This is a genomic window from Muricoccus vinaceus (assembly GCF_042433125.1).
In the GTDB taxonomy this organism is placed as follows: domain Bacteria; phylum Pseudomonadota; class Alphaproteobacteria; order Acetobacterales; family Acetobacteraceae; genus Roseomonas; species Roseomonas vinacea.
This window is the reverse complement of sequence record NZ_JBHLVZ010000120.1, coordinates 1-44872: the sequence shown is the minus strand read 5'-3', so window position 1 is coordinate 44872 and position 44872 is coordinate 1. Positions and strand designations below refer to the sequence as shown.

Annotated in this window: 38 protein-coding genes; 18 read left to right on the top strand and 20 right to left on the bottom strand. The window is 70.7% G+C overall.

The annotated features are described in order from the left end of the window. Positions 1 to 157: 157 nt before the first annotated feature. The 4 genes from ACFFIC_RS29855 to ACFFIC_RS29840 all read left to right on the top strand — a co-directional run bounded on the left by ACFFIC_RS29855 (position 158) and on the right by ACFFIC_RS29840 (position 3455). Complete coding sequence (locus ACFFIC_RS29855; protein WP_377057260.1) at positions 158 to 688, top strand: hypothetical protein; 531 nt, start codon at positions 158 to 160, stop codon at positions 686 to 688. Continuing rightward, positions 685 to 1119 carry a hypothetical protein gene (locus ACFFIC_RS29850; protein ID WP_377057259.1) on the top strand — a complete coding sequence of 145 codons (435 nt, stop codon included), beginning with the start codon at positions 685 to 687 and terminating at the stop codon, positions 1117 to 1119. Before ACFFIC_RS29855 ends, ACFFIC_RS29850 begins: the two co-directional genes overlap by 4 nt. Continuing rightward, positions 1116 to 1901 carry an ImmA/IrrE family metallo-endopeptidase gene (locus tag ACFFIC_RS29845; RefSeq protein ID WP_377057258.1) on the top strand — a complete coding sequence of 262 codons (786 nt, stop codon included), beginning with the start codon at positions 1116 to 1118 and terminating at the stop codon, positions 1899 to 1901. Before ACFFIC_RS29850 ends, ACFFIC_RS29845 begins: the two co-directional genes overlap by 4 nt. Positions 1902 to 2282: 381 nt before the next feature. After that, positions 2283 to 3455 (top strand): HNH endonuclease, encoded by a 1173-nt coding sequence (locus ACFFIC_RS29840; protein WP_377057257.1) that lies wholly within the window; start codon positions 2283 to 2285, stop codon positions 3453 to 3455. A gap of 27 nt (positions 3456 to 3482) precedes the next feature. Here ACFFIC_RS29840 and ACFFIC_RS29835 read toward each other — a convergent pair whose 3' ends face one another. From ACFFIC_RS29835 to ACFFIC_RS29825, 3 genes are read right to left on the bottom strand one after another with little or no spacing between them, the layout of a single operon-like run. Next, positions 3483 to 4157, bottom strand: coding sequence for a DUF7002 family protein (locus tag ACFFIC_RS29835; protein WP_377057256.1), 675 nt, complete (start codon positions 4155 to 4157; stop codon positions 3483 to 3485). Then, positions 4154 to 5767, bottom strand: a complete 1614-nt coding sequence (locus ACFFIC_RS29830) for an adenylosuccinate synthetase (RefSeq protein WP_377057255.1) — start codon at positions 5765 to 5767, stop codon at positions 4154 to 4156. Before ACFFIC_RS29830 ends, ACFFIC_RS29835 begins: the two co-directional genes overlap by 4 nt. A 2-nt stretch (positions 5768 to 5769) precedes the next feature. Then, positions 5770 to 7095, bottom strand: a complete 1326-nt coding sequence (locus ACFFIC_RS29825; RefSeq protein WP_377057254.1) for an ImmA/IrrE family metallo-endopeptidase — start codon at positions 7093 to 7095, stop codon at positions 5770 to 5772. Positions 7096 to 7505: 410 nt separating this feature from the next. Here ACFFIC_RS29825 and ACFFIC_RS29820 point away from each other — a divergent pair, with 410 nt between their 5' ends. Then, positions 7506 to 8000, top strand: a complete 495-nt coding sequence (locus ACFFIC_RS29820) for a hypothetical protein (protein WP_377057253.1) — start codon at positions 7506 to 7508, stop codon at positions 7998 to 8000. Between the two features lie 218 nt (positions 8001 to 8218). On the opposite strand, the gene gyrB is transcribed toward ACFFIC_RS29820, so the two are convergent. Together gyrB and recF are read right to left on the bottom strand one after the other, a co-directional pair. Further along, positions 8219 to 10675: a DNA topoisomerase (ATP-hydrolyzing) subunit B gene (gene gyrB / locus ACFFIC_RS29815; RefSeq protein ID WP_377057252.1), complete on the bottom strand. Its 2457-nt coding sequence runs from the start codon at positions 10673 to 10675 to the stop codon at positions 8219 to 8221. A 152-nt stretch (positions 10676 to 10827) separates the two neighbouring features. Beyond that, positions 10828 to 12036 (bottom strand): DNA replication/repair protein RecF, encoded by a 1209-nt coding sequence (recF, locus tag ACFFIC_RS29810; RefSeq protein ID WP_456306983.1) that lies wholly within the window; start codon positions 12034 to 12036, stop codon positions 10828 to 10830. Between the two features lie 221 nt (positions 12037 to 12257). Here recF and ACFFIC_RS29805 point away from each other — a divergent pair, with 221 nt between their 5' ends. Then, entirely contained in the window at positions 12258 to 13010 is a 753-nt protein-coding gene (locus ACFFIC_RS29805) for a hypothetical protein (RefSeq protein WP_377057250.1), read from the top strand. A 12-nt stretch (positions 13011 to 13022) separates the two neighbouring features. Here ACFFIC_RS29805 and dnaN read toward each other — a convergent pair whose 3' ends face one another. The 4 genes from dnaN to ACFFIC_RS29785 all read right to left on the bottom strand — a co-directional run bounded on the left by dnaN (position 13023) and on the right by ACFFIC_RS29785 (position 17138). Continuing rightward, entirely contained in the window at positions 13023 to 14150 is a 1128-nt protein-coding gene (gene dnaN, locus ACFFIC_RS29800; protein WP_377057249.1) for a DNA polymerase III subunit beta, read from the bottom strand. Between the two features lie 110 nt (positions 14151 to 14260). Further along, complete coding sequence (dnaA, locus tag ACFFIC_RS29795) at positions 14261 to 15733, bottom strand: chromosomal replication initiator protein DnaA (protein ID WP_377057248.1); 1473 nt, start codon at positions 15731 to 15733, stop codon at positions 14261 to 14263. A 233-nt stretch (positions 15734 to 15966) separates the two neighbouring features. After that, positions 15967 to 16239, bottom strand: coding sequence for a 30S ribosomal protein S20 (rpsT, locus tag ACFFIC_RS29790; RefSeq protein WP_377057247.1), 273 nt, complete (start codon positions 16237 to 16239; stop codon positions 15967 to 15969). Positions 16240 to 16358: 119 nt separating this feature from the next. Then, positions 16359 to 17138: an enoyl-CoA hydratase gene (locus ACFFIC_RS29785; RefSeq protein ID WP_377057246.1), complete on the bottom strand. Its 780-nt coding sequence runs from the start codon at positions 17136 to 17138 to the stop codon at positions 16359 to 16361. Between the two features lie 466 nt (positions 17139 to 17604). Here ACFFIC_RS29785 and ACFFIC_RS29780 point away from each other — a divergent pair, with 466 nt between their 5' ends. Next, a complete protein-coding gene (locus tag ACFFIC_RS29780; protein WP_377057245.1) occupies positions 17605 to 18738 on the top strand; it encodes an acyltransferase family protein in 1134 nt (377 codons plus the stop codon). A gap of 104 nt (positions 18739 to 18842) precedes the next feature. Continuing rightward, positions 18843 to 21044, top strand: a complete 2202-nt coding sequence (locus ACFFIC_RS29775; RefSeq protein WP_377057244.1) for a hypothetical protein — start codon at positions 18843 to 18845, stop codon at positions 21042 to 21044. Between the two features lie 36 nt (positions 21045 to 21080). Here the strand turns inward: ACFFIC_RS29775 and ACFFIC_RS29770 are convergent, their stop codons facing one another. The 5 genes from ACFFIC_RS29770 to ACFFIC_RS29750 all read right to left on the bottom strand — a co-directional run bounded on the left by ACFFIC_RS29770 (position 21081) and on the right by ACFFIC_RS29750 (position 26676). Beyond that, positions 21081 to 21941 carry a DMT family transporter gene (locus ACFFIC_RS29770; protein ID WP_377057243.1) on the bottom strand — a complete coding sequence of 287 codons (861 nt, stop codon included), beginning with the start codon at positions 21939 to 21941 and terminating at the stop codon, positions 21081 to 21083. 195 nt (positions 21942 to 22136) lie between these two features. Further along, positions 22137 to 23090 (bottom strand): Bug family tripartite tricarboxylate transporter substrate binding protein, encoded by a 954-nt coding sequence (locus ACFFIC_RS29765; protein ID WP_377057242.1) that lies wholly within the window; start codon positions 23088 to 23090, stop codon positions 22137 to 22139. A 142-nt stretch (positions 23091 to 23232) separates the two neighbouring features. Further along, positions 23233 to 23772, bottom strand: coding sequence for a class I SAM-dependent methyltransferase (locus tag ACFFIC_RS29760; protein ID WP_377057241.1), 540 nt, complete (start codon positions 23770 to 23772; stop codon positions 23233 to 23235). A 362-nt stretch (positions 23773 to 24134) separates the two neighbouring features. Further along, the gene (locus ACFFIC_RS29755; protein ID WP_377057240.1) at positions 24135 to 24836 is read right to left on the bottom strand and encodes an SIMPL domain-containing protein; all 702 of its coding nucleotides are present in this window, start codon (positions 24834 to 24836) and stop codon (positions 24135 to 24137) included. Positions 24837 to 24885: 49 nt separating this feature from the next. Further along, a complete protein-coding gene (locus ACFFIC_RS29750; protein WP_377057261.1) occupies positions 24886 to 26676 on the bottom strand; it encodes a thiamine pyrophosphate-requiring protein in 1791 nt (596 codons plus the stop codon). A 216-nt stretch (positions 26677 to 26892) separates the two neighbouring features. Here ACFFIC_RS29750 and ACFFIC_RS29745 point away from each other — a divergent pair, with 216 nt between their 5' ends. From ACFFIC_RS29745 to ACFFIC_RS29735, 3 genes are all read left to right on the top strand, one after another. Next, on the top strand, positions 26893 to 27795 hold the full coding sequence (locus ACFFIC_RS29745; protein ID WP_377057239.1) for an EamA family transporter: 903 nt from the start codon (positions 26893 to 26895) through the stop codon (positions 27793 to 27795). Positions 27796 to 27884: 89 nt separating this feature from the next. Continuing rightward, positions 27885 to 29612, top strand: a complete 1728-nt coding sequence (locus ACFFIC_RS29740; RefSeq protein ID WP_377057238.1) for a cation:proton antiporter domain-containing protein — start codon at positions 27885 to 27887, stop codon at positions 29610 to 29612. Next, positions 29609 to 30334: an alpha/beta hydrolase gene (locus ACFFIC_RS29735; RefSeq protein WP_377057237.1), complete on the top strand. Its 726-nt coding sequence runs from the start codon at positions 29609 to 29611 to the stop codon at positions 30332 to 30334. The genes ACFFIC_RS29740 and ACFFIC_RS29735 overlap by 4 nt, the downstream gene beginning before the upstream one ends. A 28-nt stretch (positions 30335 to 30362) precedes the next feature. On the opposite strand, the gene ACFFIC_RS29730 is transcribed toward ACFFIC_RS29735, so the two are convergent. Both ACFFIC_RS29730 and ACFFIC_RS29725 read right to left on the bottom strand, forming a co-directional pair. After that, positions 30363 to 32675, bottom strand: coding sequence for a heavy metal translocating P-type ATPase (locus ACFFIC_RS29730; protein WP_377057236.1), 2313 nt, complete (start codon positions 32673 to 32675; stop codon positions 30363 to 30365). A 114-nt stretch (positions 32676 to 32789) separates the two neighbouring features. After that, a complete protein-coding gene (locus ACFFIC_RS29725) occupies positions 32790 to 33776 on the bottom strand; it encodes a Bug family tripartite tricarboxylate transporter substrate binding protein (protein WP_377057235.1) in 987 nt (328 codons plus the stop codon). A gap of 81 nt (positions 33777 to 33857) precedes the next feature. Here ACFFIC_RS29725 and ACFFIC_RS29720 point away from each other — a divergent pair, with 81 nt between their 5' ends. Next, positions 33858 to 35417, top strand: coding sequence for a sulfatase-like hydrolase/transferase (locus ACFFIC_RS29720; protein ID WP_377057234.1), 1560 nt, complete (start codon positions 33858 to 33860; stop codon positions 35415 to 35417). A 15-nt stretch (positions 35418 to 35432) separates the two neighbouring features. On the opposite strand, the gene ACFFIC_RS29715 is transcribed toward ACFFIC_RS29720, so the two are convergent. Continuing rightward, entirely contained in the window at positions 35433 to 35681 is a 249-nt protein-coding gene (locus tag ACFFIC_RS29715; protein ID WP_377057233.1) for a hypothetical protein, read from the bottom strand. A 144-nt stretch (positions 35682 to 35825) separates the two neighbouring features. Here ACFFIC_RS29715 and moaB point away from each other — a divergent pair, with 144 nt between their 5' ends. Continuing rightward, positions 35826 to 36365: a molybdenum cofactor biosynthesis protein B gene (gene moaB / locus ACFFIC_RS29710; RefSeq protein WP_377057232.1), complete on the top strand. Its 540-nt coding sequence runs from the start codon at positions 35826 to 35828 to the stop codon at positions 36363 to 36365. Positions 36366 to 36433: 68 nt separating this feature from the next. Beyond that, on the top strand, positions 36434 to 36979 hold the full coding sequence (locus tag ACFFIC_RS29705; RefSeq protein ID WP_377057231.1) for a cupin domain-containing protein: 546 nt from the start codon (positions 36434 to 36436) through the stop codon (positions 36977 to 36979). A gap of 33 nt (positions 36980 to 37012) precedes the next feature. Here the strand turns inward: ACFFIC_RS29705 and ACFFIC_RS29700 are convergent, their stop codons facing one another. Further along, positions 37013 to 37987: a threonine ammonia-lyase gene (locus ACFFIC_RS29700; RefSeq protein ID WP_377057230.1), complete on the bottom strand. Its 975-nt coding sequence runs from the start codon at positions 37985 to 37987 to the stop codon at positions 37013 to 37015. Next, positions 37984 to 39150: an NAD(P)/FAD-dependent oxidoreductase gene (locus tag ACFFIC_RS29695; protein ID WP_377057229.1), complete on the bottom strand. Its 1167-nt coding sequence runs from the start codon at positions 39148 to 39150 to the stop codon at positions 37984 to 37986. The genes ACFFIC_RS29700 and ACFFIC_RS29695 overlap by 4 nt, the downstream gene beginning before the upstream one ends. A 148-nt stretch (positions 39151 to 39298) precedes the next feature. Here ACFFIC_RS29695 and ACFFIC_RS29690 point away from each other — a divergent pair, with 148 nt between their 5' ends. From ACFFIC_RS29690 to ACFFIC_RS29680, 3 genes are read left to right on the top strand one after another with little or no spacing between them, the layout of a single operon-like run. Further along, positions 39299 to 40366: a methionine ABC transporter ATP-binding protein gene (locus ACFFIC_RS29690; RefSeq protein ID WP_377057228.1), complete on the top strand. Its 1068-nt coding sequence runs from the start codon at positions 39299 to 39301 to the stop codon at positions 40364 to 40366. Further along, positions 40363 to 41028: a methionine ABC transporter permease gene (locus tag ACFFIC_RS29685; RefSeq protein ID WP_377057227.1), complete on the top strand. Its 666-nt coding sequence runs from the start codon at positions 40363 to 40365 to the stop codon at positions 41026 to 41028. The genes ACFFIC_RS29690 and ACFFIC_RS29685 overlap by 4 nt, the downstream gene beginning before the upstream one ends. A gap of 20 nt (positions 41029 to 41048) precedes the next feature. After that, positions 41049 to 41870, top strand: a complete 822-nt coding sequence (locus ACFFIC_RS29680) for a MetQ/NlpA family ABC transporter substrate-binding protein (protein ID WP_377057226.1) — start codon at positions 41049 to 41051, stop codon at positions 41868 to 41870. A 69-nt stretch (positions 41871 to 41939) separates the two neighbouring features. Here the strand turns inward: ACFFIC_RS29680 and ACFFIC_RS29675 are convergent, their stop codons facing one another. Further along, positions 41940 to 43475 carry a transglycosylase SLT domain-containing protein gene (locus ACFFIC_RS29675; protein WP_377057225.1) on the bottom strand — a complete coding sequence of 512 codons (1536 nt, stop codon included), beginning with the start codon at positions 43473 to 43475 and terminating at the stop codon, positions 41940 to 41942. Between the two features lie 367 nt (positions 43476 to 43842). Here ACFFIC_RS29675 and ACFFIC_RS29670 point away from each other — a divergent pair, with 367 nt between their 5' ends. Then, positions 43843 to 44547: a glycine zipper 2TM domain-containing protein gene (locus ACFFIC_RS29670; RefSeq protein ID WP_377057224.1), complete on the top strand. Its 705-nt coding sequence runs from the start codon at positions 43843 to 43845 to the stop codon at positions 44545 to 44547. Positions 44548 to 44872 lie beyond the last annotated feature (325 nt).

The window sequence follows — 44872 nt, the reverse complement described above, 5'->3', positions numbered from 1 at the left end:
CCACCCAAGCCCTACACACCGGACCGTGCCGGATTTTCCACCACCTCCGCGGACGCTACCCATCAGAAGGCAGGGGGATGGCAGCCAGAATATGTCTGTGGCGGCAGGTTCAGCAGTCCATCAGCCCAGGGAAGACGTTAGGGCAGCGCTAAAGGGGATGAGCCAGACGGAGTGGATCCGGCTGCGCCGCATTGCCGCCGTCCTGACGCGCAGCAAGGCAACGACAGTGAACGACCTTATCCAGGAGACCTGCGCCCGCGTGCTCGGGGACACCCGGCCCTGGCCCGTCAATATCCCGTTCTTTGCCTTCTTCGCCGGAGTGATGAAGAGCGTGGCTGGCGAGGAAGTGCAAAAGCTGAGGCGGGCCCGCGAGGCAGGAAGCGGGGTGCGGGCCCCGCTTTCACTCCATGACAAGGTGGGCGGCTTGGCATTTGACCCTCCCGACCTAAGGCCCAATGCCGAGCAGGTGCTCCTCGAGCAGGAAGCCGCCACCGAGACCAAGGCGGCAATCCTCGCGCTCTTTCATGACGACCCAGCCGCCGCGCTGATGGTAGAGGGCAAGATCGACGGCATAGAAGGCGAGGAGTTGCGGGAACTCGTTGGTCTTGAGATCACCGATTTTCAGAGCAAGAATAGGTTGATCCGTCGACGAATGCTAAAGCTCAATCCCGGAAGGCCAGTGTCGTGAGCGATCGGCCATCGAAAGAAGAGGAAGAACTCCGTCGGCTAGAGGAGGCCCTCATCGAGGATATCCTGGCGGCATCCGACGAAGACATCCTTGCCGAGGCAGAGGAGGACGGCATCGATCCGGCGGCCAACCAGGCCGAGATGCTCCAACTTGTGGAAGCCGCGGAACTAGTGGTTGGCAAGGCGCGGATGGCAGCCGCACGCGCCGCAGCCGCTGCGGCGCGCGAGGCGGCGCCGCCACCAAAAGCCTTCAGAGCGGGGGTGCCTGGCGCGGGCCCATTGCACGCCGCCAACGACATCGACGCAAACCGGGAACTCACGCTCGCAGCGCGGAACGGTGGCGACCAGTCAGCTCGGGACCAGGACGGGATCGACGAGGACATCGCGGAGCTCGAAGCTCTTCAAGGGAAGTCCAGGGATCCCGAAGTGTGATCCGCCAGAGCCCGGCGGAAGGGATCCTGCGATCGCTCGGGGTAACCGCTCCGAGTGACATCGACCTTGAGGCAATCGCCTTCGACATGGGTGTATTCCGGATCAAGTATCGAGAGCTCGATGGGTGCGAGGCTAGGATCGTCGGCATGGGCAAGAACGCGATCATCACGGTCGATCCTCGGAGCCCTCCTCGACGTCAACGCTTCTCGATCGCGCACGAACTCGGGCATTGGCACCACCACCATGGGAAGGTGCTCTTCTGCCAATCAAAGGACCTCAGGCAATGCCCAGGCGCCCTGGGCTCGGAGCAGACGGCAAATCGGTTTGCGTCTAACCTCCTCCTGCCAGGATACTTGTTGAATCCGTTGGCGCGCACCTTTCCCAAATTGACGATCCGGGCGGTGAAGTCCGTGGCTGAAACGTTTGATGCGAGCATGACGGCAACCGCCATTCGGCTCGTCGAAACTGGTCACGTCCCGTCCATGCTGGTCTGCCATGGCCCGCTAGGCCGGAGGTGGTTTGTGCGTTCTCCCGGCGTTCCTGAACGGTGGTTTCCCTGTGATACCCTGGACCCTGAAGGCTACGCCATTGAGGTCAAGAACGGCAAGGATCAGAACATGCCGCGCAAGATCGGGGCCGACGCTTGGTTCGACCTTCGTGGTGCAGACGATTTCGAGGTCGAGGAGGAGTCCTTCAGGACGGCTAATGGTGAGATACTTACCATCCTGAACCTCATTGCTGACGACATGCTTGAGGAGCGGGAACACTCATACCGGCGCTAGGCACGACTCCCGTCGCCGTTGTGCGAGCTCGTGCGCCTAAGAGATAGCCGTATCATCACACCCACCAAGTCGAGCGCCATCAACGACCAATCCAACGGAGCCGACGATCCTTGTGAGGGCAACCGCGGCGGCGATGCTGGTGCCTCGCAACTTGGCACACCAGGTCAGCCAGGGCTGGGAGGGCGAGTGTGCAAAATGTCGTTCCCTCGTTTAGGAAAGCCGCCACGGATCCGACGACTGAGGCCGTCGTCGCGGAGATCACTACCGGTTGCTGATCATCAATCAGACATCGCGCCCGTCCGGCCATAGTTAGGAATGCTAGCAGGTACAGAGGCATGGAGCTGGATGGCAGGCATCCTAACTTTCTGATATCCACAGTGCATGAAGCACTGCATCTACTGCAACCAGGAGAAGACAGCAGAGTCGTTTTCTGATGAACATATCTGGCCAAACGCACTGGGTGGTGACTTCCTACCCCGCGACATCTGGCGCACCGATGCCGTTTGCCAGACCTGCAACAGCCTTTCGGGTGTCTTCGTAGATGCGGACTTTATTCGGAGCTGGATGGTCAAGGCCGAGGCCTCCTGGTGTGCGCTGGAGTACCTCGCTGGAAAGGGCAAGCCTTCGCCCATCCCCTTGAACTTCATTGGTCAGGTAGCGAAGCTTCCTGTCCCTGTTGGACACGTTGCCGAGTACTGGGCTGGGCCGTGCGGCGCGAACATACTTCATATTCGGCCCGATAGTGGCGAGGCGCAGTGGGCTACCTATGCAGGCGGCGATCCCCGCGCGAAGAAGTCCAGGGCGGGCCGTGCATACATGAGCCTAACGTCTGAAAACGAGTTCTGGATTCTCGTGAGCCTAGCCTCGTTCCAGAGACACTTCGACCGTGCCGAGCGCTTCGTGGTCAACATGGAAATCCCTGCGCAGTGGCCTTTTAAAAACCCTGATAGGAACAACGCGGTTCAAGCCGACGATATGAGGACGGTCGACGCTTTTGACGAAGCTGCCAAGAGCGGCAGGGGAGTGAACGCCCGTTATGTCGGAAGACTGGATCTCGGCACCAGAATGCTGGCGAAGCTGGGCTTGGCTGTAGGCTATAACCTTTTCGGCGATCGGTTCCTAGAAATCGACTACGCCAAAGTTCTCCGGCGTGGGTTCCGTGAAGCCAATGCCGAGAGGCGCCGCGACCTGGAGGTGCATGGCTCCGCGTATCTACATGGGAAGGGCCTCGGCGGTGTGGAAGACATGCTAACATGGCCAGGCGGCTGGGTGCTCATGCTCAAAGATGTCGGAGAGAAGCTGGCGCTGACCGTGATCTCCCCTTCCGGCAAAGTGATGGTCATCCAGGTGTGTGACGAACCCGCGCTCCTCTCATGCCTAAATAGTTCTTATGACGACGGCGTCGTATGGATCACGGTCCCAGCTGCCCAGGAGGCGGTCGGCCCGCTTTCCCTGCCTGACTACGTGGCGCACCGGACCGGCAATCTTCTGAACCAGAAGTTGTCAGACCTGTTCAGCAAGCTTGGAGACCCGACGACATTGCCCGCCTGCTAGCTAACTCCGTGTCGGGAGACGCAACGGCTACCGGGAATACAGGACGGTCACGATCTCTTCCCCGCGCATCCTGATCACCCGCCGGACGAACGGTCCGACATCCGGTATGCCACCGGTGACGGCGAGTTCGACAGCACGCTCGCCTGCCTTCCTCTTCCCGCGCCAGTGGGCGTAGGGATAGTCCGCGATACTCAGGAAGGTGTCCTTGCCCCGATCCCGCGGGAACGGCTTTGTCGCTCCGCTGTTGATCGGGCTCAGAGTTATCTGCGCCCAATGGGCGGCGACGAGAGGGGCTGCGTCGAGTTCCAGAACATCGTGCTCGAGGGTGCGGTAAGGGCGTGCCGTCAGCAGCCGGTGCAGGCGGTCACGCGTCAGCCACATGAAGACTCTATCATTCAGAAGCTTGTACCAGTCCTCGGGCGTGAGGCCGTCTTGAAGGCACCGCAGGAGCCCGGCATCGTCCATGGGCTTCTGGTCACGGATAACAGCCCTTCCCAACTTGGGGTGCTCGACGGCAACGTTCTCGGGCCGACGCCTCGCCTCGATGGCGGTCCGCCTGCTCCCCGACACTGCGAACAAATCCAGCAGCGCCGACGTGCTGAGTAGACCGTGACGCTGGATTGAAGGCCAGCTCCCAAGTTCTGCCATGTGGTAGAGCACCGGACAGTCGCGGAGGAGTTCCTCGAGTTCTTCTTTCTTCACCAGGTCCGCCGATCGATCACGTTGCGCCAGCCGAAGTTCGTCGAGACCATCGAGACAGGTACGCCGCTGACGCGCTCTACCTCCTCGATGAACCTCAGGGTTGTCTGGTTCAGCTGGTCGACCCTGTAAGCCCCGCGGTTCCCGACTCCCAGGTAGTCGGTAAAGGTGAGTGCGATGTCTGTTGGCCCGTTCAAGAGGGCAGAGCGTCGGAGCTGTACCCAATCGAATTCCGCGATACGCCTCTGCCGCTTGGTCGTTGTCGTTGTCTCCGTCGTGCGGAGCTCGTCGATCGGGATGCCCGACCGCGCCGCGAGCTCCTCGTAGGAGAGCTCGCCCTCCATTGGGCCGGAGGGGCCGCCCACCCTGATAGGGTAGGTGCGGCAGACCATAATGACACGCCGGACACGCATGGGCGAAATCCCGGCGTCCGCGAGGCACCCCGAGGCTGTCGTGTCGCGCGACGTCACGAACGGGTAAGGCCCGTGATGCATGCTCAGCGTCGTGCCCTGTGTCCCCTCCAGCATGATGCGATAGCCTCGGAGATAGGCGACCTCCAGAACCTCCTGCGCCTCCCTGAGGTAGGGCCTCAACTCCGGAACGTCGCGGGCGAGCCGGATGTTCATGCCTGCCCTGCCCATGATCTTGTTGGCGCTTGCCGAGCCGACGCCCTGCTGCGTCGAGGAGATGCCCTTCGCGAGTTGCTCCTCTCTGGCGATGTCGTCGTCCTCGATGATCATGGCCTGGGGATCGATCGAGAGGCGGCTGGCCTCGATCCCGTGCTCGCCCAGCTCCTTCAGCAGCTTCGGAACCCGGAGGACGGCGCCAGCACCGAGGAGGAGCCTGGCGTGCGGCGCCCGGCGGGAGCCGGAGGGCAGGTGGTAGTAAACCTGGACAGGGTCGCCGAAGACTTTGTGGCCCGCATTGGGGCCGCCGACCCGCACGAGGAGGTCGTACTCGGGCGCGATGTGACCAACGACGTTTCCCTTGCCCTCGCTGCCGTACTGTCCGCCGACGAGCACGTCCACCAGCGGGGTGACGGATCTCGGGTAAAGCCCGAGGAGGGCCGTCGCGCGGGTCAGGACCGCGTCCTCGTTTGATCGATCCGTCTCGATGACAACATCCGCGAGAGCGGCCAGCTTCTCCACGCCCTTTTCGGTGCGTTGACGGCGAGCTGCCTCGAAGGCCACCCCTTCGTCACCGGCCGCCTTGCGCAAGGCATAGCGATCCGCCAGGGCGGCCTCGCCCGCCGTGAGATGGATGTGGTGGACCAGTGTTCCGAAGGCGCTCCGGACGGCGGCAACCTGACCTTCGATCCTCACGGCGTCGACCACAACAAGTATCGGCGGGTCCGCTTCCCCGCTCATTTGGTCGAGGAGCCGGGCAAGAGCTGTCTTCACCCACTCGCCGCCATCTGTCCGGTCGAGGGCAGCACCTGCCCTCTGCAAAGCCATCCTCTCCTCCGGCACTCCAGGCCTTGCTGCCCGAATCAGGTCACGGGTGCGAAGCATCCTTGCGCCATGGCGTCCCACCAAGCCAGCTGCGAGCCGGGACTTCCCAGAGCCAATCGGCCCAGAGAGCAGGATGATGCGGGGATTTCCGGACCGGGGCATCGTCAGGCGAAGAGATCGCCCTCCGGTACGAGCCGCCTCGGCGGAAGGTCATACACCGTCGTCGCGATGCCTCGAGCGACGAGGAGGTCGGTCACGAGTCCCTCGACCACGTCCCAACTGCCGCCCGCACCGCCTGCGGCCAGCCGGGGCATGTGCACGGAGGCATCCTGCCGCATCGCCTCCTCCGCGACATGGGTGAGCGCACGGGAAAGGGCAGAGTAGCGGACGCGGGGCGTATCTGACGCTCCAAAGCCTTCCTGTGCTACGAGGCTGACCAGGGTGATCCCGTCGCCCACGTCGCTAAAACAGGTCTGCCCAAGCCGCTCCCTCTTGGGCGTTCCCGTGATCCAGGCTGAGAATTCGTCCTGCGCCCGAGGGAACCGCCTCGCGGCACCACGGGCCAGGCCACCACCCCACCGACGGGCGGCGTCGTTAACCATCATCAGAACCATGCGCCGCCCTGCGCCACGGGGGCGGAGGACGTCACCCTGAAGGTAGACGATACCCTCCCGCGGTACCGTCATCCCATCAATCCGTCGCACGAGGCAGGCGACCCGAGGGAGGAGTCGGCCAGGATAACCTGGCAGGCCGACGCACTCGACGCTCACCCGGCCCAGACCAGGCCAGGTCTCCTCCCCACGGACGGTGAAACCGACCGCCGTGCAGTCCCGGAGGATGGTGTCGTCCGGCGGCGAGATCGTGTTCACCCGCGCGGACCAGCCGCGCGACGGGACAGCATAGTCGACGCGATAGCGCGGGGAGGCGTCGCCAGCCGATGCAAACACCACGAGGAGGGGTTCGACCGCGACCTTCCCGACACGGAGCAGGTACGCCTCGGCCGACACGTCGAACCGGCGACGGTCCGTCATGAGTTCCTCGATTGGTCGGACGCTGTCGATCGTGCCGAGGCTACCGACCGGCATGACGAACTCTGCCGCGGCGATGTTGCACAGCATCTCTAGCTGCCAGTCGTCGGGCGAGTGGTCTCCACCCCGGTGGCGGACGGCCTCCCCTACGTCCTCAAAGAGGGTGTGGGCGACCTCATGAGCAATCGAGAAGCGCACCCGCTCGCGCGGCTGGGTGGGATTAAATTGAATCCGGATGTGGCCACCGGCCGCGACAGTCCGAGCATCCCGGACATCGGCGTTGGCCTCCACCGGGATACCGCGGATGTCTGCGAGCGCGATGGGATTGAAGGGAGGGCCCTTCCAGCCCGCGTCCAGCGCGGCAAGCACCCCCTCGCGAGCCGCCTCTTCGATGGCCTCGACAGGATCCCGATCGCCCGCAAAGCGCAGGACCGACGCATTCGTCCAGTCGATACTCGCCATGCGCATCCCCCGCCCCAATTCGCCGCCCAGGAGCCCACTACCTAAGGGCGAATCCTGTTCGGAGCGGGAGTCTAGCATGGCGGATGGCCGGATAGGCGAGGTGGCAAGAGGAGCACACCATCCGGACCTAAATGTACTGCTGATCTCCTGCCCCTTGCGAGCAGGACCGTCTCCGTCTGGCGGCTCTACCCGTCAGGGGACGACGCTACGGTGCCAGGGATGCCACAAGCGCATGGGGACCTCCTGCTTCTCATTGTCTAGGACCGCCTGCAGTGACCCCTGGCAACGGAGCCGTCGTCGTGAAGCGGTAGCTCGTCGAAGCGGTAGCAGGCCGCCGTTCGATCCCAGGACGTCTTCCTTGCAGAGGTTGGTCCCACCCTGATCGGGCACCCGACATGAGTTCCGCCCCCATGCTTCCGTTCGATCCACCCCTCACCCTGGACGCCGTCCACAACGAACGGCACCCACTGCGCCAGCTCTCCGATGACGAACGCCAAGCGATGGCAGCCGCCCGCCATGACCCAGTGGCCAAGCTGCGGTTTGGACGTCACCTCTTGACGATGAACCCTGACACACTTCTTGGCCGCATGCTCGTCGCGGAGGCGGCTCCCACGAACGTTGAAACCGAGGTCATGCTCCGCGACGCCGTCCGGATCGGGCTTCGCCTATGGTCACCCGAGCTCTCTGGCGAGGCTCCCGTTCGCTGGTACGACGACCCCAATACCCGCCTCTTCATGGCGGTCGTGTCAGCTTACGGGCGGACGTTGCGCCTTCGTGGTCTGGGGGAGGAGGCCCGCGAGTGTGCGGACTTCCTGCACAAGCTGGATCCCGCCAATCGCATGGACGTCGAGCGCGAGGTCATGGGTGATCCTTCCCCGAGCAGACTTCCAGGGCAGGGCCGGTGAGGCATCACGGGCACGACGGGTGAGGTCTACGAGTCCTTGGAAGAGGTCGTGTCACTGAAGTTGTCACCGGCGAGGGAGGTTGCGGACTTCCCTCGCCGGGGGGATGACGTCAGGTCTTTGAGATAAGGAAGTCTAAGGTTTTTAAAGGGATGCCCGAAATGGGGCCAGTGACAGGTCGTGGCACAGAGACATGTTCACTGGCACCTCACAAAAACACCTCACACGTCGAGATTCGCTACCTTCAGCGCGTTGCCTACGATGAAGTCACGCCGGGGCTCCACCACGTCGCCCATCAGCGTGGAGAAGACGCGTCCGGCATCGTCCGCGTCCTCCACCGCCACCTGCAGCAGCGTGCGGGCCTCCGGGTCCAGCGTGGTCTTCCAGAGCTGGTCGGGATTCATCTCGCCCAGTCCCTTGAAGCGCTGCACCGCCAGCCCGCGGCGCCCCTGGCCGAGGACACGGTCCAGCGCTGCCATGGGGCCTCGCGCCTCGTGCCGCTGCGCCTCGAACTGCAGCACCACCGGCCCGTCGAAATCAGCGGCCAGACGGTCGCGCCGCTCCTCCAGCCAGCGCCCTTCGGCCGAGCGCAGTGCCACGGGATCAAGGTGGTGGCTTTCCGTCACGCCGCGCACCTGGCGGAAGACGCGCAGCCCTTCCTCGTCCAGGGTCGCCTTCCAGCTGCGCTCGCTGACGGCCGCCAGCTCGTTCAGCCGGGCGATCAGGCGCTGGGCCGCGTCCGCGCGCGGCTCGGTGCCGAGGGCGCCGGCCACCGCAGCCTGCTCCACGATCTCCGCCGGCACGCTGTTGGACAGGCGCCGGATGCGGCGGGATGCGGCGCGCATCAGGTCCACCGCCGCCCGCAGTTCCTCGCCCACAATCTCGCGCCCGTCCGCATAGGAAACCCGGGCGCCCTGAAGCGCCTTCTCCAGCAGGTATTCCTCCAGCGCGCGGTCGTCCTTGAGGTAGCGCTCCTCGTTGCCGCGCTTGGCGCGATAGAGCGGCGGCTGAGCGATGTAGAGATAGCCGCGCTCGATCAGCTCCGGCATCTGCCGGAAGAAGAAGGTCAGCAGCAGCGTCCGGATATGCGAACCGTCCACGTCCGCGTCGGTCATGATGACGATGCGGTGGTAGCGCAGCTTGTCCGGATCGAAGAACGGCATGTTCGGCCGGTCCGGATCGCGCGCGCCAATGCCGGCACCCAGCGCCGTGATCAGCGTGCCCACCTCGGCCGAGGACAGCATCTTGTCCATCCGCGCGCGCTCGACGTTCAGGATCTTGCCCTTCAGCGGCAGGATCGCCTGGTTCGCGCGGTTGCGGCCCTGCTTGGCGGAGCCACCGGCGCTGTCACCCTCGACCAGGAACAGCTCGGACTTGGCCGGGTCCTTCTCCTGGCAGTCCGCCAGCTTGCCCGGCAGCGTCGAGATGTCGAGCGGGTTCTTCCGCCCCACCTTCTCGCGCGCCATCTGCGCCGCACGCCGCGCGACGGCCGAGAGCACCACCTGCTCCAGCACCAGCTTGGCTTCCTTGGGGTGCGTCTCGAACCAGTGGCTCAGCGCATCGGCCACGGCCACATGCACCACCGGCTGCACCTCGGAGGAAACCAGCTTGTCCTTGGTCTGCGAGGAGAACTTCGGGTCCGGCACCTTCACCGACAGCACGCAGGTCAGGCCCTCGCGCATGTCCTCGCCGGACAACTCGACCTTCTCCTTCTTGGCCATCTCGGCCGCGTACTTCGTCACCACGCGCGTCATCGCCTGGCGGAAGCCCGCCTGGTGCGTGCCGCCGTCGCGCTGGGGGATGTTGTTGGTGAAGCACAGCGTCCGCTCTCGGGGCGAGCGGTTCCACCACATCGCCATCTCCACGCGGATGCCGTCGGTCTCCTTGCTGGCGAAGGAAACGGGCGGCTTGAACAGCGGGTCCTCGGCGGCGTCCATCCACTCCACGAAGGCGACGAGCCCACCCTCGAAGAAGAAGTCCACCTCCTGCACGGGCGTGTGCCGCTCGTCGCGCAGGTGGATGCGCAGGCCGGAATTGAGGAAGGCCAGCTCGCGCAGGCGCTTCTCGAGGATGGCGAACTCGAACTCGGTCTTGGTGAAGGTCTCGGCCGAGGGCTTGAACGTCACCTGCGTGCCCGTGGGATGGTCGCTCGGCCCCACCACGATCAGCGGCTGCACCGTCTCGCCGTACTCGAAGCGGATGAAGTGCTCCTGCCCGTTGCGCCAGATGCGCACCTCCATCCACTCGGACAGCGCATTGACCACCGCGGCACCCACGCCGTGCAGGCCGCCCGAGACCTTGTAGGAGTTCTGGTTGAACTTGCCGCCCGCATGCAGCCGCGTCAGCACCACCTCGGCGGCGGAAACGCCCTCCTCGGCATGGATGTCGGTGGGGATGCCGCGCCCGTCGTCGGTCACGGTCACGCTGCCGTCGCCGTTCAGCACGGCGGTGCAGGTGGTGGCGTATCCGGCCTGGGCCTCGTCCACGGCGTTGTCGATGATCTCGAAGGCCATGTGGTGCAGGCCCGAGCCGTCGTCGGTGTCGCCGATATACATACCCGGGCGCTTGCGGACGGCCTCCAGGCCGCGCAGCACGGTGATGGAGGCGCTGTCATAGGCCCCATCGGCGCCGGCAGCGGCGACCTCGGCCTTATGGGCGGCGCGGGTGGACTCGGTCATGCGGGCTGGGAACCTCTCGGGCCAGGCAGGTCAGGGCGCGGCCATGCGGAATCGTGTTCCGAGTATATAAGGATTACGCGCGCGTGAAGCCAGGGCGAAGGAGGATTTCCCAAGGACTTTCAAGGCAAAGGACCGGAGCCGCCGCCGCCGCCTCATGCCTCCTCCGGGGTGATCCCTTCCGCATCGATCAAGAACCCCTCCGCCACGCTCCGGAGGGAGGCGAAAACCCCCGGTTCGGTCCCCGTCAGGAAGCTCTGCGCCGGCAGGGCCGCCAGCGCCGCGAACAGCGCCTCCCGCCGCACCGCGTCCAGATGCGCCGCGATCTCGTCCAGCAGCAGCAGCGGCGCGAAGCCCCGGGTGGCCGCGATCAGCGCCGAATGCGCCAGCACGGTGGAGATCAGCAGCGCCTTCTGCTCCCCGGTGGAGCACAGCTCCGCCGGCACACCCTTGGGCAGGTGCGACAGCCGGAGGTCGCAGCGGTGCGGCCCGGACAGCGCCATGCCCGCGGCAGCATCCCGCCCGCGCCGCGCCGCCAGGGTCGCGCGCAGCCCGTCCTCCACCGCGAGCGCGGATCCGTGCTCCAGCGCCGCCGCGGTTTCGCATTCCAGCGCGCAGAGGGCTGCCGGGAAGGCGCCGGCCAGCCCCTCCGCCAGGGCGCCGTTCAGCCGGGCCACCAGGGACCGCCGGGCGGCCGTCAGGGCCACGCCGTGGCGCGCCATGGCATCCTCCAGTCCGTCCAGCCAGCGCGGCTCCGCGCGCCCGCTGTTTCGCCCCTCGGCCCGCCCCTCGGCCAGCAGGCGGTTGCGCTGGGTCATGGCGTTCTCGTAGGCCGAAACCTCCCGCGCGTGGTTGGGGTCCAGCGCCCAGACCAGCCGGTCCAGGAAGCGCCGGCGGCCCGAGGCGGCCTCCTGGAACAGCCGGTCCATCTGCGGCGTCAGCCAGACGGCCGCCACCAGCCGCCCCAGCTCCGCCTGGGACCGCACGGGGGCACCGTCGAGGCGGAAGGTGCGCTTGTCCGGCGGCCCGTCATGCACCGTGCCCGTGCCGAGGTCGAAGGAGCCCTCCGGCCCCTCGAAGCGACCCGACACGGCCCAGGGCAGCGCCTCCTCCCCCACGCGGCGCCCAAGCTCGGCGATCTTCGCCCCGCGCAGGCCCCGCCCGGGACCAAGCAGGCTGACCGCCTCCAGCAGATTGGTCTTGCCCGAACCGTTCTCCCCGGCGATGACCACGATCCCGGCCGTGAAGCGGAGGGTGGCGCGCGCATGGTTGCGGAAATCCTGCAGCTGCAGGCGCGTCAGACGAAGGGAAGGGGTCACGCGGACGGGAGGCCGCCGGGGCGCGTCACGCGGGCGCAACTCCATCCCGCAATCCGCCGAACCCCTGGTATCGGCCCCCGACCTCCTGCCGCCGCGCGGCGTTGTCCGCAAGCGCCGCTGGCAGGGTTCCGCGGCGACGGGCGATCACCACGTCGTCCCGGTCGCGAAGCAGAAGCTGGCCCAATGAGGATGTATCCCGAACCGATGCTACCGCAGATGGCACCCCGCACCGGCCACTCAAGCCCGGTCCGGGTGGATGCCCGGCCATGAGTCTCACGGACAGGGAAACCGAACTTCTCGGCCACCTGACGCGGCGCCTGGGCTCCGACCACGAGGGCGAGGCCGAGGCGGCGCGTGAGCGCATCATCCAGTTGCTGGACCGCCACAACCTGAACTTCAACGACTATGCCGAATGGCTGCAGGCCGGGTCCTCCGCGAGCGATGGAACCGACCTCCGGCAGGAGAACGCGGCGCTGCGGAACGAGGTGCTGGGCCTGCACCAGGAGGTCGCCTCCCTCCGGGCCGCGCTGATGGAGCAGCTGGGCCCGGAGGCCGGGCGGCTGGCGCTGGACGCCGTGCGGGCGCCCGGCTTCGCCGAGCCCATCCGGGCGCCGCGCGACCCGACGCGCATCCGCAGGAGGCTCCGGCATCAACTGGTGCTCTTTGCCCTTGTGACCATCGTCCCGGCCATCTGGCTGCTGACACGCCCCCATCCCGCCGCCCTCCGCCCACCGCCGGCGTCGGGTCGCCCGACGGTGGAAACGCCCCTGTCCAGCGCGGAGGACACGGGCGCCCAGGGCTGGCGCCCGCCGCCCGGCAGCCGCCCGGCCGTGGTCCTGGAGAACGGGGTGGTGCTGACCGCGCCCTATGCCTCCCGCGCGACCGAGCAGGCGATCTCCAGGGGCGCACGGGTCGCCATCCTCCGGCAACTGGTCGCCAATGGCCGGCAATGGGCGGAGATCGCCAGCCCCGCGGCCAACGGCTACATCCCCATCGACCAGCTGGAAACGATCGAGTAGTGGCGGGACGAGCTAAACCCGCATCGGCATGAGGACGTAGAGTGCCTCGGGCTTGGAGGCGTCCTGCACGATGGTGGGGGCCGAGCCGTCTGCGAAACGGAACTCCACCTGCCCGTCCACCTGGTCCGTGATGTCCTTCAGGTAGCGCGCCTGGAAGCCGATCTCGAGCGGGGCGGCGTCATAGGTCACGGTGTCGCCGTCCAGCTCCTCCTGCGCCTGCCCCTGCTCGGGGGAGGCGGCGGTGAGCAGCAGGTGGTTCTTTTCCAGCGAAAGCTTCACGGGGCGCGAGCGCTCGCTGCTGATGGCGGCCACCCGGTCCACCGCGGCGGCGAAGGCGGTCTTGTCCACGGAGAGCACGCGGTCGTTGCCCTTGGGGATCACCCGCTCGTAGTCCGGGAAGGTGCCGTCGATCAGCTTGCTGGTCAGCGTCACCGTGCCGAGCTTCACCTGGAGCTTGGTGTCGGACAGGCGGAACTCGATCTCCTCGGTTGTCTCCTCGGCCAGCTTGCGCAGTTCGTTGATGGTCTTGCGGGGCACGATCACGCCGGGCATCCCGGCGGCGCCCTCGGGCAGCGGCTCCTCCACGCGGGCCAGGCGGTGGCCATCGGTGGCGACGGCGCGCAGCACCTTCGCCCCGTCCACCTCGGCCGCGTGCAGATAGATGCCGTTGAGGTAGTAGCGCGTCTCCTCCGTGGAGATCGCGAACTTCGTGCGGTCCACGAGGTCGCGCAGCATCCCCGCGGCGACGCTGAACTTGTGCGGCAGCTTGCCCTCGGTCATGGAGGGGAAGTCCTCCACCGGCAGCACCATCAGCCCGGTGCTGTAGCGCCCTGCCCGCAGCGCGAGCGGCGCGTCGCCGCCGCGGTGGTCCAGCTCCACCTTCTGCCCGTCCGGCAGCTTGCGGACGATTTCCAGCAGGGTCGCCGCCGGGGCGGTGCAGCGGCCCTCGCGCGCGACCTCCACGCCGGCCACCTCCTCGACGATGGCGATCTCCATGTCGGTCGCGGTCAGGCGCAGCCCGTCCTTGCCGGCATCCATCAGGACATTGGCCAGGATGGGGATGGTGTTGCGCCGCTCCACCACGCCCTGGACATGGGCGAGGGCCTTCAGGAGCACCGCCCGGTCCACCGTGAACTTCATCGCTGCCACCCCCGCCGCACCCTTGGAAGGCGCGAGGCCCCCCGGATGAGCCTCGTATCATCACGAAAACGCGGCGTGAAGACTCGCACCCCCGCCGGGTCGGCGGCGGCTCAGGTCTCCAGCATGCGCCGGAGCAGCTCCACGTCCTCGGCGAAGCCGGCATCCCCCTGCATCAGCTCCGCCACGCGGGAAACCGCGTGCATGACGGTGGTGTGGTCGCGGTTGCCGAAGCGCCGGCCGATCTCGGGCAGGGAGCGGGAGGTGAGCTGCTTGGACAGGTACATGGCCACCTGCCGCGGCCGGGCCACGTTCCGCGCGCGGCGGGCGGAGGACATGTCGGTCAGGCGGATGTTGTAGTGCTCGGCCACCCGCTTCTGGATCTCCTCGATCGTCACGCGGCGGTCGTGGGCACGCAGGATGTCGTGCAGCACCTCCTGGCAGGATTCCAGCGTCACCGGCCGGCCGAACAGGTTCGCGTGCGCGATCAGCCGGTTCAGCGCCCCCTCCAGCTCGCGCACGTTGGAGGTGATCTTGTGCGCCAGGAACTCCAGCACCCGCGCGGGCACGTCCACCTGCGCGGTGTTCGCCTTGCTTTCCAGGATCGAGATGCGCAGCTCGTAGGTGGTGGCGTGGATGTCCGCCACCATGCCGCAGCCCAGCCGCGTCCGCAGCCGGTCCTCCAGCCCCGCGAGGTCCGAGGGCGGCTTGTCGGAGGACACGACGATCTGCTTGCCCTGGTCCACCAGCGCATTGAAGGTGTGGAAGAACTCCTCCTGCGTGTTGTCCTTGCCGATCAGGAACTGCAGGTCGTCGATCATCAGCACGTCGACCGAGCGCAGGCTTTCCTTGAACTCCATCGTGGATTGGCTGCGCAGCGCCGCGATGAAGCGGTACATGAACTTCTCGGCGCTCATGTAGGCGACGGACCGCCCGGCGATGCCCTCCTGCGGGGCGCGGATCGCCCAGGCGATCGCGTGCATCAGGTGCGTCTTGCCCAGCCCCACGCCACCATAAAGGAACAGCGGGTTGAAGCCCGGCGAATTCGGCTTCTCCGCCACGCGGCGGGCGCAGGCATGGGCGAACTCGTTGGGCTTGCCCACGATGAAGCTGTCGAAGGTGAAGCGGGGATCGAGCGGCGCGGCCCAGTCCCCGCGCGACTCGACCTTGGGCGACTCGGCCCTGGCTCCGGTCTGGGCGGCCTCGCCCGGCGGGCGCGTGGCGGGCAGCGGCTCGGCCAGCCCGGCGCCGTCCACCGCCCCGGTGGCCTCGCGCGGGGCAGCCTGCGGCGCGACACGGATGTCCACGCGGCGCACGCCCACGGCCTCGGCCTGCCACAGCGCGCGCAGCCTGTCGCCATACTGCCCGCGCAGCCAGTCGCGCAGGAAGCGCGTGGGAACCTGAACAACGGCCTCCTCGCCCTCCACCCCGGCCAGCGTCAGCTGGCGCAACCAAGTGCGATACTCGGCCTCGCCCACTTCCTCGCGAAGACGGCCGCGGATCCGGGCCCAGGCCGCGTCCAGGCGCGCATCGTCCACCGGAAGGGCGGAGGCGGCAGGCGTGGCATTGGCGTGCTGATCCGGCATGCGATCCACCCGAAGCCCCCTTGTTCACCCGCGCGGCGAAGCGTGGGCAGACCCTGCATCACGAAGGTAACGTGCCATCCGCCCTGCCGCAAACGCCAAACACGTTCACGCCAAAGACGAGCGCAAGCCACGCAAGAAAAAGCGCCACGGCGCACAAGCACCGTGACGCGTTTGCTTCACGACTTTACTCGGGAATGACTTTGAAAGGCGCAGGAAACCGCGCCTTTACTTGCTCAGGCGGCGACGCCGATCGCCTTGATCCGCGCCGACAGGCGCGACAGCTTGCGGGCCACGGTGTTGTCGTGCGTCACGCCCTTGTCGGCCGCGCGCTGCAGCTCGGGCTGCGCAAGGCGGAACGCCTCCTGGGCCTTCGACTTGTCGCCGCCCGTGATGGCTTCCTCGACCGCGCGCAGGAAGGTGCGGACGCGCGAGCGGCGGGCGCGGTTGCGCTCGACGCGCTTCTCGTTCTGCCGGATGCGCTTGCGCGCGGATGCGGTGTTCGCCATGGGCCTTGAGGATACCAGTCGAAATGTTCACGGGATGCGGCCCGCCGGGGCGGCCGCTGGAAGGGGGGCGTTCTATCCACAGCCCCCCGGTGAGTCAAGGAAGAGCTGGCCCTCCCCCTTCAGGCGTTGCGGAAGGCCGGCCTGCGCTTCTCCGCGAAGGCCGACATCCCCTCCTTCTGGTCCTCGGTCGCGAACAGGCTGTGGAACAGCCGCCGCTCCAGCCGCACGCCTTCCCGCAGGGAAAGCTCGTGCGCCGCGTTCACCGCCTCCTTGGCCATGGCGACGGAGGGCTGGGAGAAGGCCGCGATCTGCTCGCCCATCTTGACCGCCTCGTCCAGCAGGCTCTCCACCGGCACCACGCGGGTCACCAGGTTCGACCGCTCCGCCTCGTCCGCGTCCATCATCCGCCCGGTCAGGATCATGTCCATCGCCTTGGACTTGCCCACCGCGCGGATCAGCCGCTGCGAGCCGCCGGCGCCCGGGATGATCCCGAGGCGGATCTCGGGCTGGCCGAACTTCGCGTTCCCGGCGGCGATGATGATGTCGCACATCATCGCCAGCTCGCAGCCGCCGCCCAGCGCGAAGCCCGCCACCGCCGCGATCACCGGCTTCTTGATGGAAAGCACTGTCTCCCACTTGTTGCCGATGAAGTCCTCGAAATGCACGGCCGGGTAGGTGCGATCCTTCATCTCCTTGATGTCGGCGCCGGCGGCAAAGGCCTTCTCGCTGCCCGTCAGCACGATGGCGCCCACCGCCGCATCGGCGTCGAAGTCGCGCAGCGCCTGGCCGAGCTCGGTCATCAGCTGGTCGCAGAGCGCGTTCAGCGCCGCGGGCCGGTCAAGCGTGACCAGCCCCACCTTGCCGCGCGTTTCCACCTTGATCATCCCAAAGCCGGCCATAAAACCCTCCCTCGTCGCGCATGGCCCCGGGGCATGCGGCGTTCGGGCGCAGGCTGTGGCGGGCGGCGGGCGGGGTCAACCACCGGGCAGGACGGCACCCGGGCCCGCGGCGCCACCCGGGGCCGCTCACGCCCTGTTGAGAGCAAATCGAAACGATCGGCCTCCTCAGAACCGTGGCGGGCTCTAAGAAAAGAAATGGAACCCGCAGACCCCGCCGCTCTTCTGCGTTCCCCATCCGGGAGGACCCGCACACTGGCCCGCACATCGTCCCGCATACCGGCGTCCCAAACTTCGGCGTCCCAAACTTCGGCGTCCCGAATTCCGGTGTCCCCAATTCTGGTGTTCCCAGTTCGGGCGTCGCACGCTCTGGCGCGCGCACCGGCCCACCCATGGGCCGGACGCCGGGGAAGCCTTTCCTGGCCCGGCGCGCGGCAGCCGTGACGCAGGGAACAGGCCAGGCAGCCCCATGACCATCCCGGAGCCCGGCCGCCCGCGCCCGATCAGCGGCAGCGAGTCGCTCTACCTCGACCTCGTGCGGAGCCTCGCGGCCATCGTGGTGGTGCTCGATCACGTCCAGGACCTGTTCCGGATGCCGCTCCTCCCTCGCCTGGGGCATGAGGCGGTGGTCGTGTTCTTTGTTCTGTCGGGCTACGTCATCTGCAACACGGCCGACTCCCGCGAAACCACCCTGGCCAGCTTCATGACGGCACGGCTGGCGCGGCTCTGGTCGGTCCTGGTGCCCGCCCTCGCGCTCACCGTGCTCTGCGACGCCATCGGACGGCATTTCGGCACCAACCCCGCCGTCTACGCCCGCATCAACGCGGATTATCCCTTCCTCCGCATCGGGGCGGCGCTGACCTTCCTGTCCGAGACCTGGGTCAGCATCCAGCCGCTGTCGAACGGGGTGATCTGGTCGCTCTGCGCCGAGTTCTGGTATTATGTGCTCTTCGCCGCCTTCACCTTCCTGCCTCGCGGCACGGCGCGCTTCCTGGCGCTCGCGGCAACGGCCCTGCTGGCCGGCTTCAAGGCGCTCCTGCTGCTGCCCATCTGGGCAACGGGCGTGCTGCTGCAGCGCTGGCAGGGGCTGAGGCGCATCGGCCGGGTGGCCGGCACCCTTCTGGCCCTCGGCGGCCTGGCGGTCGTCGTGGCCATCACGACCCTGGACATCTATGGCCTGGCATGGGCCGCCGCGCGGCATTCGACCAGTCCCTGGCTCTTCACCCAGCTGGCCCAGGCCAAGACATTCTGGCTGGACTGGATCTTCGGCCTGGCCGTGGCCGCCCATTTCGCGGGCATGCGGCGGATCGGTGCGTCGCTGCCGCTGGAACAGCTGGCGGGGCCGATCCGCTGGGCCGCCAACCTGAGCTTCGCCGCCTACCTGTTCCACCCGCCGCTGCTCTACCTCTGCGCGTCCTTTCTTTCCCCGGCGCAAGGATGGCTGGCCCTGCTCATCACCTTTCCCCTCATCGCCCTGCTCGGACGGCCGGCCGAGGGCAGCAAGGGCTGGTGGCGGCGCCGGCTGGAACATCTGCTGCCGGTGGTGTCGCGGGGCATCGGGCTGCCATGGCCCCGTGGCGCGACGGGCTCCAAGGCGCACTGATCCCGCAACTCCCCCGCGAGCCACCGAGGCAACCAAGCCCCCTCCCCGCGTTGTTGGCCGGACCCTCCGGGGCCCGCGCCCCATCACAGACCGGAGTCCCCCCCATGGCGATCCGCCCCCCCGCTCCCCCGGTGCCGCTCCCTCATGGGGCGGGTCCGGCCGTCGATCAGGCCCGCCTCGACGCCATCATGGCCGCGGTCGCGGCGCCCCTTCCCCGCTCCGGCGCGGCCGCGGCGCCGGTGGCCGGGCTGCACAATCCGGCAGAATGGCAGCGCCCGGCCCGCGGCGGCTCGGCCTCGGGCGTCGTCTTTGCCCCCGCCTTTCTCCAGCCGGGCGCGGGCAACGACCTGGTCGGCATCAACTTCAACGCCGAGCGCGGACGCGGCGCGCTGGCCATGCGCTACGGCAGCTTCGCGGTCTACCTGCCGCAGGGCGCCCTGCCGGCCGGCTCCGGGCTGCAGATGTCCTGGGGCAGCGCCTCCCGCCCGGCACAGGCGGATGTGCTGCGCCGCCACCCCGACGGATCCGGCGCGCATGTTCTGGTCACCACCCCCTTTCCCCCGGTGGCGGAGGGGCTGACCCTGCAATCCATGCTGCGGCGGGCGGGCGCCCTGGCGGACGCGCCCATCGGCATGTCGGCGCTGGCCAGCAGCGGCATCACCGGCAGCGTTTCCGTGGACGGCCGCTCCCTCGATCTCGCGCCCGCCACCCTGGCCTCGCGCTTCGACGACCACTGGCAGCGCGGCCCGCTGGCCGTGCAGCGCCGCGCGGTGGCCTGGCTGAACGATGCCGTGCGGCTCGTCGCGGACTTCACCTGCTTCGCGGACGGGTCGGTGGAGGCCGAATACGCCGTGATGGCGGACGGGCAGTTCGTGAACACGGGCGGCGTGTCCGCCTGGAACATCGATCTCACCCTCGCCCTGAAGGGCGCGAGGGTCTTCTCCGTTTCGGGCCTGCGCGTCGCCCATGGCTACGGCTTCGGCCGGCGCATCTTCACCGGCGTCTCCGCCGAGGAGAATGCCAGGGCCGACAGGCCCGAGCACAACGTCCAGATCGACCCCGCCTTCCTGATCCAGGTGGGCGCCCTGCCGCCCTACGCCCTGTCGACCGGGCTGAACGAGAGCACGCTGGCGGGCTACGGGCGCGTCCTCAATGCCCCCGACTTCCGCGCCCCCCTTTCCGTCGCGGGGATCCAGTCGCCCAACATGGGCGGCACCGGCGGGCGCGAGGACATCGGCCTGCTGCCCGGCTGGCACGCCAACTTCTTCACCACGCAGGACGGCCGGGCGCGCCGGATGATGATCGCCCAGGCGGAGGCCGCGCGCTCCCTGCCGATCAACCAGTTCGACCGTGCCCGCGGCGTGCCCGTGAACCTGTCGCGCGAGACCGGGCGCCCGCGCCTGTGGATGGATCCCCGCGGCGGCTCCAACCCGCCCAACACCATCTTCGGCAACGGCGGGCGGGACTGGGACGGCGGCCATCAGCCCCAGCTCGCCTACGGCGCCTACCTGGTCACCGGGCGCCGCTCCTTCTGGGACGCCCTGCTGTCCCAGGGGCTCTACGCCATGACCAGCACCTATGCGCCCAACCGCATCAAGACCGTGGCAGGTGCGCAGCGGGACTGGTGCGTGATGCAGAACAACCAGCCGCGCGAGGCCGGCTGGGCCATCCGCGACGTCTCCCTTGCCTCCCTGCTCTGCCCGGATGCCGTGCCGCTCAAGGCCCACCTGTCCGAGGTGGTGGAGTTCAACTTCGCCTACCTGAACTCCAAGGTGCCGGCCTGGAAGCAGGCCCAGGGCGAGCCCTTCGGCTGGCTGCCCGAGTGCAATCCCTATGACCGGGGTGCCCTCAAGCCCTGGATGCAGGACCACATCATGGCCGGCTGCTGGTGCGCCTGGCGCGCGGGGTCGCTGGAGGCGCGGCGCTTCGTGGCGGACTTCGCGCGCAACTGGATCATCGAGCGCGGGATGCAGCCGCCCAACGTCTTCCCGATGCAGATGGGCGGCTACTACGCCTTCGCGATCGGCAACAGCCACAACATCCTGCCCGGCCCGGTGCAGCACAACACCTGGGCCGAGCTCGCCACCGTCGCCCGCCCCGGGCGGAAGAACGGCGAAGGCTGGGACGGCGACGGCAACTACACCGTCCTCTGGGCGCGCTCCCTCGTGCTCGTCTGGCAGATGCTGGGGGACGAGCGCGCGCGCTGGCTGTTCGAGCGCATCCTCGCCTCGGGCGGCGCCTATACGGATCTGCGGACACAGAGAGGCAACAACATCGACGCGATGCGGCCGCTCGACCGCGCCTGAACGGCCAGGGGTGCCGCCCGTGCCGGGCGGCGCCCCTCAGCGGGCGGTGCCCGCGCGCGCCGCCACGATCCCGCCCGTGGCGATCACCCCCGCCCCCAGCAGCGTCCAGCCATCCGGCGGGTCCCCGAAAAACAGCACCGAGGACAGCGTGGCCCAGACCAGCTGCGTGTAGGTCATCGGCGCCAGAATGCTGGCGGGCGCCCGGGAATAGGCCTGGATGAGCAAAAAATGCCCGCTGGCGCCGAATATTCCGGCCAGCGCCATCAGCACCCAGCCCGTGGCGTCCGGCGCCTGCCAGACGAAGGGCTGCGCGAGCGCCGCCACCGCCCCGGCCGCGAGCCCCGTATGCAGGATGATGGTGGCCGGAGAATCCACCGCCGAGAGCTTGCGCGTGAGGATCTGGTAGGCCGCGAAGGACAGGGCGGTGCCCAGCGGCAGGAACAGCGCCCAGTGCGGCGTTTCCCCGGTCAGGAAGGGCGGGCGCAGCGCCAGCATCACGCCCAGCAGCCCGATCCCGATGCCCAGCCAGCGCCGCCGCCCCACCGTCTCCCCCAGCACCAGCGCGGCCAGGGCGGCGGTGAAGATGGGGGAGGCGAAGGTCACCGCCGAGGCGTCCGCCAGCGGGATGTGGAACAGCGCCACCACGAACAACCCGTTGGCGACCAGCAGGCAAAGGCTCCGCACCGCCTCCAGCCCCGGCGCGCGGCTGCGCCAGGGCAGCCGCCCCATGGTCATCCGCAGCGCCAGCGCCACCACCACCGTGTGGAAGGCGAAGCGCATGAACACGATCTGCGGGATCGGGTATTGAGCCGTCAGCACCTTGGTCAGCGTGTCCAGCACGACAAACAGGGCGATGGCCGCCAACTGGAACAACAGGCCGGCAAGGATCGGTGACATCGCGCCCAGCATCGCACGCGCGGCAGGGCGCGTCCCCCGCGCATGGCCAGAAGGCTCCTGCGCGTTCTTGGTCTGGCTCGGTGACGCCGGTGGCCCCCGGGGAAAGACTGCAAGGGCAGGAAGGGTGCCAGGGCGGTCAGGTCCGGAGAGCGCAGTGCCCTCCCCATGGGCCCAGGGCTCCCCGGCAGGCCCGGATCAGTCCGCCGTGACCTTGGCCTCCCGCGCGACAGGTCCCCAGACCGCGTCCTGCGCGCGGATCGTCTCCGCCAGTTCCGCACGGGTGGAGCCCACGGGTTCGGAGGCGAGGTCCCGCAGGCGGGCGGCCACCGCCCGATCGCGGGCAAGGGCGATCATGGCGTCTTCCAGCCGTGCCGCCTGGGCCTCGGCCATGCCGCGCGGGCCGAGCAGGGCCAGCCAGGTCTCGGCCACGAAGCCCGGCACGCTTTCCGCCACCACCGGCACCTCCGGCGCCAGGGCGGACCGCGTGGGGGAGGCGATGGCGATGGCCCGGGCCCGCCCGTCCCGCGCGGGCGGCAGTCCCGTCACCACGGTGTCGGTGTAGAGCGCGATGGTGCCAGACAGCAGGTCCGGCAGGGCCGGGCCGGTGCCGCGATAATGCACGATCGTGCAGTCCCGCCCGATCTCCCGCATCAGCAGCGCGACAGCCAGGTGCTGCGTGGTCCCGGCCCCCGGCGTGCCGCAGGGCAGCGGCCCGGCCGCGAGCCGCGCACGGAGCGAGGCGATATCGGTGATGCCCGCGTTCGGCGCCGCCAGGAACACCACGGGAATGGCGGCGAAGCGGCTGATGGGCGTGAAATCCGCCAGGGGGTCGAAGGGCATGGTCCGGTAGATGTGACGGTTGATCACCAGGGGCCCGGCCGGAATGGCGCCCAGCGTGTTGCCGTCGGGCGCCGCCTTGGCCACGGCATCGGCCGCGATGTTGCCGCCCGCCCCCGTGCGGTTCTCCACCACCACCGTGCGTCCCAGACGGGCCGCCAGTCCCTCCCCCATCACGCGGGTGAGGAGGTCGATGCCGCCGCCCGGCGGGAAGCCGACGATCAGGCGGATGGGCGGCTGGGTCTGGGCCGTGGCTGGCAGGGCGGCCACCAGGCCGAGCGCGAGGGCCCCCAACAGGGTTCTGGGCGACATGGGGCTTCCTCCGCGATGGTTTGCGCGGACCGTCCCCTTGGGGAGCGGCCCCGTCAACAGGCGCGGCTCAGCCCGGAACCATCACCCCCCGCCCGGTGGCCGATGACCCCGGCAGAAGGCACGACGTTCCGCAACCCCTTGGCTAGCCCGGATCAGCCCGGATCAACAGGCAGTCCGCCTCATGCGGTGCACCATGCGTGGCGGGCACCAGGGAGAACAGGTCGGCGAACATGAATCCCGCGGCCTGGAAGGATGACGTGGAATCCCTCCAGTCCGGCATGTCCTCAGTGTTGGGGCGGAACGACACTCCGGTCTGCACCAGCGGCACGCGCGGGAAGGTCTCGGGTCCACCACGCAGCACCGCCAGGTCGAAGCCATGCAGCAGATCGTCGATGCGCCCGATCCGAACCGTGAAGGTCGAAGCCACCGAGTTCCGTGGATTGCCGCCAACGGGCGCGAGAAAGGAGTTGAAGACGTTCAGGGCCATGCGATTGAACTGGCGCGTGGCGGATTCCGACCCGAGCGCCATTTGATGAAGACTCCATCTCTCGTCCGGCACCTTCGCGTTCCCGTCCAGTATGACCTTGCACAGCTCAGGGTCCGGCTCGACGGAGGCGATCGGGCCTGCAAAGCCCGCATTCGCACGAAGGGATGTGTAGAACTGCCCTTCGTTGGCGCTCACATCGATGACATGCCGAATATCGCAACGTTCAAGTTGCGGTCCCAGCTGGGATAAACGTCAAGCCCGACGTGGCTCGCCGCCTTCTGCACGAGACCTTTGAGCATCGTTGCCTCCCGGTGGGTGACGTCCGATGCATCCGTCTGCGTTGCTCGCCGTGATGTATTGCCTGGCGCGCGCCGGTCATTGTGCAGTTGCCGGCTCCGGGCACAACCCGGAATGCCGATCCCCTGCCCTACGCGCGCGGGCTCGCCACAGGTTTCCCTTGTGCCACCACACGGAGCGCCGGCCGCGCAGGTCAGGCCCGGGCGAGCCCGGTTGAAGGCACCAGTAGCGGGCCGCTGAAGAACAGGCACCTCACCCTTTCAGTTCGGAACCATCACCACCACCGCCTGCGCGGAGGCGCCGACCACCACGTCCTCCGCCTGCGCCACGGGAGGCGCTGGCGCCGCGCCCCGTGCCATGGCCTGGGCCATCATCGGCCGCACCGGGCCGGGATCGGCGGTTTCGAGGTTGATCTCCGCGATCCGCTCCACCCGCATGCCGATCCCGGCGGCCACGGCCTCCGCCCTCCGCCGCAGCGCCTCCAGCGCCAGGCCGGCCGCGTCCTGCCGGGCGGCGCGGGCGGAATCACGGCTCAGCCCATGGGCGATGCCGCCCAGCGCCAGCCCGCGGGACTGCAGCGTGCCCACCAGCTCCAGCAGCGCGGCCTGGTTGCCCGCGCGCAGGTTCAGCGCCTGTGCCGCCACCCATCGGGCCGGGTCCTCCTGCCGCCAGGTGCTGTAGGCCCCGGTGGAGGCCGTGACCCCCGCCGCGCCCCGCGCCGCCTCCAGCGCCGACGCCATGGCGCGGTTCACAGCCGCCTGTGCCCCGGCCGGGGTGGCGTCCCGCGCCTCAAAGCGCAGCGTCGCGCGCACCTCGTCCGGCGCCCGCGTCACCTCGGCGGACTCCGACAGCCGCAGCAGCGTGCCCGGCCCGGGATAGACGGCCGGCGCCGCAGGCTGGGCAAGCGCGGCCGCCGCCATCAGCGACAGGGCGAGAAGGGCCAGGGGGAAGGATCGGGTCATGCCGCGATCCTGCCCCGCCCGCATGGCGAAGATGCGGCAGCCTGCCGCCTCACGCCTTCCGCGACGGCAGCACCGCGCTCATCACCTGCCGCGCGGTGTCGAGGATCACCTGCCCCTTGTCCGGGTCGTGCAGCAGCGCGGAGGCGAACTGCGCGGCTTGCCCGAGCTGGGTGTGCGGCGGCAGCGGCGGCACGTTCGGGTCGGTGCGGATCTCCAGCACCACCGGCCGGTCGGAGGCCAGCGCCTGGTCCAGCGCCGGCCCGACCTGGGCGGGATCGTCCACGAAAAGGCCGCGCAGCCCCGCCAGCTCGGCGAAGCGGTGGTAGGGGAAATCGGGCAGGCGCTGCGTTTCCTCGAACTTGGGCATGCCCTCCATCACCCGCTGCTCCCAGGTCACCTCGTTCAGGTCCTGGTTGTTCAGCACGATGCAGACCCAGGTGGGGTTGGACCAGGAGCGCCAGTGCTGCGCCACCGTGATCAGCTCGGCCATGTTGTTCATCTGCATGGCGCCGTCGCCCACCATGGCGATCACCGGACGGTCGGGATGCGCCATCTTGGCCGCGAAGGCATAGGGCACCGCCGCCCCCATGCTGGCGAAGCTGCCCGAAAGCGACCCGCGCATGCCCCGCCGCATCTGCAGGTTGCGCGCGTACCAGTTCACCGCGGAACCGGAATCGCTGGTCAGGATCACCCCGTCCGGCAGGCGCTTCGACAGCTCCTGGAACGGAAGCTGCGGGTTCACCGGATCGGCGGCGGCCTCGGCCCGGCTTTGCAGCAGGGCATGCCACTCGCGGTTGCCCTTCGCGATCCCCTCCCGCCAGGAGGTGTCCTCCTTCTGCTCCAGCAGGGGCAGCAGCGCGCGCAGGCTTTCCGCGGCGTCGCCGGTCAGCGGCACCTCCATGGGATAGCGCAGGCTGAGCATGGCGGGCTGCAGGTCGATCTGCACCCCGCGCGCCTGCCCTTCCTTTGGCAGGAACTCGGACCAGGGAAAGCTCGATCCCACCATCAGCAGCGTGTCGCAGTCCTGCATCAGGTCCCAGCTCGGCCGCGTGCCCAGCAGACCGATGGTACCGGTGACCCAGGGCAGGTCGTCGGGCAGCACGTCCTTGCCCAGCAGCGCCTTGGCGGCCCCGGCGCCCAGCCGGTCCGCCACCGCCTCCACCTCGGCCGCCGCCTCGCGCGCCCCGGCCCCCACCAGGATGGCGACGCGCTTGCCCTCGTTCAGCACGGCCGCCGCGCGGCGCAGGTCCTCGTCCCGCGGGATCACGCGGGGCGGCGTCCAGCCGATGCCCGAATGGTTGGTGCCGTGGGCGTGGGGCGGGTCCTCGTAGGGTTCCTCCGACAGGTCGTTGGGAATGATCAGCGCGGTCACGCGCCGCTCGCCCATGGCGGTGCGCATGGCGCGGTCCACCAGGTGGCGCATCTGGGTGGGCACGCTGGCCTGCTGTACGAAGGCGCCGGCGACGTCCTTGAAGGTGCTCAGCAGGTCCACCTCCTGCTGGTAGTGCCCGCCGATCGCCGGGCGCACGGTGTGCCCGGCGATCGCCAGCATCGGCATGTGGTCGGCCGCGGCGTCGTACATGCCGGTCAGCAGGTGCGTCGCCCCCGGCCCGCTGGTGGCGAGGCAGACACCGACCTCGCCGGTGAACTTGGAATGGGCGCTGGCCATGAAGGCGGCCATTTCCTCGTGCCGCACCTGGATGAACTGGATCTTGTCGGTGCCGAAGCGCTGCAATCCGCCCAGCAGCCCGTTCACGCCATCCCCGGGATAGCCGAACACCCGCCGCACGCCCCAGGCATGCAGCCGTTCCCAGAAGAAGTCGCTGACCTTCTTCGCCATGAAGTCCTCGCAGCCGTTGTGGGGAGCAGGGGCCGGGCAGGATGGCCGGGCCATCGCGAACGCTTCCCACGAACGGTCCCCCGCGCCGGGCGGTTGCGCCCCGGCGCCGCCCGCAGGGGCCCGGTTGACGGAAGCGGAACCGGAGCAGACCCTCGCGACCAGCCCCATTGCGCCTCCCAGGCCGCGATCCCCTTCCCCGCTCGCCCGGACGCGCCCATGCCCCTTTGGCTCGCCGCCACCCTCTCCGCCGCGCTGTTCCAGTGCTGGCGCACCGCCCTCCAGCAGAAGCTGCGCGGCACCCTCTCGCTCAACGCCGCCGCGGTGGTGCGCTACCTCTACGGCGTGCCGCCGGGCCTTGCCCTGGTGGGCGCCTGGTGGTGGATCGGCGGCGGCACCCTGCCGGAATTCGGCCCGCGCGCCCTGCTCCTTTGCGCGGTGGGCGGGCTGCTGCAGATTTTCGGCACGGTGTTCCTCATCGCCTCCTTCGCGCCGCGCGGCTTCGCGGTCGGCACCGCCTATTCCAAGACCGAGGCACTGCAGGGCGCCGTCTTCGCCATCATCCTGCTGGGCGAGCACATTTCCCCCCTGAGCTGGGCGGGAGTGGCGATGGGCGTCTCGGCGGTGCTCTGGCTGTCGCTGGCCGGCCAGGTTTCCTCGCTCCGCCAGGCTCTGCGGGCCACGGCCCAGCCGGCGGCGCTCTGCGGCATCGCGGCCGGTGCCTGCTTCGGGCTCACAGGCATCGCCATCCGCGCGGCCAACCAGGACCTGGCCGCGGCCGACACAGTGCTCGGCGCGCTCTGCACCGTGGTGGTCACCAACATCATGCAGACGGCGATGCAGGGCGGCTGGCTGCTGGCGCGCGAGCCCGCCTCGCTCGCCGCCGTGTTCCGCACCTGGCGCAACGCCGCCCCGGTCGGGCTGCTCTCGGCGCTGGGCTCGGCCTGCTGGTTCACCGGCTTCGCCTCGGCCCCGGTGGCGCTGGTGCGCTCGGTCGGGCAGGTGGAGATCGTCTTCACCCTCGCCTTCGGCCGCTGGTACCTGAAGGAACCGCTGAAGCCGCGCGACGCCGTCGGGGCGCTGCTGATCGTGCTCAGCGTGGTGCTCGTCGTGATCGGCTGAACGAGGGCTGATTGGAAGCCGTGACCAGGGGCTGAACGGCGGAGCCCGCCCCTGGCCCTCTCCCGTCCGGGCTGCGAAAAGGGACGCGGATGGAACACGCGCCGCCCTTCCTCGCCAGCCTCGTCATCGGCCTCGCCGCCGCCTTCGGCTTCGGGCTGGCGGCGCGGGCGCTGCGAATGCCTCCCCTCGTCGGATATCTCGTCGCTGGCGTCGCCATCGGGCCCTACACGCCGGGCGTCGCCATCGACGGCGCCTTCACCCGCACCATGGCGGAGGTGGGCGTCGGCCTTCTCCTCTTCGGCGTCGGCCTGCACTTCCAGCCGCGCGACCTGCTGGCGGTCTGGCGCGTCGCGGTGCCCGGGGCCACGGCGCAGGTGGCGATCGGCACGCTGATGGGCACGGCCCTCGGCATGGCGCTGCCGGGCCTCGGCTTCGGCCCCGCCATGGTCTTCGGCCTGACGCTCGCCATCGCCTCCACCGCGGTTGCCACCCGCGCGCTGGAGGAACGCGGCCGCCTGTCCGGGGAGGCCGGGCGCATCGCCATGGGATGGCTGGTGCTGCAGGACCTTCTCGTGGTGCTCGGCCTCGTGCTGGTGCCCGCCGCCTCGGGCGAAGCCGGCGAGGGCATGGCCGGCGCGGTGCTGGTGGCCCTGCTCAAGCTCGCGGCCTTCGCCACCCTGATGCTGGTGGCGGGCCGCCGCCTGCTGCCCTGGGCGCTGCAACAGGTGGCCCGCTCCGGCTCGCGGGAGCTGTTCACCCTGGCGGTGGTGGTGGTGGCGCTCGGTGTCGCCTTCGAGGCCTCGGCCCTGTTCGGCGTGTCCTTCGCTTTGGGCGCCTTCTTCGCCGGCGCCATCCTCGGCGAGAGCGACCTCGGCCACCAGGCCGCGGCCGAGACCCTGCCGCTGCAGCGCATCTTCGCCGCCATCTTCTTCGTCTCGGTGGGGATGCTGCTGAACCCGGCGCGGCTGCTGGACGCGCCCGTCACCTCCATCCTGGCGCTGGCCACGGTGCTGATCGGCACGGGGGGCGCCAGCTTCGCCCTGCTGATCGCGCTGCGCGTCACGCCCGCCATCGCCGCGACGGTGGCCGCCTCCCTGGCCCAGATCGGCGAGTTCTCCTTCGTGCTGATGGAGCTGGCGATCGGCCAGGGCATCCTGCCCGACTCGCTGCGCGGCCCGGTCCTGCTCGGCAGCTTCGGGGCCATCCTGCTCATGCCCCTCACCTTCCGCCTTCTGGCCGCGCTCGCCGCCCGCATCCCCCGCCGCGCGCCGCCGGGGGCGGAGGGGCGCTCGCGCCTCGCCGCCAGCCTGCCGCGCATGGAGGACCACGCCATCCTGGTCGGCTACGGGCGCGTCGGCGTGCTGGTCGCGGCCGCGCTGCGCCGCCACAGCCTGCCCTTCGTGGTGGTGGAGGACGACCGCCACCGCACGGAGGTCCTGACCCGGCAATCCGTTCCCGTTCTCTGGGGCAACGCCACCCAGCCGGAGATGCTGGAGGCCGCCCATGCCGCCCGCGCCCGGCTGCTGATCGTCACCCTCCCCCTGGCCTGGGAGGCCCGGCGGGTGGTGGAGCTGGCCCGCGCCGCCAATCCGGGCATCGAGGTGACCGTGCGCGCCCATCACGATTCCGAGGTGGACTGGCTCTACGCCCAGGACTCCAGCGGCCTCGCGGTGATGGGCGAACGCGAGGTGGCGCTGGGCATCGCCGACTTCGCCATGCGCCGCATGGGGGTCGCGGCCGGCACCGCGCAGGAGACGGTTGATCTGCTCCGGAGGCGTCGCGTCGCGGACGCGGCTGTGGCAGGGCTGGGGGCATGACCCTTCGCTTCGAGCCCCCCGCCGGCACGCCGCACCTGACGCGCCTGATCCTGCTGCACGGCGCGGCCTGCGGCCCCTGGATCTGGGGAGATGGCTTCGCCCAGCGCCTGGCGGCCGCGGGGCACCCCTGCACCGCCGTCACCCTCCAGGGCGCCACCCTGTCCGACCGCGTCGGCACCGTGCGCGCCGCGCTGGAACAGGGGCCTGCCGTGCTGGTGGGGCATTCCCTCGGCGCGCTCATCGCCCAGCGCCTGCTGGACGACCCCCGCGTGCGCGGCGCCGCCCTGATGGCGCCGGTGCCGCCCGAAGGGCTCTGGTGGTCCAACGCCCATCTCGCCGCCTCCAACCCCGCGCTCTGGGGCGAGGTCGCGCGGCTCACCGGCTCGGGCGAGCCCTCCCCGGCGCTGGCGCGCGGGCTGTTCGGGCCGGGCATGGACCAGGGCGCCGCCATGCTCCACGCCGCCAAGCTGCGGGATGAATCCCCGGCCGCGCTGATGGAGGCGCAGATGCCCCAGCCCGTCACCCCCGGCTGGATCCACGGACGTCCCGTGCTGGTGCTGGGCGCCGAGCACGACCGCCTGATCCCACGCGACGCCATGGAGCGCTGCGCCGGCTGGCACGGGGTTGCCGCCCGCGTGCTGCCGGGGGTCGGACACCTGATGATGCTGGACGCGGGATGGGAGCTCGCGGCGGACCGGATCGCGGCCTGGGTGCCGGCCTGAGCCAGGCCGCCACCGGCGGCAGGTTGTCCTAGGCCGGCTGGCGCAGCGCCCCCACCGGCACCACCGGCCGGGACGCGGCATCGGTGAATTCGGCCAGGACCTCCTCCTCCGCCGCGATGTGCAGCTCCAGCAAGGCTTCCAGGGCGAAGAGGCTCCGCCGCAGTTCCGGGCCGGCTGAGGCCCAGCCGTCCTGGCTCCGCGCGACCGCCAGCAGGGCCGAGATCCGGTCAACCAGGGATTCGATGGCGCCGTGCATGCGCAGCAGCGCCCCCATCGGGTCCTGCCCGCCGAGCAGCGACGCGGCGGCGGGGTAAAGCAGCCGCTCCTCCTCCCGCTGGTGGGGCAGCAGCCGGGCGCGCAGGCCATCCCGCAAGGCCTCGATGGCCGGTAAGGCGGCCGGGCCGCCGGAGACGGCCTCGCCGGCATCCCGCAACGCCTCCACCAGCCGCCTCAGCTCCGCATGCTCCGCCATGCGGTCGCGCAGCCCCGCACCCGACGGAACGGTGCCGGGCGCGGCCTCGCCGGTTCCGGGCCAGAGCGCCGTCAGGGCGAACAGGATGGCGGCGACGTCGATCGCCTCCTGCAGAACCGCCCCGGCCAGCGGCGAAAGCCATCCGGCCGCGGCGAAGATCATCGCCCCTCCCGACAATCCCATGCCGAGCCCGATGGCCTGCAGGGCCACGCGGCGCGAACGCCGCGCGATGGCCAGCGCCTCGGGCACCCGGTCCAGGCGGTCCACGGTCAGCACCACGTCGGCGGCCTCCGACGCGGCGGCGGTGCCCTGGGCGCCCATGGCGATCCCGACATCGGCGGCGGCCAGGGCCGGCGCGTCGTTCACGCCGTCGCCGACCATGGCGGTGGGCGCGCGCGCACATTCCTCTCGCACGGCGGCAATCTTCTCCTCCGGCGTGCGCTCCGCCAGCACCGCGTCCAGGCGGAGCGCGGCGCCCACCGGCGCGGCCGCGCCCTCGCGGTCCCCGCTCACCATCACGAGCCGCCCGATGCCGAGCGCCCGCAGGCGGCGCACGGTGCGCGCGGCCTCCGGGCGCAGCCCGTCGGCCATCAGAAAGGCCGCCGCCACCCGCCCCCCGACCGCCAGCCACGCGACCGACCCCGCCGCGACGGAGGCCATCGCGCTCCACGCCGCCTCGGCCGCGATGCCCCGCTCGCGCAGGAAACCCTCGCTTCCCAGCGCCACCGCCTGGCCTTCGACCAGGCCCGACAGCCCGCCCCCCGGCCTCTCCTCCACGGCCCCGGGTGCTGCCAGCCGGAGCCCGCGTTCCCCGGCGGCGGCGGCCAGGGCGGCCGAGACGGGGTGGGTCGATCCCTGGGCCAGGCTGGCCGCAAGGCGCATCGCCTCGTCGCGGCCCATCGCCGGATCCGCCTCCACGGCCGCCAGCCTTGGCCGGCCCGGCGTCAGGGTTCCGGTCTTGTCGAACAGCACCGTCCGGGTCCGCGCCAGCCGCTCCAGCGCGCCGCCGCCCTTGACGACGATGCCGCGCCGGGCCGCCCGGCTGACGCCCGCGATCAGCGCGACGGGAGCGGCCAGGATCAGCGGGCAGGGCGTCGCCACCACCAGCACGGCCAGCGCGCGCGCGGCCTCGCCCGAGATGGCCCAGGCACCCAGGGCGACGGCGGCGGTCAGCCCCACGAAGGCGAGCGCCCAGCGGTCGGCCAGGCGCGCCAGCGGCGGCCGCTCCGCCGCCGCGGCCTGGGTCAGGCGGATGATCGCCGCATAGGTGCTCGCCTGGGCATCGGAGGTGGCGCGCATGCGGAAGGCGCCGCCGGCATTCACCGCCCCGCTGCGCAGCGCGGCCCCCGCGGCCACGCGCGCCGGAAGGGGCTCGCCCGTGAGGGCGCTCTCGTCGAGGATCGCGGCCTCGTCCTGCAGCAGGCCGTCCGTGGGCACGGTTTCCCCGGGCCGGACCAGGATCAGGTCGGAGGGGCGAAGCGCGCCGACCGCCACCTCCTCCATGCCGTCCCCGATCAGGCGCGCGGCATGGCGGGGGGCGCGCGCCATGAGGTCGGACAGGGCGCGCGTGGCCCGGCCCTCCGCCCAGGCCTCCAGCGCCTCCCCGCCCGCGACCATGAGGCCGATCACCGCGGCGGCCGCGGTTTCGCCGAGCAACAGGGCACCGAGGATCGCGGCGAGGGCGATCACGTCGACGCCCAGCCCGCCCCCCGCCAGCGCCCGCCCGACACCCAGGGCCACATGCGCCGCCACCGGCACGGCGGCCGCGGCCCAGACCCAGTGCGCCGGTCCGGCGAGGCCGAGCACGAACAGCGCGGCACCCGCCAGAAGGGCGGTGGCAACCCAGGGGAACAGCAGGGAATGGCGCATGGGCGGCGCCTCCAGTCAGGGGACGGGCGGCCGAACTCTAGCTCCCTCTCCCGCCCGGCCGCCAGAAACGGCCGCGAGGCCCCGGGAGGCGTCGGGGCGGGGCGTCCCCTGGCGTCAGCCGACCCGCATTCCCGTGTCCCGCGCCACCTTGCCCCAGCGCTCGCCGGCGGAAGCGATCCAGGCGGCGGCCTCCGCCGGCCCGCCCGCGTCCGGCTCCACCCCCCAGGCCGCCAGGCGGGCACGCGTGGCCGGCTGGGCCAGGACGGCGGCGACCAGCCCGGCCCAGTCCCGCCGCACCTCCTCCGGCACGCCCCGCGGCGCCATCAGCACAAAGGCGAAGCGCACGTCGAAGGCCGGGTGGCCCGACTCCGCCACCGTCGGCGTGTCCGGCAGCATCTCCATCCGGCGCGGGCCGGACACCGCCAGCGCCCGCAGCCGCCCGTCCCGCACGAAATCCGCGCCACCGGCCACCGCGATGAACCCCGCCGAAACCTGCCCGGCCAGCAGGCTGGTCATGGCCTCGGCATTGCCGCGAAAGGGAACGTGCTCAAAGGCGGCGGGGGGCAGGCCGAGCGCCGCGCGCAGGAACTCCATCGCCAGATGCCCGGGCGAGCCGCTTCCCGCGGAGGCGTAGAGCAGGGGCCGCGCCCGCGCCGCCCGCGCGAGCGCGGCGAGATCGGTGATGCCGGCGGAGGGGTGCACCAGCAGCGCCACCGGAAAGGTGCCCGCGATCGCCACCGGCTCCACGTCCACCGCCGGATCGAAGCCGGGATTGGCATAAAGATGGGGGTTGAGGCTGAAGGTGGTGTCGATCGCCAGCAGCAGCGTGCGCCCATCGGGGGCCGCGCGGGCGAGGAGGCCGGCGGCGATGTTGCCGTTCGCCCCGGCCCGGTTGTCCACCACGACCGTGCCGCGCGGGCGGTCCCCAGCGCCGGTGCCCCGCGCGGCGCCATCCGCCAGCAGCCGCGCCACGCCGTCCAGCGCCGCGCCCGGCGGGAAGGTGGCGAGGATGCGCGTCGCATCGCCCTGCGCCATCGCGGGCGCCGCCGCGCCCAGCGCCAGCAGCCCCGCCACCCGCCGCGTGATGATCCCTTGTGCCACGGTCCGCTTCCCCACCCGGCTACCCCCGGTTTCCACATGGCCTTAGCCTGGGCCGGGGAAACGGGGGCAAGCAAGATCGCGATGACCGCACGGAACGTTCTCTTCGTGATGGCGGACCAGTTCCGCTGGGACCACATGTCCTGCGCCGGGCACCCGCACCTGCCCACGCCCCATCTCGACGCCCTGGCCGCGCGCGGCGTGCGCTTCGCCCAGGCCTATGTGCAGTCCGGCATCTGCGGCCCGTCGCGCATGTCCTACTACACCGGGCGCTACGTTTCCTCGCACGGGGCCACCCACAACCGCGTGCCGCTCTCGGTCGGCGAGGTGACGCTGGGCTGGCACCTGCGCGAGGCCGGTCGCACCCTGGCGCTGGCCGGCAAGACCCATGTGCTGCCCGATGCGCGCGGGCAGAAGCGGCTGGAGGTGGACGGCGCGAGCGAGCTGAAGGTGCTGCTGGACGAGGGTTGGTTCACCCTGGTGGACCGGCACGACGGCCACCACGGCGAGCCCGATTCGGCCTATGCCGACTGGCTCCGCGCCAAGGGCTATGACAGCCCCGACCCCTGGACGGACTTCGTGATCGCGGTGGACGGCCCCGACGGCCCGCTCTCGGGCTGGAAGATGCGCAACGCCCGCTATCCGTCGCGCGTGGCCGAGGAGCACAGCGAAACCGCCTACACCACCGACACCGCCATCCGCTTCATGGAGGAGCAGGGGGACAAGCCCTGGGTGCTGCACCTTTCCTACGTGAAGCCGCACTGGCCCTACATCGCCCCCGCGCCCTACCACGCGATGTTCGGCCCCGAGGACTGCCTGCCGGTGGTGCGGTCCGAGGACGAGCGCGGCCCTGGCGCCCACCCCGTCCTCCGCGAGTTCCAGAACGAGGAGGTGGCGCAGAACTTCGCCCGGGACGAGACGGTGAACACCGTCCGCCCGGCCTACCAGGGCCTGATCGCCCAGCTCGACCACCATCTCGGCCGCGTCTGGGAGGCGATGGAGCGGCTGGGCCGCTGGCAAGACACGCTGGTGGTCTTCTGCTCCGACCACGGCGACTACCTGGGCGACCACTGGCTGGGCGAGAAGGAGCTGTTCCACGACTGCATCCAGCGCGTCCCCTTCCTCCTCTACGATCCCTCCGCCAGGGCGGACGCGACGCGCGGCACGGTGGAGGAACGCTTCGCCGAGGCGGTCGACGTGGTGCCGACCATCCTCGACGCGCTGGGGCTGGACCCGGCGGAGCACCTGATCGACGGCCGCTCCCTGCTGCCGCTGACGCGCGGCACGGCGGGGGCGTGGCGGGACGCGGCGGTGTCGGAGCTGGACTGGACCTTTCGCGGCGCCCGCCGCCGCCTGGGCCTGCCCACCGGCCACCACCACGCCTGGATGGTGCGGACGGAGCGCTGGAAATACGTCCACTGGACGGACGGCCTGCGCCCCATGCTCTTCGACCTCCGGGCCGATCCGGAGGAGCTGCACGACCTCGGCGCGGACCCGGCCATGGGCGGGGTGTGCCGGGAGATGCGCGAGCGCCTGCTCTCCTGGTTCGGGGAGCTGAAGCGCCGCACCACCATCACCTGGGCCGAGGCGGAACTCCGAACCGACAGCCACAAGCGTGGCGGCGTGTTCTTGGGGGAATGGTGAGCGCCGCGCGGGGCGTCAGGCCGTGAGGCCCGCCCGCGCCTCGGCCCGCACGGCCGCCCGGCCCAGCAACGCGCCCGAAACCAGCAGCACCACGCCGAGCGCCAGCATGGCCGCCATGGTGGTGACGCCCGCGGCCATCGGACGGCCGTGGCTGAAGGGATTCCACCCGATCACCCCGGCCAGCAGAACATAGACGGCCACCGCCAGGGCCACCGCCCCCAGCACGAAAACCATGAAACCGAGGATGTTCAGCAGCCGGGGCACCCGATGCTCCTTGATTGGTCCTGATCGCCGCGCGCGGCGGAACCTTGCACAGGTGGAACGCCTTGCGGAAGGGGCGCCCACGCACCCCATATGAACGCGCCGCCACAGGAACGCGCCCGCTTAGCAACGCCAAGGAGCCCCACCATGCCGATCGACGAGAGCCGCACCTTCCTGCCCGTGAACATCGCGGTGCTGACCGTCAGCGACACGCGCGACCTCGCCTCCGACCGCTCCGGCGAAACGCTGGCCGCCCGCATCCAGGCCGCCGGCCACCGCCTCGCCGAGCGCGCCATCGCGCGCGACGAGGCCGATGCCATCGAAGGCCATCTGCGCCGCTGGGTCGCGGACGCGCAGGTGGATTGCGTGATCACGACCGGCGGCACCGGCATCACCGGTCGCGACGTGACGCCCGAGGCCTTCGCCCGCGTGCTGGAAAAGGAGATCACCGGCTTCGGCGAGCTGTTCCGGATGCTGAGCTACGCCAAGATCGGCACCTCCACGATCCAGTCCCGCGCGATCGGCGGCGTCTCGGGCGGAACCTACCTCTTCGCCCTGCCGGGCAGCACGGGGGCGGTGAAGGACGCCTGGGACGACATCCTGGTCCACCAGCTCGACGCCCGCTTCCGTCCCTGCAACCTGGTGGAGCTGATGCCGCGCCTGCTGGAGCACCTGCGCGCCGCCTGACACCCCGCTCCTGGCAACTTCCCGCTTCCTGCCCACGTTCGGAGCCCTGAAACGGATGGAGGCGCGACATGGCAGACAGCGGCTTGCGGATGACCCGGCCTGGCGAGGCGGTCCCCTTCGAGATCCCCGGTGGGACCGGTCAGTTCAAGATTCAGATCCTGAACGAGGACCGCGACAAGGGCGTCGTCACCTCCATCGTCCACCTGCCGGCGGGAGGGGTGATCCCCGCGCACTACCACGATGCCGGGTCCGAGATGCACTATGTGCTGGAAGGCGACCTGATCGAGGCCGGTGAAACCCTGTCCGCCGGCGCCTTCCTCACCCACGCCAAGGGCGTGGTCCACGGCCCGCACGAGAGCAAGGGCGGCGCCAAGGTGTTGACCGTGCAGACCTGGCAGAGCGAGGGCGGCAACTTCGACTTCCGCCCCGCCGAGGGCGGCGGCGCCCAGGGTGGCGGTTCCCAGGCGGGCGCCTCACAGCCCGGCGCTTCATCCAGCAGCCAGTCCGGCAGCTCTGGCTCAGGCTCTGGTTCGGGCGCCGCCCAGCCGGCCAATGCCGGGGCCGAAACCCAGGAAGAAGCCGCGCAGGACCACCGGAACAAGGGCTACTCCTGACGCCCGGGCGGCCGCCTCCTTCAAGGCGGCCGCCTATCCCAGCGTGCGGGCGAACACCGCCGGGTCCACGTTCCCGCCGCTGATCACCACGCCCAGCACCCGCCCCTTCGCCGGCACGCGCCCGGCCAGCACCGCCGCCAGCGCCACCGCCCCGCCCGGCTCCACCACCAGCTTCAGGTGGTCGAAGGCGAAGCGCATCGCGGCCAGCACCTCCTCCGGCGTCACTGCCACGCCCCCCGCGAGGCGGGAGCGGTTCACCGCGAAGGTGATCTCCCCCGGCCGGATCGAGAGCAGGGCGTCGCAGAAGGTCGAACCCTTTCCGTCCGCCGAAAGCCTCTCCCCCGCGGCGAGGGAGCGCGCGGTGTCGTCCCATCCCTCGGGCTCGGCGGCGATGATCTCCGTGCCTGGGCTCGCTCCCTCCGCCGCCAGGGCGCAGCCGGCGATCAGCCCGCCGCCACCGGTGCAGACCACCATGGCGTCCATCCGCAGCCCAGCGGCCGTCGCGTCCTCGATCAGCTCCAGCCCGGCGGTGCCCTGGCCCGCGATCACGTCCGGATGGTCGAAGGGCGAGATCACGGCCGCCCCACGCTCGGCGGCCAGCCGGTTCGCCAGCGCCTCGCGGTCGGTGTTCAGCCGGTCGAAGAAGGTGATCTCCGCCCCCCAGCGCCGCGTGCTCTCCACCTTGATGCTCGGCGCGTCCTGCGGCATCGCGATCAGCGCTCGCACCCCCTCGGAGGCCGCGGCGCTGGCCAGGGCCTGCCCGTGGTTGCCCGAGGAATGCGTCACCACCCCGCCCGCGCGCTGCGCCCCGTCCAGGCGGAGCACGGCGTTGGTGGCGCCGCGGAACTTGAAGGACCCCGTGCGCTGCAGGGGTTCGGGCTTCACCAGCACGGTGCCGCCGGCCAGCGCATCCAGCACGGGGTGGCGCAGCATGGGCGTGCGCACCACGCGCCCGGCCAGGCGCGCGGCGGCGGCCCGCACGTCGTCATGGGTGGGAAGCGGGCTCATGCGTTCACCTCCGCGAAGCGGCGGGGATCGACCAGGGGAACCACGTCCCGCAAGCCCTCGGGGTCTTCGTCATTCACCAGCATCGCCAGCAGTTGCCCGGCCGCAGGGGCGGTCTGGATGCCGTAGCCGCCCTGCCCGCAGTTCCAGAAGAAACCGGGCGTACCGGAGGCGCCGATGGCCAGCCCTCGGTCGGGCGTGAAGGTGCGCAAGCCGGCCCAGCGGTGCTCCACGCGGCGCACGGGGATGTCCAGCGCCTGCTCGAAGCGATCCGCCGCGACCGCCACGTCCAGCTCGTCGGGCTGGGCGTCGCAGGGGTCGCTGTCGGTCTCGTCGGCGGGGGAGACCATGAGCTTCGACCGCGCCTCCGGCCGCGCGTACCAGCTGTGGGCCACATCCCCCAGCAGCGGCCATCCCGAGACATCGTGCGGTGCCGGATCAACGATCAGCGCCGTCCGCCGCTTGGGCTGCAACCCGATCGGCGCGACACCCGCGATGCGCGCCACCTCGTCGCCCCAGGCGCCTGCCGCGTTCACCAGCACCGGGGCCGCGAACACCTGGCTGCCGCTGGTTTCCACGTGCCAGTGCCCTTCAGCCCACCAGATCCGCCCCGCGCGATGCCGCAGCGCCAGCACCCCACCCTGCGCCCGCACGGCCCGCAGGAAACCCTGGTGCAGCGCGGCCACGTCCATGTCGAAGGCGTTGCGCTCGATCGCCGCCGCCGCCGCGTAGCCGGGGCGCAGCGCCGGGGCCATGGCGCGCACGTCCTCCGGCGTGATCGGCTCCACCCCCTCGCCCCGCGCCATCAGCGCCTCCAGCGCCGGCACCTGGTCGGGCGGCGCCAGGTGCACCACGGGGCGCGGCGCCATCAGCGGCGCATCGGCGAAACCGGGTGGCGGGTCGCGGAAGAAGGGGCCGGAGGCGGCGGTCAGGAGCTGCGCGTCCGGCGTGCCGTAGTTCAGGATCCAGATCGCGGCCGAGCGCCCGGTGGTGTGGTAGCCCGCGCTTTCCTCGGCCTCGATCAGCGCGGTGCGGCGGGTGGGGGCGAGATGGGCGGCCGCGGTGGCGCCGCCGATGCCCGCGCCGACCACCAGCGCATCGAAGAGTTGCATGTCCATGCCGGCATGGTGCGGCGCGGGGCGCGGGGCGGCAACCCGGCCGCGCAAGTTGACGCCCTCCCGCCACGCCCCTAAGTGCCGCTTCCCAAACCGCGGGTTTCCCCGGGGAAACCCGGCACGGTCCGACGCGAGGGCACCGTTTCCTCCGCGTCCCGATCCGTGGCAGACCCGGCGCCCCCTCCCTCCGGTTTCCCCCATGTCCGACCGCGCCGAGGCCCCGCCGGCCATCCTGCTCCGCGACCTTTCCCGCACCTTCCAGGGCCGCGGCAGCCCGTTCCGCGCGCTGGACGGCGTGTCCCTGGCGGTCGCGCCGGGCGAGATCTTCGGCATCGTCGGCCGCTCGGGCGCCGGAAAATCCACCCTGCTCCGCTGCGTGAACCTGCTGGAGCGCCCGGACACCGGCACCGTTTCCGTTCTGGGCGAGGACATCACGGGGCTGGACGAGGGCGCGCTGCGCCGGGCCCGCCGCGGCATCGGCATGGTGTTCCAGCACTTCAACCTGCTGTCCGCCCGCACGGTGGCCGGCAACATCGCCTTTCCGCTGGAGATCGCGGGCATGGGCCGGGCCGAGCGCGAGGCACGGGTGGCCGAGCTGCTGCCGCTGGTGGGGCTGGAGAACCGGCGGGACAGCTATCCGGCCCAGCTTTCCGGCGGCCAGAAGCAGCGCGTCGGCATCGCGCGCGCCCTCGCCTCCCGCCCACGCGTCCTTCTCTGCGACGAGGCGACCAGTGCGCTGGACCCCGAGACAACCGGGGAGATCCTCGCCCTCCTCCGCGACATCCGCGACCGCCTGGACCTGACGGTGCTGCTGATCACCCACGAGATGGCCGTGGTGAAGGCCGTCTGCGACCGGGTGGCGGTGATGGAGGCCGGGCGCGTGATCGAGCAGGGCCGCGTCTTCGACGTCTTCACCCGGCCCGCCCACCCGACCACGCGCCGCTTCGTGGCGGAGGTGATCGGCCATGTGGTGCCGCCGGGAACGGTGGCGCGCCTTCCCGCGCCGAACCCGGGAGAGGAGCGCCGCCTCCTCCAGGTTCTCTTTGCCGGCCCCTCCTCCACCCGCGCCGTGGTCAGCGAGGCCTCCCGCCGGTTCGGGCTGGACCTGAACATCGTGTCCGGCCGGATCGACGCCATCGGCGCCGAGCCCTACGGCCTCATGGCCCTGGCCGCCTACGGCCCGCCCGCCGCCATCGCGGAGGCCACCGCCTGGATGCAGAGCCTGGGCCTGGACGTATCCGACATCGCGGGGGAGGACCCGGCATGATCCCCTGGCTTCCCCCGGCGCTCACCGACCTGCTGGTCGAGGCCACCTGGCAGACCCTGCTGATGACCTTCGGCGGCGCCGTGGCCGCCATCGTCATCGGCCTGCCGCTGGCCCTGCTGCTGCACACCACCGGGCCGGAGGGGCTGTCCCCCAACGGCTGGCTGAACCGGCCGCTGGGGCTGCTGGTGAACGCCGTGCGCTCCACCCCCTTCATCATCCTGATGGTGGCGATCGTGCCCTTCACGCGGCTGGTGGCCGGCACCTCCATCGGCACCACGGCGGCCCTGGTGCCCCTTTCCCTGGCCGCCACCGCCTTCATCATCCGCCTGTTCGAGAACGCGCTGCGCGAGGTGGATCGCGGCGTGGTGGAGGCCGCCCGCGCCATGGGCGCCACCCGCACCCAGATCATGGCCCGCGTGCTGGTGCCCGAGGCCCTGCCCGGCATCATCGCCGCCATCACCGTCACCCTGGTCGGGCTGGTCGGCTATTCCGCCATGGCCGGCGCCATCGGCGGCGGGGGCCTGGGGGACCTCGGCATCCGCTTCGGCTACCAGCGCTTCATGCCGGAGGTGATGGCCACCGTGGTCGCGATCCTCATTCTCTTTGTCCAGGGCCTGCAATCCCTGGGCGACTGGCTCGTCCGGCGCTTCAGCCGGCGCTGAACCAACAGGAGTTTCAAGCCATGCTTCGCCGCCCCCTCCTTCTCGCCGCGCCCGCGCTGCTGCTCGCGCGCGGGGCCCTGGCCCAGGGCAGCAGCGCGATCGGCACCGCCGCCCGGCCGCTCCGCGTCGGCGTCACCTCCGGCGTCCACGCCCAGGTGCTCGAGCGCGTGCGCGACGCCGTGGCGGGCGAGGGCCTCGTTGTCCGCATCACCGAGTTCTCGGACTTCATCCAGCCCAACGTCGCCCTGCAGGGCGGCGAGATCGACGCCAACACCTACCAGCACCAGCCCTTCCTGGACGCCCAGAAGCAGCAGCGCGGCTACGACTTCGTGGCGGTGGGCAAGACCGTGCTGACGGCCATGGCCGTGTTCAGCCGCAAGGTGAAGGCGCTGACGGACCTGTCCAGCGGCGCCCGCGTGGCCATCCCGAACGACCCCACCAATGGCGGCCGCGCCCTGGTGCTGCTGGCCCAGGCCGGATTGTTCAAGCTGCGCCCCGGCGCCGACTTCCGCGCAACCGTGGCCGACATCACGGAAAACCCCAGGCGCATCCGCATCGTGGAGCTGGAGGCGGCCACCATCGCCCGCGCCATCGACGACGTGGACGCGGCCGCCATCACGGGCAACTACGCCGTGCCCGCCGGCCTGATGCCCGGGCGGGACAGCCTGGCCGCCGAATCGGCCGAGGGCGCGCGGACCAATCCCTACACCTGCCTCGTGGTCGTGCGGCGGGCGGATGCCGCGGCGCCCTGGGCGGCGAAGCTGGCGGCTGGCTACGCCGACCCGGCGGTGAAGGAGTTCGTGCAGCGCGAGTTCGGGGGCGCCGTCGTCTCGGGCGTCTGAACCCCGGTACCCACGACAAGGAAAGGCCGGGGGAACGGATCCCCCGGCCTTTTCCACAGGCCGGGCGCCTCAGGCGTCCGGCGAGATCACCATGCAGCTCCCGCGGGAGCGCATCCGGTCGCAGGCCGTCTGGGCGGCATCGCGCGACAGGCCCGAGACGCGGGCACGGTACAGGGTGCTGCGGCCCTGGGCCACGGGCATCACCACCACGCGCCCGTTGCCGGCGCCGCTGCGGGCCTGCCCGGCGGCGTCGCGCGCCAGGTTCTCGCTGGCGAAGGCGCCGACCTGAATGGCCCAGCCGCCCGGGGCCGCCTGAACCGGTGCGGGAACGGCAGCGCTGGCGCGCAGCACGCCCGCGGGCGGGGTGGCTCCCCGCGCCATCGGCGGGGACAGGGTGCCGGCCTGGGCGGGCGCGACCAGGAAGCCGAGCCCGCGCGAGGCCGGCCGCTCGAAGCTGGGGCGCTCGGGCGCGGGCATGGCCGGCCGGGCCTCGGCCGAAGCGACGGCGAAGGGACGCGACGCGGGCATGGGGGCGGGCGGGTCGGGGATAGGGTCCATCCGCGCCACCACCACGGAGGCGGGCGCGCGGGCATAGGTGGACCCATCCGGGATGGGCTCCATGCGGGACACCACCGGCGCGGACTCCCGGCCATAGGTGGAGCCGTCCGGGATCGGATCCATGCGGGACACCACCACGGGGGAGGGCTCGCGCGAATAGGTGGAGCCGTCGGGGATCGGCTCCATGCGGATCACGTTGGACCCGAGGGAGGCGAGCTGCGTCTGCACGGGAGCCGCCGCCGGCGGCGGCGCGCTGTAGCCATAGGTGGAACCGTCGGGAATCGGCTCCATCCGGATGACCGGGCCGGGCGCCAGCCGCGCCACCTGCACGCCGGGATCGACGGCGCGGCGCTGCTCGCGCAGCGCCAGCATGGTCGCGGTGTCGCCGGTGCGGCGGGACGGCGGGTTGAGGGAGATGTCCGCCGCGGCATAGACCTCGTCCGGCGCGCGGCGGTTCGGGTGGGCGCCCTGGATGCGCGGCCCGATTCGGGCGACGTAGTTGCGCGTCTCGTCCGGCATGCGCCCGCCAGCCCAGAGGTAGTTCTCCAGCCGCCGCGGCCCGCCGTTGTAGGCGGCCAGGAAGCCGGGGGAGCCGTAGAGCTCGTACATCTCGCGGATGTAGGCGGTGCCGGCCATCATGTTGGACCAGGGGTGGTAGGGGTCGTCGCCCAGCCCGTACTTGGCGTTCAGCTCGGCATAGGTGCCGGGCATGAGCTGCAGCAGGCCCATGGCGCCGACGCGGGAGGTGGCGGAAACGCGACCGCCGCTTTCCTGGCGCATCACCTCGCGGATCCAGCGCTCCGGCACGTCGAATCGGGCGGAGGCTTCCTTGATGTAGGGCCCCCAGGGGTCGGAGGAGGAACCGGGCGGGTCGTAGCTCGCCAACCGGCTGTTGGAGGTGGCGCGGAGATTGCTGCCCACGGAAACGGGACCGGTTTCGGACTGGCTTCCGCAGGCCGCCAGCGCCGCCAGCACCGACATGGCCGCCAATGCGCGTGCCCCGCGCGCCAGGCCGCGCGCGCGCGCTCCTCGACCGATCAGGTTCATCCCCTCAACCCCCTGTCCCATGCCCGACCGGATGAACCGGCCGGCGCGAGGACCCCCGGAGCCGCGTCCCCACGCGGCACCACCGGCCCCCGCCGGCTGCGAGCCATTGTCGCAGCAGCAGGGCTAACGGATGCTTGGCGCCGCCGCAAGGAGACTTTGTGGCGCAAAGAGGCACGCAACGTTCCGCGATCACGACGAAATCCGCCCCGCAGGCCATTGATGCGGCTGCATCGGGAAGGGCTTTCGGCCGTTATTCCCCCACGTGTTACGCGCGATGTAACGCCGGGACTCCCGGGCTGGCGGATCAGGTCCGGCGCCCAATCTTGCACCCTGCAAGACGCAGGATCCGCTTTCCGAAGGAACGCCCATGGCCGCCCGCGACCACCGCCTTTCCCTTTTGCCTGCCACGCTCGGCGCCGTCCTGATCGCGGGTGGGCTTTCGGCCTGCGCGCCCCGCGAAACCGGCGAGGTCTACAGCCCCGCGGCCGTCGGGCGCACCGCGGCGGTGTCCTACGGCACCATCGTCGGCACGCGGCCGGTGACCATCCGCGGCAGTGGCGGGGGGGTCGGCACGGTGGCAGGCGCGGTCGCGGGGGGCGTGGCAGGCTCGTTCATCGGCGGCGACCCGCGCTCGAACGTGCTGGGCGGGCTGGGCGGCGCGCTTCTGGGCGGGCTGGCCGGCAACGCCATCGGCAGCGGCGCCAGCTCTGGCCAGGCCGTGGAGTTCACGGTGCGGGAGGACACGGGCGGCGACTTCCAGGTGGTGCAGACCAACGAGGAAGGGCTGCAGGCCGGCGACCGGGTGGTGATCTCGCGCGGCGACCGCACGCGGCTGGCCCGCGCGGCTGGCGGACCGCCGCCCACGGCCGCCTACCGGCCGCCCGTTTTTCAGCAGCAGGGCTACCCGCAGCCAGGTTATGCCACGCCCGGCGCTGGCCAGGCGGAATTCCCCCAGGCGGGCTATCCGCAGCCCGGCTACAACCAGCCCGTCTACACCCAGCCCTCCTACGAGGCCCCGGCCCAGGTCTCGCCCTATGCCAGTGTGCCCTATCCAGGCGGCGTTCTACGCTGAACCCCGGCGTGGCTAGCGACCGGCGGGGCGGCGGTGTATAGGCCGGCCCGATGCTGTCCGGTCCGCTTGTTCCCTCGGAAACCCATGTCTTCGACGCGGCGGCGCCACGGCGGGATACCCCGTTTTGGACGAACCTCAGGGTAGGGTCGGCCTCCCGGCGCCCGGGCTTTCGGGTTTAGATTGATGGCGCGGATTGAGGCGCGTGGGTTGCGGGTGGAGTTCCCGCTGTATCATCTGGGTGCGCGCAGCCTGAAGAAGCGGCTGCTGGCGCGTGCGGCGGCGCGGGTGCGGACCGACGAGAGCAACCGGGTGGTGGTGAGCGCGC

Excerpts from the sequence above, each read along its gene's own strand:
- ACFFIC_RS29730 (WP_377057236.1), bottom strand. The coding sequence starts at position 32,675 with ATGCGCCATTCCCTGCTGTTCCCCTGGGTTGCCACCGCCCTTCTGGCG.
- ACFFIC_RS29830 (WP_377057255.1), bottom strand. The coding sequence starts at position 5,767 with ATGCCCCGGTCCGGAAATCCCCGCATCATCCTGCTCTCTGGGCCGATT.
- ACFFIC_RS29840 (WP_377057257.1), top strand. The coding sequence starts at position 2,283 with ATGAAGCACTGCATCTACTGCAACCAGGAGAAGACAGCAGAGTCGTTT.
- ACFFIC_RS29690 (WP_377057228.1), top strand. The coding sequence starts at position 39,299 with ATGTCCGACCGCGCCGAGGCCCCGCCGGCCATCCTGCTCCGCGACCTT.
- ACFFIC_RS29720 (WP_377057234.1), top strand. The coding sequence starts at position 33,858 with ATGACCGCACGGAACGTTCTCTTCGTGATGGCGGACCAGTTCCGCTGG.
- ACFFIC_RS29820 (WP_377057253.1), top strand. The coding sequence starts at position 7,506 with ATGCTTCCGTTCGATCCACCCCTCACCCTGGACGCCGTCCACAACGAA.
- ACFFIC_RS29750 (WP_377057261.1), bottom strand. The coding sequence starts at position 26,676 with ATGGCGAAGAAGGTCAGCGACTTCTTCTGGGAACGGCTGCATGCCTGG.
- ACFFIC_RS29680 (WP_377057226.1), top strand. The coding sequence starts at position 41,049 with ATGCTTCGCCGCCCCCTCCTTCTCGCCGCGCCCGCGCTGCTGCTCGCG.
- ACFFIC_RS29670 (WP_377057224.1), top strand. The coding sequence starts at position 43,843 with ATGGCCGCCCGCGACCACCGCCTTTCCCTTTTGCCTGCCACGCTCGGC.
- ACFFIC_RS29775 (WP_377057244.1), top strand. The coding sequence starts at position 18,843 with ATGGCGATCCGCCCCCCCGCTCCCCCGGTGCCGCTCCCTCATGGGGCG.
- ACFFIC_RS29825 (WP_377057254.1), bottom strand. The coding sequence starts at position 7,095 with ATGGCGAGTATCGACTGGACGAATGCGTCGGTCCTGCGCTTTGCGGGC.
- ACFFIC_RS29785 (WP_377057246.1), bottom strand. The coding sequence starts at position 17,138 with ATGGCCGGCTTTGGGATGATCAAGGTGGAAACGCGCGGCAAGGTGGGG.
- ACFFIC_RS29755 (WP_377057240.1), bottom strand. The coding sequence starts at position 24,836 with ATGACCCGATCCTTCCCCCTGGCCCTTCTCGCCCTGTCGCTGATGGCG.
- moaB (WP_377057232.1), top strand. The coding sequence starts at position 35,826 with ATGCCGATCGACGAGAGCCGCACCTTCCTGCCCGTGAACATCGCGGTG.
- ACFFIC_RS29745 (WP_377057239.1), top strand. The coding sequence starts at position 26,893 with ATGCCCCTTTGGCTCGCCGCCACCCTCTCCGCCGCGCTGTTCCAGTGC.
- ACFFIC_RS29770 (WP_377057243.1), bottom strand. The coding sequence starts at position 21,941 with ATGTCACCGATCCTTGCCGGCCTGTTGTTCCAGTTGGCGGCCATCGCC.
- rpsT (WP_377057247.1), bottom strand. The coding sequence starts at position 16,239 with ATGGCGAACACCGCATCCGCGCGCAAGCGCATCCGGCAGAACGAGAAG.
- ACFFIC_RS29735 (WP_377057237.1), top strand. The coding sequence starts at position 29,609 with ATGACCCTTCGCTTCGAGCCCCCCGCCGGCACGCCGCACCTGACGCGC.
- ACFFIC_RS29700 (WP_377057230.1), bottom strand. The coding sequence starts at position 37,987 with ATGAGCCCGCTTCCCACCCATGACGACGTGCGGGCCGCCGCCGCGCGC.
- gyrB (WP_377057252.1), bottom strand. The coding sequence starts at position 10,675 with ATGACCGAGTCCACCCGCGCCGCCCATAAGGCCGAGGTCGCCGCTGCC.
- ACFFIC_RS29780 (WP_377057245.1), top strand. The coding sequence starts at position 17,605 with ATGACCATCCCGGAGCCCGGCCGCCCGCGCCCGATCAGCGGCAGCGAG.
- ACFFIC_RS29805 (WP_377057250.1), top strand. The coding sequence starts at position 12,258 with ATGAGTCTCACGGACAGGGAAACCGAACTTCTCGGCCACCTGACGCGG.
- ACFFIC_RS29675 (WP_377057225.1), bottom strand. The coding sequence starts at position 43,475 with ATGAACCTGATCGGTCGAGGAGCGCGCGCGCGCGGCCTGGCGCGCGGG.
- ACFFIC_RS29765 (WP_377057242.1), bottom strand. The coding sequence starts at position 23,090 with ATGTCGCCCAGAACCCTGTTGGGGGCCCTCGCGCTCGGCCTGGTGGCC.
- dnaA (WP_377057248.1), bottom strand. The coding sequence starts at position 15,733 with ATGCCGGATCAGCACGCCAATGCCACGCCTGCCGCCTCCGCCCTTCCG.
- ACFFIC_RS29685 (WP_377057227.1), top strand. The coding sequence starts at position 40,363 with ATGATCCCCTGGCTTCCCCCGGCGCTCACCGACCTGCTGGTCGAGGCC.
- ACFFIC_RS29705 (WP_377057231.1), top strand. The coding sequence starts at position 36,434 with ATGGCAGACAGCGGCTTGCGGATGACCCGGCCTGGCGAGGCGGTCCCC.
- recF (WP_456306983.1), bottom strand. The coding sequence starts at position 12,036 with ATGGAGTTGCGCCCGCGTGACGCGCCCCGGCGGCCTCCCGTCCGCGTG.
- ACFFIC_RS29740 (WP_377057238.1), top strand. The coding sequence starts at position 27,885 with ATGGAACACGCGCCGCCCTTCCTCGCCAGCCTCGTCATCGGCCTCGCC.
- dnaN (WP_377057249.1), bottom strand. The coding sequence starts at position 14,150 with ATGAAGTTCACGGTGGACCGGGCGGTGCTCCTGAAGGCCCTCGCCCAT.
- ACFFIC_RS29855 (WP_377057260.1), top strand. The coding sequence starts at position 158 with ATGAGCCAGACGGAGTGGATCCGGCTGCGCCGCATTGCCGCCGTCCTG.